The following is a 57,671-nucleotide window of genomic DNA, read 5'->3' on the forward strand; positions in this document are numbered from 1 at the left end:
CAACGGACAGCATCACGGCCAGTCCGATCGCGACGAACCGGCTGAAATGTGTGGACAAGTGGGACAGGGCAACGCGAAGCATGCTCAGGCCCCCAGCTTGCCAAGGGCAACAAGCACGGACTCTGCGGTGGGATTGGGGAGCTCGCCCACCAGTCCGCCGTCGCTCATCAGCACTACCCGGTCCGCATAGCTTGCTGCTACGGGGTCGTGCGTCACCATGATGATGGTCTGGCCCAGTTCTTTGCTGCTGCGGCGTAGGAGTGCCAGGACTTCACCACCGGTTCTTGAGTCCAGATTGCCTGTCGGCTCATCGCCGAAGACGACGTCGGGACGGGTCAGCAAGGCGCGTGCCACGGCGACCCTTTGTTGCTGCCCGCCGGACAGCTCATGCGGGCGGTGCGTGAGCCGGTCCTTCAGTCCGAGGGTGCCCACAACGTAGTCGAACCACTTCGCGTCTGCAGTGGTTCCTGCAAGTGCCAGTGGCAGTTCTATGTTCTGTTGGGCGCTGAGCGTCGGAACCAGGTTGAAGGCTTGAAACACGAAGCCGATGCGTTCGCGGCGCAAAACGGTCAGCTGCCGGTCGTGGAGCGCCGTGATGTCGGTACCGCCCAGCACGATCCTGCCGGAATCCGCGGTGTCCAGTCCGGCGAGGCAGTGCATGAGCGTGGATTTGCCTGAACCGGAGGGTCCCATGATCGCGGTGAAGTGTCCCGCTTGGAAGCTGACGCTGACATTGTCCAGGGCCGTGATTCGGGTATCTGCCTGGCCATAGCCTTTCGAGAGGTTGAAGGCTTCGACGGCGGGGGCCGCGGGGAACGCCTCGGGGCCGGAGTTTCGGGGGGGCAGCGCGAAAGTTGTCATGCTTCCACGCTATTTCTGCGGCAAGGGCATCCGGATCAGGCTGCGGGGCGATTATCGGCAGGCTCGGCTCATCCCGTGGTCTGAGCCGGAAGCCCCCCGTTAGTACGAGCGCCGTCGGTACGAAGTCCGTCTAGACGAGGCTCAATTCCCGGGTGAGACCACCCCGGTCTCGTACGCGATCACCACGATTTGCACCCGGTCCCGCGCGCCAAGCTTGGCGAGGATACGGCCGACGTGGGTCTTCACGGTGGCCTCGGACAGGAAGAGGCACGCAGCGATCTCGGGGTTCGAGTGACCCTGCGCGATGAGCTCGAACACTTCGCGCTCGCGGGCGGTGAGGCGTTCGACCGCAGACGCATGCGCTTCCTGCTCCGGTGTCTGGGCGCATAACATCGGCGCAACGTGGTCCAGGAGCCTGCGTGTCGTGGAAGGAGCAATGACGGCGTCACCGCGGTGTACGGTGCGGATGGCCTCCAGGAGTTCCTCCGGCGGCGCGTCCTTGAGCAGGAAGCCGCTGGCCCCTGCCTGGATGGCGGCCAAGGCGTATTCGTCGAGATCGAAGGTGGTCAAGACCACGATCTTGATATCTCGGCGCCGGGATCCGTCGGGCTGGGCCGCCGCATGCTCCAGAATCCGGCGCGTGGCTTCGATGCCGTCCATTCCCGGCATGCGCACGTCCATGAGGACGACGTCGGCGCTCGTGGCTGAGAGGGCCTGGACGGCTTCAATACCGTTGCCTGCTTCGGCAACCACTTGCAGATCCGTCTGCGAATTGATGAGCATTCCGAAACCGGAGCGCACCAATTGTTGATCGTCAACAAGTGCCACTCGGATGGGAAGGTGCTCTGTCGGCATGTCTTAGGCCTCCGAGTAAGGGATGAAAGCGGAAAGGTGGAAGCCGCCGCCCGTGGCCGGGCCGGCCGTCAAGGAACCATCGTAAAGGGAGATGCGCTCGGCCATGCCGAGCAATCCCTTCCCGCCGCCGCCCTGGGGCGGTTCGGCGGCGGCGCCTCTGCCGTCGTCGTGCACATCGATGTGAAGCCCGCGCGACTGCCATTCCAGGGATGTTATGGCGCAGGTCCGGGGCCCGGCGTGTTTGATGACGTTGGTCAGCGCTTCCTGCACCACCCGGTAGGCGGTGAGTTCGGCGCCCGGCGGCAAGTGGCGCCGCGGTGTGCCGCTTTGTTCGAAGGAGAATTGCAGGCCAGCGGCACGGAATCCGAGGAGCAGCTCGTCGAGATCCCCGAGCCCCGGCTGCGGACGAGTGGGGGAAGCCTCGTCGGAGCGGAGCACGCCCAGCAGCCGGCGCATTTCGCCGAGGGAACCGCGGCCCGTGGCGGCAATGGTGGCGAGGGCATCCGTGGCAACGGCTGGATTGGCGGCTGCGGCGTAGCGGGCACCGTCGGCCTGGGTGATGATGACCGAAAGCGAATGGGCCACGATGTCGTGCATTTCCCGAGCGATGTGCGATCGCTCGTCGGCTGCAGCCAGTTGGCGCTCCTGTTGATGCTCGATCTCGAGGCGGCGGGCGCGGTCTTCGAGCGCTTGAAGCTGAAGCCTGCGGACCCTGGTGAGATCGCCGATCGTCCAACTGACCAGGACCAAGAGCGAGAACAGCACCGTATAGAGGGCACCGATGGTCAGGTCGAGGATCCCGATCTCGGGGGTGTTCGAGTACAAGCGGGTGGTCAGCATGACGCTGCCCACGAGTCCCAGGCCCAAAACCGCGCGGCTCGCCCAAGTGGGGCCGTAGGCGGCAGTCGCATAGATGACGAGTGGCACGGCAATTTGTCCGGTGACGGGCTGCATGGCCAGCGCCCATTGGATGAGGCAGACGAGAACCACGACGGCGGCCGCATACACCGGGCGGACGCGCCGCCACGCGAGGGGCAGAATGAGTGAGCAGGAAACCAGGAACATTCCTGATTGACCGGCGAGAAGATGGATCGAAGCGAAGAGCACCAAAAGCAGCAGCGTCATGGCCAGATCCACCTTGAAGGGATTGCTCCGGAACCAGTTGTATATCGCATGCCGTTTGTCCACTCAAGAACTCTAACGGCGGTGCTGGCAACGCCGCGTCATACCGCGGGCGGAGAGAATCGTGATCGTTCAAATGGTGAGACGATTTTGACCAGCATGTGGATGCCTTGGCAGTCTGAAATCATGAGCGCAACACAACCCGTAGCAACGATCAACCTGGCAGTCATCCCCGGAGACGGTATTGGCCCCGAAGTCATTGCCGAAGCCCTCAAGGTCCTGGAAAAGGTTGTTGCCAAAGAAGGCGTTGCCTTGGAGCAGACCGAATACAAGCTGGGAGCCCAGCACTGGCTTGAAACCGGTGAAACCCTCCCGGACGAGGTCTTGGCTGATCTGCGCACCCGCGATGCCATCCTGTTCGGCGCTGTCGGCGCGGCCCCGGGGGATACCCGAATCCCTTCCGGAATCATTGAACGCGAGATGCTGCTCAAGCTCCGCTTCAGCCTGGACCACTTCGTGAATCTGCGCCCCTCGCGACTCTACGGCACGGTGGGCAGCCCCCTGGCCAACCCTGGCACCATCGACTTCATCGTGGTCCGCGAGGGCACCGAGGGGCCGTACGTCGGCAACGGCGGCACGCTGCGCGGGGGAACGCCCCACGAGGTCGCCACCGAGGTATCGCTCAACACGGCCCACGGCGTCGAACGCGTTGTCCGGGACGCCTTCCGCCGCGCCAGCGAGCGGCCCCGCAAGCACGTTACCCTCGTCCATAAGCACAACGTCTTGGTCTTTGCGGGCCATTTGTGGAAGCGCACCGTTGAGGCTGTGGCCAAGGAATTTCCCGAGGTTACCCATGACTACCTCCACATTGACGCTGCGACGATCTTCATGGTGACCGATCCCTCCCGCTTCGATGTGATTGTCACCGACAACCTTTTCGGGGACATCATCACCGACCTCGCCGCGGCCATCACCGGCGGCATCGGTCTGGCGGCGTCGGGCAACATCAACATGGACCGCACCGCTCCGTCCATGTTCGAACCTGTGCATGGCTCCGCCCCGGACATCGCCGGCCAACAGAAAGCGGACCCCACCGCTGCCATCCTGTCGGCGTCGCTATTGCTGGACCACCTTGGCTACACCAAGGCCGCCCGCAGGATCGAAGCCGCCGTCGTGGCCGATATCGAAAGCCGCAGCGGCGAAACCCGCAGCACCGCGGCCATCGGCGACGCTATCGCGGCCGCACTTTAGGCCCCTGTACTCAGGAGTAAGCTTTACTTGAATTATTTACCTGCTGCCGTGGTCCGTCGCTGAACCATATCCTCCAAGAGTTGGTTCGCTCTGCCAGGTAGCCGACTGGAGGAAACATGACTCAGACTGCCCACGGCGTCGAATTCAGCCAGCAGCTCTCGGAGACCCCGAAGTCTGCTGAGGAGCGTGCAGCGATCCTGGCAAACCCGGGATTTGGCGACTACTTCACCGACAACACCGTCATTGTCGACTACAGCGTTGACGCAGAGGGCAGGGGCGGCTGGCACAGCGCGCGGGTAGAGGCCTACGGGCCTATTTCACTGGATCCTTCGGCAGCAGTGCTGCACTACGGCCAGGAGATCTTCGAAGGCCTCAAGGCATACCGCCACGCTGATGGCTCCATTTGGACTTTCCGCCCCGAGGCCAACGCCGCGCGCCTGAATAAGTCCGCCCGCCGCTTGGCGCTCCCGGAACTGCCGGAGGAATACTTCCTTGGCGCCATCCGCGAACTCGTGCAGGCAGACAAGGAATGGGTCCCTTCCGGCGACGGTGAAGCCCTGTACTTGCGCCCGTTCATGATCGCCACCGAGGCATTCCTGGGTGTCCGCGCAGCACGCGAGGTCTCCTTCCGGGTCATCGCTTCCCCGGCAGGCAACTACTTCGGCGGCGAGCTCAAGCCGGTATCCATCTGGATTTCCCGCGAATACGCCCGTGCAGGTCGCGGCGGCACCGGTGCAGCCAAGTGTGGTGGAAACTACGCTGCCTCCCTGATCGCGCAGATGGAGGCCGAGGAGAACGGCTGCAAGCAGGTCCTCTTCCTGGACCCCTTCAACGACGATGCCGTCGAGGAACTCGGTGGCATGAATGTGTTCTTCGTCATGAAGGACGGCTCTCTCGTCACTCCAGCACTGACCGGAACCATCCTCGAAGGCGTGACCCGTTCTTCTGTCATCCAGGTCGCAAAAGACATGGGCCGCGAGGTTTCCGAGCGCAAGATCACCCTCGCTGAATGGCGCGACGGCGTGGCCTCCGGTGAGATCGCCGAGGTCTTCGCTTGTGGAACCGCGGCCGTCATCACGCCTATCGGTGTGCTCAAGGACAAGACCGAGTTCATCGGTTCCGAAGATGCGACGGCCGGAGAAACCACCATGGCCATTCGCCAGCAGCTGCTCGGCATCCAGACTGGAACGATCGAGGACAAGCACGGCTGGCTGACCCACCTCGCCTAAGACGTAACGGCTTCTGCAGTGCCCGACGGCGGCCACCACTTCGGTGGGCGGGCCGCCGTCGTCGTTTCACCGGGGAACGGGTTGTTCCGCGGGCCGGGACCCATGGAGCAATGGTTCGATGAGGGCTTCCATCTTGGCCTGCAGATATTGTTGCCCCGCTTTCGAGGGGTGATCGCCATCGGGACCAATGAGGTTCTCGGCATCGTTCATGATCCACCCGAGGTTGATCGGATCGACGAAGTCGGCGCCTGCTCTCAGGGCAGCGGCTTGGTCCTGGTCGCGGATGTCCAGTCTCTCCTGCTCGGGCATGCCCGTATACGACGGCGGACCGACCACCACGATGTCGGCGAGGGGAGCCCGTGCCTTGGCCGAGGCGAAGGCCTGCGACGCGGCAATCTCGGTTTCTCCAGGGGCTGTACCCATGTCATTTTCGGAACCGAAGAAAAGCACCAAGCGCGTCGTGTCAGTTACCGCCGTGTCCACTTGCGAACCGAAGGTCGATCCGTCCTGGCCGACGCTGACGTAGCCGCTGCCATCCTTCGCGGCATTGACCACGGTGGCCCGGAACTGTTTAAAGGCGGGGTCGTTCTCCATGAGGGTCGGCCAGGCATCAGCAGGGGAGGTGCCATGCCCTGTGCTGAGGGAATCTCCAATGATCACCACTGTGGGCTGGGATGAGGTTGCCGCGGACCGGGGTCCCGTGTCGGACGAGCAGGCACTGAGGGTGGCGAGGATTGAGAGGCAAGCGCTGGCGATCGCCGTCGTCCGGAGAAGTCCTCCGCGTCGGGTGTGAGTCCGCAACAATTCGACCGCCCCCTGCAACTGTTCACGTCCGCAACTGTCCGATTGCTTTGCACCATGCTACGTCGTGTGCCGTCGTGTGCCGTCGTGGCATTCGGCAGTGGGCTCCCTCTGCACAGGCCCGGCAATGTGCCGTGTGCCAAGATGGAGAAGTGAATCCGGTCAATGACGCCTCGTTCAAGAACAGCAGTTCCCTCACACGCTTTCGGCTGGCACCCAATCCGGGTCCGATGAGCCTTGACGGCACCAATTCGTATGTCATCGCCGCCCCGGACGCTGCGGGAGTTGTCGTCGTCGACCCCGGGCCACTCGACGAACCGCACCTCGCGGCCCTGGCCGCCAGTGGAATGGTTGAGCTCGTCCTTATCACCCATCGCCACAAAGACCACACTGAGGGGTCCGAGCGCTTCCGCGAACTCACGGGCGCTCCCGTCCGCGCGGCGGATCCGGCACACTGCCACGGTGGCGAACCGCTGCGCGGCGGCGAGGTCATTGGAGCGGGAGGCGTCGAAATCCGCGTCCTTGCTACGCCTGGCCATACTTCGGATTCAGTCTGCTTCCACCTTCCGGGCGACGGACCAGATGGCTCCGTGCTGACCGGCGATACAATCCTGGGTCGGGGCACCACAGTCCTTGACTATCCCGACGGAAGGCTCGGGGACTACCTCTTGAGCCTCGACACGCTCGAAAGCCTCGGTCCGGCAACCCTGCTGCCCGCACACGGTCCGGTCCTGCCGGCTGTGGACGCGGTATGCCGCGAGTATCGCGCGCACAGGGTGATGCGCCTGGAGCAGATCCGTGAAGCCCTGGTCAGACTCGGGGCCCAAGCCGAGGTCCAGGCCGTCACCGATGCGGTGTACCCCGACGTCGATCCTTCCGTACGGTGGGCAGCCGAAACCTCGGTGGCGGCGCAATTGGACTATCTGCGCGGCTAGCGGACACTTCCGCAGCGCGCGTGCTGGCCGCTTGCGGACGGTACCCTAGAGACCATGCGTATCGCCCGGTTTGTTGTTGATTCTGATCCCGTCTACGGCGTCGTCGAAGGTGAGCCTGGCAGTGAAGTGATCACTGTCATCCATGGCGATCCCTTCTTCAACGGCGTCGAGCGTACTTCGGTCCGCCACAAGTTGGAAGATGTGCGCCTGCTGGCCCCGATCATTCCGCGCAGCAAGGTGATCGGCGTTGGCCGGAACTTTGCGGAGCACGCCCGGGAATTGGGCAATGAGGTTCCCCAGCACCCCCTGCTGTTCCTGAAGCCGAATACGGCCGTTGTGGGCCCCAATGATCCGATCGTGCTGCCTGAGTTCTCCGAAGAAGTTTCCTTTGAAGCGGAACTCTGCGTGGTCATTGGCCGCATTTGCAAGGACGTCCCGGAAGATCGCGTGGACGATGTCATTTTCGGTTACACCTGCGGCAACGATCTCACTGCACGCGACGTCCAAAAGACAGACCTGCAGTGGGCGCGTGCCAAGGGCTTCGATACCTCGGCTCCCTTGGGACCGTGGATCGAGACGGAACTTGACCCCGAGGACCTCGCTATCAAGGGCTGGCTCAATGGCGAACTCCGCCAGGACGGCAGCACCAAGCAGATGATCCGTAGCGTGCGCGAACTGGTGTCGATCGTTTCGCAGGCTTTCACCTTGCTTCCGGGAGACGTCATCATGACGGGCACGCCAGCCGGCGTCGGCCTGCTCCAGGAAGGCGACCGCTACGAGATCGAGATCGAAGGCATCGGACGTTTGTCCAACCCGGTAGTCCGCCGGTAAGGGTTGACTGCTTGCCTGCTGCTCGGCGCCCCGTCAAGCAGCAGGCAAAAGCGGCCGTGCAGCAAGCGGTAAAGTTGGAACCATTATGACTACTGTTGCTGCGTCGAACTTTTCATTTTCTTCGTCAATTCCTGCCGTGAATGCCGAAACCCCGGTCCGCGTCCGGTTCTGCCCCTCGCCCACGGGAACCCCACACGTTGGACTGATCCGTACCGCCCTGTTTAACTGGGCCTACGCGAGGCACACCGGTGGCAAGCTGATCTTCCGCATCGAAGATACCGACTCGGCCCGTGACAGTGAAGAAAGCTACCACCAACTGCTTGACGCGCTAAAGTGGCTCGGCATCGACTGGGACGAGGGCGTTGAGGTCGGCGGACCGCACGAGCCGTACCGCCAGTCGCAGCGCAGCGACGTGTACCAAGACGTCATCGCCAAGCTCAAGGCCGGCGGTCACATCTACGAGTCGTATTCCACTCCCGAGGAGATCGAAGCGCGGCACCGTGCTGCTGGCCGCGATCCCAAGCTCGGTTACGATGGCTTCGACCGGCATGTCACCGAGGAGCAGCTCGCCCAGTACAAGGCCGAGGGCCGGAATGCCGTGTTGCGCCTGCGTATGCCGGACGAGGACCTGACCTTCAACGACCTTGTGCGCGGGGAGATCACGTTCAAGGCCGGCTCCGTTCCCGACTTCGCGGTGGTGCGCGCCAATGGAGCGCCGCTGTATACACTGGTGAACCCGGTTGATGACGCACTCATGGGCATCACTCACGTCCTCCGCGGCGAAGACCTGCTCAGCTCCACCCCGCGCCAGATCGCCCTGTACCGCGCGCTATACGCCATCGGCGTGGCGGAGTACATGCCGGAGTTCGGCCACCTTCCCTATGTCATGGGCCAGGGTAACAAGAAGCTTTCCAAGCGTGATCCGGAATCCAGCCTGTTCCTGCACCGTGAACGTGGCTTCATTCGCGAAGGATTGCTCAACTACCTGTCCCTCCTGGGCTGGTCCCTGAGCGCAGACGAGGACATCTTCACGGTGGAGCAGCTCGTGGCCAACTTCGACGTCCACGATGTCCTGGGTAACCCGGCGCGCTTCGATATCAAAAAGGCCGAAGCCATCAACGGAACGCACGTGCGCATGCTCGCTCCCGAGGACTTCCGAGAGCGGCTCGTCCCGTACCTGCGGGCCGCAGGTTTCGTGGGGGAGATTTTGACTCAGCGTCAGGAAGAGATCCTTGCCGAGGCCGCACCGCTGGTCCAGGAACGGATCACCCTGCTGGGCGAGGCTCCGGAGATGCTCGCCTTCCTGTTCAAGAACGACGACGCGATCGACGTCGCCGACGACGCTCGCAAGGGCCTTCCCGAGAACCTGAGCGAGGTGCTGGACGCTGCGTTGGTTGCGCTGGAACCCCTCGCGGACTGGACAGCAGAAAGCATCCAGACAGCGCTCAAGCAGGCGCTGGTGGAGGATCTCGGTATCAAGCCGCGTCTTGCGTTCGGCCCCGTGCGCACGGCGATCTCCGGTCGCCGCATCTCGCCGCCGCTGTTCGAATCGATGGTCATTCTGGGCAAGGATTCCTCGCTCATCCGCCTGCGCTCGTTCCGCGGCTAGTTCAGGAACGCCGTGATCAACGCGCTTCATGAGTCATTCGGCACGGTGCGGGGTGTCCTGTTCGATATTGACGACACCCTGGTGGACCTCGAGTACGCCATGACCACGGCCCTGCGTGATGTGAGCGAACATCTCCTGCCCGGCCTGGACCAGGCCGGGTGGGAGAAATTCGGACGGATCTTCACGCACGAAACCACGCACTTTTACGACCGGTACCTCGCTGGCGAGCTGACGTTCAACGAGCAGCGGCTCCTCCGGGGCCGCGCCGCACTGGGGCATTTCGGCGTCGAGCTTGGCGGCGACGATTCCCACACGTGGCTCAACGACTATGCCCGCTTGCAGCCCAGCTATGTCAGGGCCTTCAGCGACGTCAAGCCGGTCCTTGACGCTCTAGATGCTCTCGGCATTCCGTACGGTGCCGTGAGCAACAATGTCCACGACTACCAGAGGGTCAAGCTCGACAGCGCCGGACTCTCCCGCGTCTTGGTCCTTGTCGGAACCGACACCGTGGGTGTGCCCAAGCCGGACCCCGCCATTTACCTGGAAGGGGTCCGCCGCTTGGGCACCACCCCGGCTGAGACACTTTTCGTCGGAGACAACCGGCTGCTCGACGCCGACGGCTCCACCGCCGCCGGATTACGGGGTGTCTGGTTGAACCGTACCGGCGAACTCGTCTCCGACTTTTCGGGCAGGGAAATAGACTCCTTGTCGCAACTGCTCGGCTGAGCGGCTTCCCGGCTACTCGTCGAGCCGGAACTTCCGCAGGAAGACAAACGCGCCCACGGAACCGGCACCCAGAACGCCCACGAGGCCGAGCGCCGTGCCGGTATCGGACTTTTCGGCCATGTTCGACGGCGATACCGCTGCGGCGCCCTGATGGAGCTCCGCGGTGCCCGCCGCAATGCGCGCATTCCCGTCTGCGAGTTTGTCCGCGCCTGCGGACAATTGGGCTGAGCCCGCGGCCAGCTTGGCATTTCCTTCGGACAACTTGGAGGCGCCCGCCGCCAACGCCGTTGAACCGTCCAGGAGACCAGGGGAGGACGGATCAGCGGGGCTGCCCTTGATGCCGGCCATCAGTGAATCCGTGCCCGAGGCCAAACGGGACGTTCCGTCGGTCATGCCGGCCGTGGCCTTGAGGAGTCCCGGGTGCTCCGGGTCGCCCGGAACACCGTCCATGCCCACCCGGATCTTTGCCGTTCCATCAGCGAGCATTTGCGTGCCCAAAACTACTCCCGGGGCGGCTGGGTCCTGGCTGTTGAGTTTCCGGGCGAGGGCGGCAAATCCTGCTGTCAGCTTTCCTGTCCCGGCAGAGATTTTCCCGGTGCCGTCGGCGAGCCGTCCGGTGCCGTCGTGCAGTTGTTCCGCCCCGGCCTCGAGCTGGCCCGCGCCGGCCTGGAGCTGTCCAGCTCCAGCATCGAGGCGATGTGCGCCATCGTTGAGGGCATTGATCTGGACCTTCAGTGCCGCAAGGGGCACAACGCCCTGGAGCCCGTTCGCGGCGTCGGCCAGCTGCTGGAGCCCTTGGGCCAAGGCCGCTGATCCCGTGCCTTTGGTGGGATCGTTTCCGGCGCCGGGGAAACCCTTAAGCTGATCGGTCCCCGCTGCCAACCTGGCCGAACCTGCATCGAGTTGGGCAGCACCGGCGTTGAGTTGGGTGGCCCCGTTGTTCAGCTGGATCGCGCCATTGTGGAGTTGGGTGGCGCCGTCTGCGAGATTGTTTTCCGCGTTGCCTCCGGGCGTCGGAGTCAACGCGGCTGAAAGCTGCGCGGCCCCGGCGGCGAGTTTCTGGGCGCCGTCATCCACTTTGTAGACTCCCGGTGCCAGCTTCGCGTCGACGTCGTTCTGGATCTTCTCTGCGCCACTCGCGAGCTTGTCGGCACCATCCTTCAATTGCTGGGCGCCCGGGGTCAGCTTGCCTTGGATTCCGGTGTGGACCTTCGATGCTCCATCGGCCAGCGTGGCGGCTCCGGTGCTGGCTTCAGCGGCTCCGCCGGCAAGCCTTGCTGCGCCGTCCTTGAGCTGTCCGGCGCCGGTTGAAGCCTGGCCTGCGCCGTCATTGAGTTGCGCCGAACCTGCAGCGATCTTCCCGATGACCAAGGCGTAGAAGCCGAGGAGCGCGATTAACAGGAGCGCGAGGACGGCAATAGCGATCATCTGGGCGCGGCTTCGGGTTCTGATGGCAAGGGCAGGGTTCCGTGTCACGGGCAATTCCTCTCGATGACTTCCCGGCGGCGGCGCTGCTGCCGGGCACCCCCCATGTGACACAGCTAACAGACGACTTGGCCTGCGGCCGTGCCACGAAATTTGTGTCAAGCTTGGTTACCGAGCGGTAACTTACCGAGGGTAAACTTAAAATACGGGTGATTGCAAGGGTCTTTCGCCGGGGTTGGCGGATCGACGGGGTGGCAGGCGGATCCCATGCGGCGATTTGTGCGCGCCGAAAGTCTCGGGTAAAGTAATTACTCGTGCTGAGGGGCGCGGAGCGAAGGTTTAGGCCATCGAATCCGGCCTAAAAGCGCCAATGGGATATGGTGTAATTGGCAACACTACGGTTTCTGGTACCGTCATTCTAGGTTCGAGTCCTGGTATCCCAGCTCTAAATAGACCGCATTATTCTGCGGGAATTTGGAATTCTGAATCAGTCCGCTGATTTGAATGAACGCTGAATGTGTGAAATACTCATTCAGCTTGAATCCCGGAATTGGGATTCAAAAATGTAGTCAAAAGTGCAAGGCCCCATCGTATAGCGGCCTAGTACGCCGCCCTCTCACGGCGGTAACGCGGGTTCGAATCCCGCTGGGGTCACAAAATGAATCCCCCGGAACCAACAGGTTCCGGGGGATTTTTCGTCGTGCAAGATACGGATGGACATCTGGAGCCGTATCTTGCTCCCCTTGTTTGCCGCGAGAAAGCCCCGGAATAAGGCGACTCGCCGCGTAGCAACCCCTTTTCGAACTCAAAAGAGGGGAGAACGGTGCGGGCGACCGCTCATTCTTCTTTCTGGAGGGCATCTGCGGCGTCCCGGACCTTGATGAGCGTGCGCAGGTTCCGGGTGGTGGTGCTCGCCTTGTAGCGGGGCTTCGAAGAGATCTTGCTGAAGGGGCTGTCCAAGGTGCCACCCGTTGGAGCGAGCCAAGCAGACGCTTCGGGACCCAGCCGGACCTGCTCGACTCCGCCGTGTCCGGGGGTGCCGAGCTCTGCGCCGGCGTCGAACAGTTCGTCCAACATGGCGGTGTCCGAGGCGAGGGTGATGTAACTGTGCGTGGTTTTATCGTCGGCGGGATAAGGGCAAGCGTCCACCAATTCAGCAACCCTTCGTGCGGTGAGGACCACTACCCAGGCGTCATAGCCGAAGGCTTCCCTTAAGCATTCTTCGAACTGCTCTTTGACCCCCGCGGCGTCCAGCTTGCTCTGAAGGACAACGTTCCCACTGGCCAGCAGGGTCTTGACGCCGGTGAAGGGGCACGCCTTGAGGGCGGTCTTGAGGTCGGCCATTTTGATGTTGATCCCGCCCACGTTGATCCCGCGCAGGAACACGGCAAAGCTATTCATGCGCCCACCCTACATGCGCACCCGCAAACAGTCCGGGCGCTACCGGGGTATGCGGTCAGTCGTTGTTCTTGCGCAGGGCCTCGGTCAGCACGCGGGCGGCATTGCAGACAACCTCGGCGTGGAGGCGTCCCGGCTGGCGGGTCAGCCGCTCGATGGGGCCCGAGATGGACACGGCAGCGATGACGCGACCGGAAGGGCCGCGCACCGGCGCAGACACGGAGGCGACCCCGGGCTCGCGTTCGCCGAGGCTCTGAGCCCAGCCCCGGCGTCGTACTCCCGCCAGGACCGTCGGCGTGAAGCGGGCATTCTGGAGTCCGTCGAGAAGACGATCATGGTCTTCCCATGCCAGGAGGATCTGGGCGGCGGAGCCGGCCTTCATGGATAGCTGGGTGCCCACGGGAATGGTGTCGCGCAGGCCGATCGGACGTTCGGCCGAGGCGACGCAGACGCGCCAGTCCCCCTGGCGTCGGAAGATTTGGGCGCTTTCTCCGGTGGCGTCGCGCAATTGGATGAGGACGGGGCCGGCAGACGCGATGAGCCTGTCTTCGCCTGCCGCCGAAGCAAGCTCAACAAGGCGGCTCCCGAGGACAAAGCGCCCTTGGATGTCGCGGCTTACGAGCCGGTGGTGGACGAGCGCCAGCGCCAGCCGGTGTACGGTGGGGCGGGCCAGTCCGGTTGCTGCCACAAGTTGAGCCAAAGTGGTTGGCCCCGCCTCAAGTGCGTCGAGCACCTGGGCCGCTTTATCGATGACGCCGACTCCACTAGAATTGTCCATGTAATGATATTGACGTCTCAATATCTGAGATGCAAGTTGTTTCACTGGCGCAGTTTGGATCGCTGATGTTCAGTGGAAGTAGTCAAGCCAACCGCAGTGAAGGGAGCAGGCCGTGGGAAAGACTCTGGCCGAGAAAGTCTGGGATGCACACGTGGTGCGCAAGGGCGAAGGCGAAGGAGCCAACGCCCAGCCCGATCTTCTGTTCATCGACCTGCACCTAGTGCACGAGGTGACCTCGCCGCAGGCCTTTGAGGGTTTGCGCTTGGCCGGACGCCCCTTACGCCGTCCCGATCTCACCATCGCCACGGAAGACCACAACACGCCGACACTCGATATCGACAAGCCGATTGCCGATCTCACCAGCCGCACGCAGATCCAGACTTTGCGGAACAACTGCAAGGAGTTCGGTGTCCGCCTGCACTCTCTAGGCGATGCCGAACAAGGCATTGTGCACGTCGTCGGTCCGCAGCTGGGTCTGACCCAGCCCGGCATGACGGTTGTCTGTGGCGATTCCCACACCTCGACCCACGGCGCCTTCGGGGCGCTCGCCATGGGCATTGGCACCTCCGAGGTGGAACACGTCATGGCAACCCAGACGCTCTCCCTCAAGCCTTTCAAGACCATGGCCATCAACGTGGAGGGCACTCTGCGCCCCGGCGTGTCGGCAAAGGACATTATCCTGGCCGTCATCGCCAAGATCGGCACCGGCGGCGGCCAAGGCTATGTCCTGGAATACCGCGGCTCGGCCATCCGGACGCTTTCCATGGACGCCCGCATGACCATCTGCAATATGTCCATCGAGGCCGGCGCCCGTGCGGGACTGGTGGCGCCGGACCAGACGACGTACGACTACATGCACGGCCGCCCGCACGCCCCCCAGGGCGAAGAGTGGGACGCAGCCGTCGAGTACTGGAGCACGCTGCACACCGACGACGACGCAACGTTCGACGTCGAGGTAGACCTCAATGCCGATACTTTGGAACCGTTTGTCACCTGGGGGACCAACCCGGGCCAGGGTATTTCACTCAACGAAGCGGTGCCGTTCCCCGAGGACTTTGGTGACGAAAACGCCAAACTGGCGGCCGAACGCGCGCTGCAGTACATGGGCCTGGAAGCCGGCACGCCCATGAAGGACATCCGCGTGGACACCGTCTTCCTGGGATCCTGCACCAACTCACGCATCGAAGACCTCCGCGCCGCGGCTGACGTGATCCGGGGTCGCGAAAAAGACCCCAAGGTGCGGATGCTGGTGGTTCCGGGCTCCGCACGCGTCCGCCTGGAGGCTGAAGCAGAGGGCCTGGACAAGGTATTCAAGGATTTCGGAGCCGAGTGGCGCTTCGCCGGCTGCTCGATGTGCCTGGGCATGAACCCGGACCAGCTCGAGCCGGGGGAGCGCTGTGCATCCACCTCGAACCGCAACTTCGAAGGCCGGCAGGGCAAAGGCGGACGCACGCACCTGGTTTCACCGGTAGTGGCTGCTGCGACTGCGGTTCGCGGGACACTCAGCTCGCCGTCGGACCTGGAGTCCGCCTTCGTCTCCGCTTCCACCACGACCGACGCCGCCTAGGAGGATCCCATGGAAAAGTTCACCACCCACACCGGCATCGGTGTCCCGCTGCGCCAAAGCAATGTCGACACGGACCAGATCATTCCCGCGGTCTACCTGAAACGGATCACCCGTACCGGCTTCGAAGACGCCCTGTTCGCTGCGTGGCGCAAGGACGCATCCTTCATCCTGAACCAGGAACCTTTCAACGCGGGCTCCGTCCTGGTGGCCGGGCCTGATTTCGGCACCGGCTCATCCCGCGAACACGCCGTCTGGGCACTGAAGGACTATGGTTTCAAGGCCGTCCTCTCTTCCCGTTTCGCGGACATTTTCCGCGGGAACTCGGGAAAGCAAGGCCTCCTGGCGGCTGAGCTTGCCCAAGACGACATCGAGCTCATCTGGAAAGTGCTCGAAAACGCCCCCGGTACCGAGGTCAAGGTGGACCTCGTGTCCAAGACCGTCGAATGCGGCAACGTGGTGGCGCCCTTCGAAATCGATGACTACACGCGCTGGCGCCTTTTGGAAGGCTTGGACGACATCGGCTTGACGCTCCAGCACGAGGAAGACATCACGGCCTACGAGGCCACGAGGCCTTCCTTCAAGCCGAAAACGCTGCCTGCAAGGATCCAGTAGGCCCGGCCCACGAATCCAATACTCCTGGCCGACGGAAGGACCGGCGATGGCGACGAGCCACGCCGGTCCTTCTCCGTTCCTTCAAGCATGCCCCGGTGGGCCTCCATTTCGAATCGGTAACGTCAGCTTTTATGCTTAGCTGGAGCCTTTGTAAGTGTGGGGGCATCAACTCGTGAGGAAACCGGTATAGATGAGTAGTGTTCTGACAATCCGCGGCGGCGTCCCTTTGACCGGCCGCGTCACCGTCAGAGGTGCCAAGAACCTTGTTCCCAAGGCCATGGTGGCTTCGCTCCTCGGCAACGAACCTTCGGTGCTGCGGAACGTTCCGGAAATCAAGGACGTGGAGGTGGTCACCAGTCTGCTGCAGCTCCATGGCGTGACTGTCCAGAAGGACCCCATCACGGGAGATCTCACGCTGGATCCCCAGAACGCCAAGACAGCGTCCAGCACCGCGATCGACGCCCATGCGGGGGACTCCCGCATCCCGATCCTGCTGTGTGGGCCATTGATCCATGCCATCGGCGAAGCTTTTATTCCTGACCTGGGTGGCTGCAAGATCGGCGACCGGCCCATCGACTACCACCTGAATGTTCTCCGGCAGTTCGGCGCCGTCGTCGAAAAGCGGCCGGGCGGCATCCACATTTCCGCCCCCAAGGGACTCCAGGGTGCCAAGATCTCCCTGCCGTACCCGTCGGTGGGAGCCACGGAACAGGTACTGCTGAGCGCGACGCGTGCCGAGGGCATCACGGAACTCAGCGGTGCCGCCACTGAACCGGAAATCATCGACCTCATCGCTGTGCTGCAAAAGATGGGCGCCATCATCAGCGTCCAGACTGACCGCACCATCCGGATCGAAGGAGTCAAGGACCTCGGTGGCTACGACCACCGGGCCCTGGCGGACCGCAACGAATCGGCTTCCTGGGCTTCGGCCGCCTTGGTGACCCGCGGAGATATCTTCGTGGAGGGTGCATCCCAGCGCGACATGATGACCTTCTTGAACACCTACCGCAAGGTGGGCGGCGGAATGGACATCCGCGAGGACGGCATCCGTTTCTACCACCCCGGCGGAAAACTCAGCCCGCTCGTCCTGGAAACGGATGTGCACCCGGGCTTCATGACCGACTGGCAGCAGCCACTGGTGGTCGCTTTGACTCAGGCTGAAGGCGTGTCGATTGTGCACGAAACTGTGTACGAAAACCGCTTCGGCTTCACCGATGCGCTGACCCGCATGGGGGCAACCATCCAGGTGCACCGCGAATGCCTCGGCAGTGTGCCGTGCCGTTTCGGCCAGCGTAATTTCCTGCATTCCGCCGTCGTCTCGGGACCTACACCGCTCAGGGGCACTGACATCGACATTCCCGATCTCCGTGGCGGATTCAGCCACCTTATTGCGGCGCTTGCCGCGACCGGCACGTCCAGGGTGACCGGGATCGACATCATCAACCGCGGCTACGAGCGCTTCACCGAAAAGCTCGCCGCATTAGGTGCCGATTTCGACCTCACCGACTCCAAGTAGCGGGGGACACTTTGAAGGAATCGGCCCAGAGCCGTGCCATGTTCGCCGTTCTCGCGGGAGTTGCCCGTCCGCTCATGAACATCCTCATGGCCAAGAAGTGGGAGGGGACTGAAAAGTTCCCTGCGGGCGGCTTCATTGCCGCCCCGAACCATTGCACCGAGATCGACCCCATCGTGGTGGGGCACATGCTCTATAACCTCAAGCGTCCGCCGCATTTCCTCGCGAAGGCGGGACTCTTCAAGGTGCCCGTCCTGGGTAGCCTGTTGCGCGCCACCAACCAGATTCCGGTGGAGCGCTCGACGACGGGAGCGAACCGTTCGCTGCAAGCCGCCCAGGAAGTGGTAGACGCGGGCGGCGCCATCATCATCTATCCCGAGGGGACCTTGACGCGTGACCCCGGCTTGTGGCCGATGAAGGGCCACACCGGAGCTGCACGCCTGGCGATCCTGACCGGCGCACCAGTGGTGCCGATTGCCCATTGGGGTGCCCATGAGGTGTTCCCCCGGTATGCCAAGCGTCTGCATGTCTTCCCCCGGAAGACTTCCCGCATCCTGGTGGGAGAGCCAGTGGACCTCAGCGCTTTCCAAGGCCGGCCCTTGGACCGGGCAACGCTGGTTGAGGCGACGGACATCATTATGGACGCCATCACCGGACTTCTCGCGACCTTGCGCGGAGAAGCTCCGCCCAAGGAACGCTGGGACCCTTCTGCCCACAACCAGTCGAAGCATGGCCGCTTTGAAGCAACTGAAGGAACGGCAGGCAATAACGGCGCGGACGGACAGAAGTGACCGCTGGGGAAGTGCTTACGGCCGACAACGCGGTTGTGGCTGTGCTCGGCGCGGGATCCTGGGGCACGACGTTCGCCAAGGTCCTGGCGGATGCAGCAATAGCCACTGGCGCAGAGCGCAGCATCCGTATTTGGGGCCGGCGGAACGAAGTGGTTGAGCAGATCAACACCGAGCACCGTAACGAGCAGTACTTGAAGGATGTCGCGCTGCCGGATTCCATCACTGCCTCAACCGACGTGTCCAAGGTCCTGGCCGGCGCCGGAATCGTGATTCTCGCCGTCCCGGCGCAGTCGCTTCGGCCGCAGCTTCGCGAGTGGAAGCCACTCGTGGCCCCAGACGCCGTGGTGGTTTCCCTCATGAAAGGTCTTGAACTCGGCACGGACGCGCGCATGAGCCAGGTCATCTCCGAGGAACTCGGCATCCCGCAGGAACGGGTAGCGGTAGTTTCGGGGCCCAACCTGGCCATGGAGATCGCGCGAAAGGAACCGACGGCCTCCGTGGTGGCGTGCAGCGACGAAACCACGGCTGCATCGTTCGCGCTCTACTGCACCGCCCCGTATTTCCGCCCCTACACGAGCAACGACGTCGTCGGAGTCGAAATCGGCGGGATCGTCAAGAACGTAATCGCCCTCGCCGTCGGCATTTGCGAAGGTAAGCAAATGGGGGACAACACGAAGGCTTCGGTGATCACCCGCGGCCTCGCGGAGACGTCGCGGCTAGCCCTTGCCCTGGGCGGCGAAGCACGCACGATCGCCGGCCTTGCCGGTCTGGGCGACCTCGTGGCGACCTGCTCCTCGCCGCTCTCCCGCAACCATACGGCGGGCCGTCTGCTCGGCCAGGGCCTGACCCTCGAACAGGTTACCGAGCACATGACGCAGACGGCGGAAGGCATCAAATCCGGGTACGCTGTCTACGAACTAGCCGGAAAACTCGGTGTCGACATGCCGATCACTGCGGCCGTCGTAGCCGTCCTTGAAGGCAAACTATCCGTTGATGAACTGGGGCCCAGGCTCCTGGCCCGCTCCCTGAAGTCCGAAGGCGACTACTGACTGTGACCGAAGAATCCCTGTCTGCTGGAACTACTGAGTCCGCTGGAACTGCCGCTTCCGCGAAGCCCGTTGAGCGTCGTCGGCCGCGCGTCGCAGTCCTCTTTGGCGGGCGCTCCAGCGAACACGCAGTCAGCTGCGTGACGGCGGCTGGAGTGATGGGCGCCATCGACAAAAGCAAGTACGACGTCATTCCCATCGGAATCGCCAAATCCGGCCAGTGGGTGATCCCTTCCGCCGACATCGGTGAGTGGTCGCTCAGCGCCTCGGCTTTGCCCGAGGTGGCCCCGTCCGGAAGGACTGTAACCCTCGCCGAAGTGGGCGGAGCCCACCAATTGATCGTCACGGCCCCGAACGAGGTGCCCGAAGAACTCGGTTCCGTGGATGTCGTATTCCCGCTCCTGCACGGGCCGTGGGGCGAAGACGGCACCATCCAGGGACTGCTGGAACTTTCGGACACGCGCTACGTAGGCGCCGGGGTCTTGGCGTCAGCCGTCGGCATGGACAAACACTTCATGAAGGTCGTTTTCGAGGCCGCGGGCCTTGCCGTGGGACCCTATGTGGCAGTCACTGACCGGAATTGGATCAACGACGCCGAAGCCGTGCGTAAGCGCGTGGACCGCCTCGGCTTCCCGGTCTTCGTGAAGCCCGCCCGCGCCGGTTCCTCGATGGGGATTTCCAAAGTGGATTCGATGGATGGGCTGGACGCTGCGATTGAGGAAGCACGCCGACACGATCTCAAACTCGTGATCGAGGCCGGCATTGTGGGCCGTGAAATCGAGTGCGCCGTCCTTGAGGGGCGTGGCTCTGCTTCCCCGCGCACCTCCATGCCGGGGGAAATCGCAGTCGCCGCGGGCGAACACGAGTTCTATGACTTCAACGCCAAGTATGTGGAAGACGGCGCTGCTGCCCTCAGCTGCCCGGCGGATCTTCCGGAAGAAGCCATTGCCCGGGTCCGTGAACATGCCGCGACAGCCTTTGATGCCGTGGGTGCCGAAGGCCTCAGCCGCGTGGACTTTTTCTATACTCCCGACGGCGAAATCATCATCAACGAGATCAACACGATGCCGGGATTCACGCCCAAGAGCATGTATCCGCAGATGTGGGCGGCTTCCGGGCTTGGCTACTCCGAGTTGATCGACGAACTCATCGACTTGGCGCTCAACCGGAAGACCGGCTTGCGCTGAAACCGGTTGGTGTGGAACTTGCCTACTTGCCGGGGGTGCTCGAGGGCAGGTTCTGCAGCAGTTCGGGCTGACCCACGCACTTGCGCGTGGCCTTGATTTTCGACGCGGCAGGTGCCAGATCGGCCAGGACCGTGGCGGAGCTGATCTTGTTCGGGTCCATGAGAATTTCGGTGGCGGGCTCGCGGCCGTAGGTTGTGAGGGTCCACACGGGATCGCCCTCCTTGATCACCCAGTCGACGTCGTTCACGGTGACGCATCGGTCCGTGGTGGGTCCCGGGACGTTGACGCCGCAGCGCAAAATCAACACGGACGGGTCACCCCAAGCTGCCGTGGCCTGGCTGTTGGTCTTCCTGAGTGCGGCGTCACCGATCGTGTCCGGGAGTGCCACCATCATGGGCGCGCAGGCAGGATTCGCGGCATCCGCCGCTGCTTTGACGTCAACGACCGGCGAACAGCCGGTGAGGACAAGGACCCCCGCAGTGGCCGCAGTGGCGATGGCTGGCAAGTATTTCTTGCGGATGTAGGGCTTGAAGCGCATCTATCAAGACTACTTTCCCGGCTGGGCAATCTCACGACGTGACCGTGAAGGGAAGCTGTAAGTAGCATCACCTTTTGACGGCACGGCGTGGTACGGATACCGAGGGATGAGTCTTTTTGGAGGGTATATGTCGCAGTGACGTAGATCGACTCGAAAAGCTATTGTTGCATCAAGTATGCTGGTTACAATATCCATTGACTGGACTTACCTCCTCTCATGTGGAAAGAGGAACAAGGCAGCGCCGGTGTCGCACCCACCAAAAAGGCGTTGCAGCCATGGGGGCAAATATCTTGAACAAAATGAGAATTGCGTTCTGCCTGAAAAGGCTGGGCGCCGCGTTTGCGAGCGCTCTTCTTGCGTGTCTAATGGCGTTGGTACCTTTGCAGGCGGCGTTCGCTGATGGCGAGACCACTCCGGGTACCGACCCCGGCAACCCACCGCCCGTCGAAGAATCGCCCTCGCCGCCGCCGAGTGTAGATCCGGTGACTCCCACCACGGACCCTGGGCCGCCTGTTACTGATCCTGTGCCTCCCGTCGTCGAGATACCGCCGATAGTCGTTGTGCCCCCCGTGGCGCCCGCGCCCGGCGACGGTCCCAATTCCGTCTTTGTGCCCGATCAGGCCTCGGTTCCTTCTGTGCAAGTTTCAAGCGCCCCTTCACAAGCAGGGCCCGTTGATCCTAGGCAACCCGTTCCCAAATCCACTGCCGATCCGGGGACGGAACTTCAACCGGTCGGACCGGTCGGGACAACTCCGACCCCATCACCCTTACTCTCAAAGTCATCGAGTGCGCCAGCCGCCCCGTCCCATTCACCCAGCTCTAAGACGCCAGCTGAGCCGGTCAGCGTAGTCAAGGTGGCAGTGGACGCCGCCACCGGAAGTCCGTTCGTGGTCCAGCTCCTGACCGTGCTGATTCTCTTGGCCGCGGGGTTTGTATACTTCCGTGTTTTGGGCTCCAGGGGAACACGAGCTTCCTCTAAAGCAGTCAAGTAACCGCATGGAAAGCCCGGAGCATTCCGCGGAGCCCGCACGCCCCAAACCACGTGTTACCGTCCTAACCCATTCATACTGGCCCGAGAGCAGTCCGCCCCAACGCCGATGGAGCGCGCTGATTGACGAATTCCGCAAATCAGGTTGGGACATTGACGTCGTTACTCCCGTGGCACATTTTCCGGCGGGAAGGCGGGTTCTGCCGGCGTCGACGGCTGGCCGTTCCTTCCGATCTCAAATCGGACGTCACGGCGAAACGGTCCGCCGCGTGCCTTACTTGCCCCATGGGAATTCGCAACTCGCACGGCTCGTCGACCACTGTTATTCCGCATTTTGGACGGTGCCTGCGGCATTGCTTACGCGCAGGCCAGACATCGTAGTTGTCACAGCCCCGAGCCTGCCCATTCTCGGTGCCGGCTACGTCGTGGCGAAGCTGCGCAAAGTCCCTCTCATTATTGAAATGCGCGACGCTTGGCCGGATTTGGCTCGCGATGCCCGGCTCGTCCAAGGAAAAGTGAAGAGCCTCTTCGAAGTCATAGTTGATCACGTTCAACGTCGTGCCGACCTTGTCGTGACAGTAACGGACGGATTTGCTGACGTTCTCCGCAGCCGGGGAATCCAGAATGTGGCGACGATCTCCAACGGACTGAGCGTCGATTCCGTCCCCGCTTTGCCGCCCCCGCCTGGGAGGCGGGACATTTTCGAGGCTCTCTATTTGGGCAACCACGGCGAGAGTCAGAACCTGGAGATCGCCATTCGCGCCAGCGCCATTGTGGGCAGTCAGATGCATTTGCACATGGTGGGACATGGAACACGTAAGCTTGCGCTTCAGAACCTGGCCAAAGAACTAGACGCTCCTGTCACTTTCCATCCTTCCCTGATTGGCCAGGACGTTATGGACCGATATGCCTCCGCGGATACTTGCATCGTGTCGCTTCGGGACGATTGGAAATCCTTCGAGACGACGGTTCCATCAAAGACATACGAAGTCCTGGCGATCGGGCGGCATATGACGGCAATCGTCCGCGGGGAGGCTGCACGCATCGTGGCCGAGGCCGAGGCTGGTGACATCGTCCCAAGCCATCCCCAAGCTCTGGCCGCCCTGTGGCAGGAACTCTCAGGGAACCGTGGCAGGCTCACCCGCTCAGCAGCCAGCCGTGCATGGGTCAAGGAACATGCCGACTATGGAATCCTGTCCGAGCGTTACATGGACTTGATCTTGGGCGTCGTCGCCGGATCAATCAGGCGAGCCTGATGGGTTTTATTCGCAACTTTCGACTGGTTATTGGCATCGCGTCGGAGAACATTTCTGATGACCCGTTTCATTTCTTGCTCCAGCTCTCCCGGAGACTGCCATCCCGGCTGGTGGGTCGGTTTGCCAGACTCCTGAGTTCGGCCGTCCCAAGGACTTCCACAACTGTGCCCGTGGCGCTGGCGGAATTGGTGAGCGGCAACCACACTGGACTCCATCGTCGTCTGCGTCTTGCCTTGAACCGACGGGTGTCGGCCCGCACGGCAGTCAGGCTGGCCGATCTCGCGCTTATGGCGAACGATCCAGCTCTAGCGGATGAATTCTTGGAAATATCGGACGGGGCACCCGGGCTGCGGGCTGCGCGTGCCCGCCGTCTTTGGTACGACGGTGCGGTGACGGACGCGGTCGAGGTGCTGGAGGGGGCCAACGAACCCGGAACCGTGTTCGGGGAGAGGCTCGCGGCGGAGAAGCGGCTCCTCGAAGGATGGGCGCCAGTTCTGCCGGTTTGCCGGGTTGAACCCGTTCCGAACCGCGTCCTGCATTTGCTCACCAATTCGCTGCCACACACCCAGAGTGGTTACGCCCAGCGTTCGCACTCGATCCTCAGATCGCAACAGGATGCGGGCTGGGAGACTCTGGCGGTGACGCGATTAGGTTATCCGGTCCTCGTCGGCAAGCTCGGAGCACGGGTGTTAGACGAGGTAGACGGCGTGCGGTACACGCGGCTCTTGCCAGCGCGGCTCGCGGCTACCGCCACGGGGCGCCTTCAGCAACAAGCAGAGGAAACGTTTCGGCGGGCTCTCGAATTCAGGCCGAGCGTGATCCATACCAGTACCCACTACGTCAATGGACTGGTCGCCCGTGCGGTAGCGGAGTCCTTGGGCATCCCCTGGGTGTATGAAGTGCGCGGTCAGCTGGCCGACACTTGGGCTTCCACCCGAAGCCCCACGGCCCGGGAAAGTGAGCGATACAGGCTTTTCCAAGATCGCGAGTCCGAGATCATGAGGGCTGCCGATCTGGTGGTGACGTTGGGCCATGCCATGAAAGAGAAAATCGTCGCTGCCGGTGTACCGGAAGGAAAGATCATCATCGCTCCCAACGCTGTGGGTGGGGACTATCTGCGGGAACCTCTGGGCGTTGGAGAAGCCCGTGCGCAACTCGGGCTCGACCCAAGTGCGGAGTTCATTGGCACTATCAGCAGCTTGGTGCCATACGAAGGGCTGGACGACCTCATCCTGGCGTTTGCGCTCCTGGCCCCGGTTAGGCCGAAACTGCACCTCTTGATCGTTGGTGCAGGAGAGTCCCTCCCTTCGCTTCAACAGCTGGCTCGCAGGTCCGGTTTCGGTGGCCGAATAGTCTTCACGGGCCGCGTGCCCCGAGGCGTTGCCCGGACTTACCACCAAGCCCTGGACGTCTTTGTCGTGCCCCGCAAGGACCTCGAAGTCACTCGTTCCGTCACCCCACTGAAGCCAGTTGAAGCCTTGGCAAGTTCGCGTGCAGTCGTGGCCAGCTCGTTGCCGGCATTGGCGGAGATCGTCGACGAGGGTCGAACAGGGCTTCTAGTGCCGCCGGAAGAGCCTGCCGCGCTTGCGACGGCCTTGGAGACACTTCTTGCAGACGCACAAATGCGCTTATCGATGGGACAGGCCGGCCGAACCCAGGTACTGCGAACACGTACGTGGGCCGCCAATGCCGATGCTTGTATTCAGGCTTACGGCAGAATCGAACAGGCAAGGAGATCCAGCTAGTGTCCGCAAAGAAGTCAAACTTACCGGAACCGGCCGATGTCCGACCGCTCTCCGTTGACATGCGGAGGTTGTCCCGCGTTGGCTCCCGTCCGGGTTTCTTGGATTACCTGGTTCAGCTCTGGGATTTCCGCCAGTTCATCTTCTACGACGCCAGGGCCAGAGTCCAGAGCGGTACCCGGAGGGACCGCCTCGGTAGTATGTGGCTCCTTCTCAACCCGGTTCTTAATGGGCTTACCTACTACTTCATTTTCGGCCTGCTTCTGAACACAAGTGGCGGGATTAAGAACTTTGTCGGCTATTTGGTGGTGGGTATCTTTATCTTCCAGTTCAGCGCTGGGGCCATCACGGCGGGTGCCCGCTCCATCCGTAACGGCAAGTCAGTAGTCCAGGCATTCAACTTCCCGAGGGCGGCTCTCCCGCTCGGAGCCAACATCCGCGAGCTGCTGGCTGCCGTGCCGCTGGTACTCGCCATGCTTCTCCTGATTGTGGTGATACCTCCCGCTGAAGAGATCACTTGGCTTTGGTTCTTGGTGGTGCCTGCAGTGCTTTTGCAAGGGCTCTTTAATCTGGGTGTAGGTATGATCCTGGCGCGCATCATCTCGAAAGTGAACGACGTTACGCATCTGATCCCCTTTGCAATCCGGGCTTGGATGTACGGCTCTGCCGTCTTCTATTCTTATGAGCGCTTCATCTCGCACCCTGTTCTACTCTCGGTGATGAAGTTGAATCCGCTATACAACGTCATAGACATCATTCGCAGCTGCGTGCTCTATAACCGTGTACCGTCTTGGGAATCGTGGGCGACTCTTGCGGTCGTTTCCTTCGCTGCCGTAATGGTTGGCTTCTTCTTTTTCTGGGGTGGTGAAGAGTCGTATGGGCGCGATTGATTACCCGGTCTTCCTCGAAGGCCCTCCCTGCGTCGTCATCGACAGGGTGCAGATGACCTACCGCGTTGCCTCCTCGGACGATCGGGCAACAGCTTCGCGGCCTGGCCTAAAAGGTGCTCTCCGCAGGGTCTTGCGGAAGCCGAACATGGTGACGGTCAATGCGTTGAAGGAGATCTCCCTCGTCGTAGAGCGGGGTGAATCCGTTGGCATCATTGGACGTAACGGATCCGGCAAGAGCACCTTGATGAGGCTTATCAGTGGACAGGAGGCGCCGACGCACGGGGCAGTGTATGCCTCCAGCACACCCATTCTCCTGGGGGTTAACGCCGCCCTCCAACCCGACCTTTCGGGAGATCAGAACGTGGTGCTCGGCTGTCTGGCCATGGGCATGAACATGGATCAGGTCAACGAACAGTTCGACAAGATTGTGGAGCTGTCTGGGCTGGATTCGGCGATCTACCTACCCATGAAGTCCTACTCTTCAGGCATGTCTTCCCGCTTGCGCTTTGCCATTGCGGCGGCTGTCAATCCAGAAATACTGCTAGTGGATGAAGCGCTCAATACGGGAGATGCCCAATTCGGTAGTCGCAGCAAGGCACGGATGAATGAGCTAAGGGCACAAGCTGGCTGCGTGTTCATAGTTAGTCACAGTCTGGACACTATTCGGGATATGTGCACCCGCGTTATCTGGTTGGACAAGGGGGATCTGATCATGGACGGACCACCCATAGAAACAACGCAGGCCTATCAAGAATTTTCGGTGCATCTTTCCAAGGGAAATAACATGAGCGCCCGCAGAATCAGAGAGGAAGCGCGCTCGAACCTCGTAGCGACCCGTATCTTGGAACGGGCTAGCGGCCGTCGGACGGAGGGCCGCTGAGTTGCTCAAGATTAAGGAATTGCGGACAGCGCTTTGGCACTTTCGCCACGGTGGATTGCGTCAGGTGCAAGAGTGGCGGGTCCGTCGTATGGCGGAGGGGCGCGGCCATAAGCCCCCCATGATCGACAAGGGCGACCACAGGGCCCCCTCGTTCAGGCCTTACCAAATGCCGGGCCTCGCGGCCCGGAGGACAGACCTTACAGTCGGTGTCATCCTTGACGACTTTTCGGCGTCGGCGTTCGCCTTCGAATGGAATCTCGTCCTTCTAAGTAAGAAAGAGTGGCGGGAGGAGCTGAAAGAGACAAGGATCGATTTCCTCTTCGTGGAATCTGCATGGAACGGGAACCACGGTTCGTGGAAGTACGAGCTGACCGGGACTTCCGGCCCAAAACAAGAGTTTCTAGGGCTTCTTGCGTGGTGCCGCGAGAATTCGATTCCAACAGTTTTCTGGAACAAGGAGGACCCGCCGCACTACGAAGACTTTCTTCCTGCTGCTCGCCAGTTTGACGTGGTCTTCACCAGCGACTCGGACCGGATCGCGTCCTACATCGAAGACCTAGGGCATGATCGCGTCGCCGCACTCCCTTTTGCCGCCCAGCCGGCGATCCACAACCCGATTCGAAACGGAGCGGGACGACATTCTCGGGGGACGGCATTCGCTGGAATGTACTTCGCCCACAAGTATCCGGAGCGCCGGCAGCAAATGGACATGCTGCTCAACGCAGCCAGGGATGCCGGCCGCAAGAACGGTCCGAAGCTCGAGATCTTTTCCCGCCAGCTGGGAGGCGACCCAAACTACCAGTTTCCGTCTCCCTTCAACGAATACGTTGCAGGGAGCCTGGATTACGCACGGATGCTCACGGCCTACAGGGCGTACAAGGTGTTCCTTAACGTCAACTCGGTCGTGGATTCGCCGAGCATGTGCGCACGGCGGATCTTTGAGATCACGGGCTCTGGCACGCCTGTGGTGTCGAGTCCAAGTGCAGCCATCAGACACTTCTTTGAATCCGATGAGGTGCTCGTGGCCAGTTCTCGGGAGCAAGCTGTGCATCAGATACGGATGCTTGCCGGTAGTCCTGAATTCAACGACAGGGTAGTCCATAAAGGGCAGCGCCGCATTTGGGCCGAGAACACTTACGCACACCGGGCGGAAGCCATTGTTTCCGCCGTCCTGGCGGACCGCGTCCAAGCCGTGAAACTACCCAGCGCAAGCGCATTGGTCTGTACCATCCGGCCCGATCAACTCGAACACGTGTTTGCAACGATCGGTAGCCAGCTGGGTGTGAACCTCGAGTTGGTTCTCTTGGCACATGGATTCCAAGCCGACCCTGGCTTTCTTTCTTCCTTGGCCGCAGCGTACGGCGTGATCAATTACAGAGTTTTGTCGGCCCCAGGAGATCTAACCCTTGGTGAGTGCCTGAATCTCTGCGTCGAAGCTGCAACCGGTGACGTGCTGACCAAGATGGACGACGACGACTACTACGGACCACATTATCTAGCCGACCTGATGTACGCGCTTCAGTACTCCAACGCGGATGTCGTCGGGAAGCTCGCTCACTACATGAATTTCTCTTCCAGTCGTGCCACAGTATTGCGGATTCCTCACATGGAACACAGATTCAGCCGATTGGTCATGGGACCGACCATTACTGCGCGCCGGGAGGTCTTCGAGGCAAACCCTTTTGAAGCCTTGAACAGAGGAGAAGACACGGCATTTCTCAATTCCGTGGCTAATAGTGGAGGCTCCATCTACGCAGCTGACAGGTTCAACTTCTGCCAAATGAGGCAGGGCAGCGGCCACACTTGGGACGTGCCGGACGAAGAACTGGCGGCCTCCGGCGAAATCAAGTTCTTCGGAGATCCACGTGAACAAATCACGGTATGAAAAAAGGGGACAGAAATTGACATCCATCGAGAATGTCGCAGTTATAGGTTTGGGCTACATAGGATTGCCCACGGCTTCGATTCTTGCAACGAACGGCCTCAACGTCATTGGTGTTGACGTTGACCAGCGCACTGTCGATGCCGTAAACCGAGGGGAGGTGACTTTCGTTGAACCCGACCTTGCCGTACAGGTCGCTGGCGCCGTAAGCCAGGGGCGTCTCAAGGCCACCACCGATACACCTGCAGCGCAGGCCTACATCGTTGCCGTTCCTACCCCATTCAGGGATGACCATTCGGCTGATCTAAGCTACATCGAGGCGGCCGCCAGTGGCATTGCGCCACAGCTTCAGGGTGGCGAATTGATCATTCTGGAGTCAACATCACCGCCTCGAGCAACCCGGCATATGGCCGAATACATTCTTGGTCTTCGCCCCGACCTGTCAATCGACGGCGCCGGGGATACATCAGTGATTCATTTTGCTCACTGTCCGGAGCGCGTGCTTCCGGGCCGGGTCATGATCGAGCTAGTGACCAACGACAGGATTGTCGGCGGGATGACCCCGGAGGCTGCTGCTATGGCCAAGGAACTCTATGCGGTCTTCTGCCAAGGTGAAATCCTCGTCACCGACGACGTTACGGCCGAAATGGCCAAGCTTGTTGAGAACTCTTACCGAGATGTCAACATCGCATTCGCCAACGAGTTGTCAGTCATTAGCGATAAAATCGGTATCAACGTCTGGGAGCTTATTAAGCTCGCGAACCATCACCCGCGAGTGAACATCCTCCAGCCGGGTCCGGGCGTGGGCGGCCACTGCATTGCGGTGGATCCGTGGTTCATCGTCGCTGCTGCGCCTGAGGAATCAAGACTCATCCGCACCGCACGGGAGGTCAATGACGCCAAGCCACGGTGGGTCATCGACAAGGTCCATGATGCCGTCGCTGGTCTTCCAGCCGACGCTGAGATTGCGCTTCTAGGTCTCTCATTCAAAGCCAACATTGACGACTTGCGAGAGTCTCCTGCCATCGAGATTGCCGCACGGTTGGCCGATGAACTTGGGGGGCGCAGGATCAATATTTCCGAGCCGCATGTTGAATCGCTTCCCGATTCGCTCGCCGGCTTTGGCAATTGCAAGCTTCGGAGTCTGGAAGATGCGTTATATCGTTCGACGATCGTCGTTTTGCTCGTGGACCACGATTCATTTCGTGAGGTACGCCCCATCCAACTGGAAGCCAAGTTTCTGATTGACACGCGAGGTGTGTTGAAGGCATGAAACCACTTCCTGTTGACTCCGGATTCCTGCCTGTTTCCATGAACTTTGGGTCTGGTGAGGAGTTTCCACACTTTACTGAAAGCGGTGTCATCTGTAGTCCAGAAGATGACGTAGCCGCGTTAAAGGATATTCCGGGGATCTTGCATATCGTTCATTCAATGGCTGATTTCCATGCTCTTTCGGAGGAGTGCCAGAGCAATCTAGTTGTTTTAGCGGGCGGAGAGAGTCTACTAAGGCTGTTAGCTGCACAATCCGGACTCAAAGCGGATACTACAATATTTTGGCTTATACATAAGAGGTTCATCGACACTTGGCACGCCATTTCGAGCATAAATTTGCCACAAAGATCGGCCATTACAGCATTCATTAGCCGATTCGAATCAAGTTGGATCGTTATCGATTATTCTGAATATTACTTGGATAATACGTCCTTCTATAATGGGTATATTGCTGGACTCAAATTCTCCGATTCAATACCACAATCCGAAAACACTAAAGCCGTAGGTTCGGAGATTGAACTCAGTAAGCTGAAGCAGAAGCACGTAAACCTACTGGAGACGCTCGGGAGCCTGGACCTCTCCCTCCCCAGGGCGGGCGTTGTGAGCACCGAGGAAACTTTGCTCACAACGCGGCTAGAAAATGAGCTAATTCTCCTAAAGCGAAAACATGATGCTTTACAGAGGAAATATATCGCGCTTTCCAATTCAAAATTGGGAAAACTAACACTTAGTATGTGGGGCCGTAAGAGGGCCAAGGCAGCGATGAAGACTGATCTCAGGGACAAATAGACCATGAAAGAAACTACAATCCCCGGCGCCGGGAAAATGACGAATACGGTTCTCGGATAGTCCAGGATCCTGGACTTCGAGTGCGGGAAATCGCTGCTGTCCATGGTCTTGGAACACCAGGACTCATCACGGAGGTAGCCGCGACGGCCCCACTCTATGGCGTTAGTGTTATCGTTCCATCCTTCATGGGTAGCGACCGCATAGCCGAATGCTTAGATTCTTTGGAGGCTCAGGATCTTGACCCAAAGTCATTTGAAGTGATCGTCGTTATGAATGGGCCCGATGACGGCACCATTGACGTTGCGCGACGATTCTCGCAGCGCTTTCCCCTCGGCCATTTGCGACTAATCAAGCAGTCTCTTGCAAGTGCCGGGGCTGCCCGCAATTTTGGACTGGCCTTGGCCCGTTTCTCATTCGTCACGATGGTGGACGACGACGATCGAGTAGGGAGGCGCTTCCTGTCGTCGATGTTGAAGGTGGCAGGCCCTGGGCAAGTCGCAATCGCCCCGATCATCGACGTGCATCCGGACGGAACTTGGGATCGGAACAACGCTCTTAATAAGAAGATATTTGCTCGGGCAGGCAAACCATTCGTCTTCTCCTCGGCGAGTGACCTCATTGGATTTAACGCGTGCAAGCTAATCCCTGCCGCCGGAGTGAAGGATATTAGCTATTCTGAATCGCTTCGCAGCGGTGAGGACATCTGTTTCATGGCCGAAGTAGCGGTACTAAACAGTTTTACGGCGCAAGTCGGATCGTTGGACGAGGAGGCTGCATATTTTAGAGTGCTCCGAAACGACTCGATTTCAAGGAAGCCTCTTGACTTCGACTTCGCTGTCGCGCAACGACTGGCGGTCATAGAGAAGTTAGAGGAGTGTCGTAGTTGGGACAGCGGAGCTAAGGATTCCACACTCAAGACTTTGGTCAACGCGCAAGCAAATTTTCTTCGACGATACCTGGACTTGTTTCCGGAGGAACGCGACCGAGTGGTTGAAGCGATTGATGCTTCGGCAATCAAGGATTTTCCCTGGCCCCGAATCAATGACGGGTATGCGAAAGACCTTGCGATCAGCTACTGCTTTTCCCCGTTTGCTGATACGAGCGCCGTAATCGCAGCCAAAACAATTGCCGAACGCTCCAAAATCGTGGATGTGATTTCAAATGACATGAGTGCTGTGCGGAAGCTCGATAGTAATATTGAAACAATCGCTGCCCGATTCATTGATAAAATGTTTGTCGTAGACGCGCCGGTTTCCTTCGCCGGATGGGATCAAATTTCCGAATTCGTTAGCCGTGGAATAGCAGTTGCTGATCGCCAAGATGCACTCAACGGCGGATACGAGACCATGTACAGTCGAGTTCTATGGGCCGGCTCGCATTTTCTGGGCGCGATGTTCAAGGTTCGGCACCCTGCAGTTATTTGGAGCGCCGAATTTTCCGATCCTTTAAGCTTTGATTCCCAAGGACTTCCGCGGGCGGGCGACTTGAAGCGAGACGGGCTGTTTGAAGTTTTGGACCGTGCGGTTCGGTCGAAAGGCTATTCCGGACCCAACTCGGATAACCTCTTCGTGTGGTGTGAGTATATCTCCTATGTCCTGGCAGATGAACTCATATTTACCAATGAGAACCAACTGGAATACATGCTGTCCAAGGTTGATGAACCAAAATTGCAGAACGCAATCAGATCAAAAGCTGTAGTCCGGGTCCATCCGACTCCACCCGCAAGAAGTTACGGAGTGGTTCCCTCAGAATATTCCCTGTCGGGGTCTGTTGTGAATATTGGATATTTTGGTGCGTTCTACGAAAATCGGGGTCTTTTCGAGGTCTTAACCGCCCTTATGAATGCTCCGCTCGACATACGTCGCGGACTTCGGCTTCATGTGTTTACTAACAAACCCGAATTCGTTGAGAAGCAGGCACTAAGCATGGGTCTCACAGGAATCGTTAAAACACAGAGCTACCGGCCGTACTTAGAATTCCTGAATCTCGCAACGCGGTTCGATGTTTTGCTGGTCAACGACGTCGAGAGAGCTGGTGAGCTCGCGATCAATCCGTTCCTGCCTTCAAAGTATTCGGACTACAAGGGGTCAGGTGTGGCGATCTGGGGCCTGGTTGATGGCGGAAGTGCCCTCAGTAGGGAACCGTTGCGCTTCAAATCCGGTGTAGGCAACGGGCCGGAGGCATTGGTGATTCTTGGCGAAATATTCCGGACGTATCGTCGAGATCGGGGGAATTAGGAGGCTAATTGGCTTCTAATATTCTCGTGGCCGGTAATGTCTACTTAGGTTACTAGCACCTACCGGCGGCCATGGTATTTCATGGACCTCGTCGGAATTCAGCGCTGTAAAGTATATATCGGCCAGTATTCCCGCGAAGGTCGCTGTCTTCCGGAACAGTGTTGTTACTGCGGTTCTGCCCGGGTTCACGGCAAGCCGGGGACGAAAGGCGTTAATCCCCGAGGAGGCGATGTTTGCGTCAAGTTGTTCAAATCTTGTGCGTAGGAATTTTTGGCCAGTGACCGTGTGGGACATCCGTGAGAAGGCCAGAGGGATTTCCCACACGTTGGACCAATCCCTTGACCACGTAGGCGCTTCCGAGTCATCGTTGGGTCCAATTGGCAGCTGGAAGCACACGGTATCTAGCGCGCGAGCCAGAAGGGAACGCCATTCACGAGCCCGGAAAGGGGGTAGGACTTCGCAGATCGGCATTCCAAATCCTACAATAGTTGCCTGATAGGCAACGCTAGCTCCAGTGGTCGGCATTCCATCCCAATCTTCGCTGTAGGGCCACCAACCGGGACGCCATGCACCAAATCGTCGTTCGACGTGGTCCACGATCTCTATGACTTGTTTGAGAAATTCCTCCGTCCCGGTGAGCTGGTAAGCCCGCGATAGGGTGTTGGCGGCGTAGATGTCTCCGTTGAGGATGTCCACGTGTCTGGCTTGTGCGTTCTTGTAGATGGCCCCTTTATTTTCCACCGCCACTTGCGTCAGCAAATATTCGGCCGCCGCGTTGAGTGACTCTTTGGCGCACTCTAGATCAAGACTCAGACTAAGGTTAAACAGGGCCGTTGCCGATGCGCCGATTTCGGCGATGTCCCGAAGACCTTGGCTTCCGATGGCCTGGTTGTAATTACTTGAGAAGGATCCATCCGAATTCTGACGCCTCCGAACATCTTCGGCCAACAATGTAGCGGTGGCGGCGCCTTGCCCACCATTGATGGAACGGTCCAGTGCGAGGAACGCAGCGACCTGACTTTGGGTGCAGCATGTCGCGGGTAGATGTGTTTCGGGATCAACGATGGTGAATGTCTGGGACGCGTTGGTCCTTGGAAGTATTGATTCGAAATACGGGAGCAAAGTATTAGTCAGTCGCCTTAGACGCTCCTTGCTCATGATGGAATTTGTGAATCCGTCCAAGCCGTCTTACTCCTGTTCTATTTGGACGATGGTTGCTTCCGCGGGCTCAGGGGACTTACGAAAAACTATCGATTCGCATGCCAACCCCCAACAACTGCGCCACCGCTGCGACTGTCCGCTCTGCCGCCCTGCCGTCGCCATAGGGGTTCACGGCGTTGGCCATGCCATCAAAATGATCCGGCTCGTTCAACAGACGGTCCACTTCCTTGACGATTCGGTCCTCGCTTGTACCTATCAACCGAACAGTACCGGCATGGACCGCCTCCGGGCGTTCTGTGTTGTCGCGCATGACGAGCACAGGCTTCCCCAGGCTGGGGGCTTCCTCCTGGACTCCGCCCGAATCCGTCAGGACGATGTGCGCCAAGGACAGCATTCGGGTGAACTCGCCATAGGCCAGAGGCTCGGTGACAATGACGTTACTCTTTCCGTCAAGTGCAGGGAGGACGGCCTCGCGGACCACAGGGTTCTTGTGGGCTGGCAGGACGATCACCAATTCCGGCTCAGCGTCGGCGATCCGGGCCAAGGCGCGTCCGACTCCACGCATTGCATCACCCTGGTTTTCACGGCGGTGGGTTGTGACCAAAAGGATCCGGCGTCCACTTGTGGCCAGTTCTTCCAGCTGGGGATCCGAGAAGGCAATGTTCTTGCCCACGGTGGTAAGCAAAGCGTCGATCACGGTATTACCGGTGACGACGATGTCGTCCTCGGGGATTCCCTCGGCGAGCAAATTCGCTTTGCTGATACTGGTGGGGGCAAGGTGCAGGCTGGAGATCTGACTGGTGATCTTCCGGTTTGCTTCCTCAGGGAAAGGGGAAAACAGATCTCCGCTACGCAATCCGGCTTCAACATGTACCACGGGGATTCCGTGGTAAAAGGCCGCGATGGCACCTGCGGTGGACGTTGTCGTATCTCCTTGGACGATGACGGCATCCGGCCTGTTGGCTGAAAAGAGTTTGTCCAAGCCATCGATAGTCCGGGTCATGATGGCCGAAAGAGACTGACGCTGCTGCAAAATGTTCAAGTCGTGGTCCGGGACGATACCGAAGAGTTCGTTGACCTGGTCCAGCATTTCGCGATGCTGACCGGTGACAGTAACAATGCAGTCGAAATCAGCAGACTTCTGCAGTGCAGTGATGATGGGAGCCATCTTGATGGCTTCCGGGCGCGTGCCAAAGACGGGCATGACGCTGCGCATTATTTCCCCCAAGGAATAGCAAAAGGCTGACCTTCAATGCTATCCCACAGTCAATCGAGGTGATGAATTGTTGCGGGGGGCGACTCAACCAATAACAATCAGCGCGACAACCAGTGTGGGGATAGATAGCGCGACCAATATGACGATTCCAAGTGCCACGAGTTTCTTTCGGAAGTGCCGAATTTCCCCAGGCAGCCTAGAGGTGTCGATACTCGCAACCGATCCGCCTCCCGGCAGCTGCCAGTCGCGGATCTCCCCGAGGACCGGACGCGTGCGCAGGTGTCGGGGAGCGGGCTGCAGATTCGCTACGGGAAGGACAGACTCGCTCACGGTTCCCTCCTCAACGGGTTGATGCGGACCAGCATCCATGATTCAGGCCTATTCTTGCATTCGTCTATCTTGAATCGCATTCCGGGCGCAGTAGAGCATCCAACAGCCCGCCCGTCTCGATGGCGAAGCGCCTCAACCATTGACCGGCGCTCAGTTCCGGATCGGAGGCAAACATTTGGACGTCCGCCGTCGTGCACTGACTTATCAATGTGCCCGCTCTGATCTGGTGGTAGCGCGATGTTACAACTGTGACGGAACCCCAACCCTTTTCAGCCACTAGCTTCCCAATGGCGCGTGCTTCGCCGCGCGTGTCATTTTCGTCCAAGGTGAGGCAGACAAGGGAAGGGTCAGGTCTCGGTAAGGTGTTACAGAGTTCGTCGGCGCTGACGTTTCCAGGGGTACCTGTATGTGAGACGGCCAGCACCGGAATTCCCAAGTCGCTTTTCAGTTTCTCCGCCACGGGAAGCCTTTCGGAGCTGGCTCCCCCCAGCATGATCACGGCATCTGTACGGTGTGGGGTGTTCACCGGCACATTGAAGAACAGTTGGAATGCCACGATCAGCCAGGCCACAAACGCAATAGATCCTGCGACGACGAGCCGGCGTGCAATCATCACGGCTACTGCGGAATTAGGCACGCCATCCAGTCTGGCATGAGTCCAACAAATAGAAGAAAGCCGAAGAACCGTCCAGATGCTTTAATGTCGGCCCGAGCCGATAGCGTAGAGCTGTGTCCATAGAACAACAGACTGTCGGCGAACTTTCCGAGGGCGAACTCCTCGCGCGTATTTTTCCGCGCCTGCGCCCTAGCAGCAGTGTGCTGCTGGGCCCGGGGGATGACGCCGCTGTTGTGGCCGCTCCGGATGGCCGGACGCTTGTCTCCATTGACACCCAGACCCAGGACCAGGATTTCCGCCTGGAATGGAACAACGGATACCGGACCACAGGGTATGACGTCGGGTGGAAGTCGGCCGCACAGAATCTCAGCGATATCAATGCGATGGGTGGTACCGCGGTGTCGCTTGTCGTGAGCCTGACTATGCCGCCCGGTACACCGGTGCAGTGGGTGGAGGACTTCGCAGATGGCTTGACTGCCGGCATCGTAGGCCTGGGTGCGGCCGACTGCTCAGTGGCCGGGGGAGACTTGGGCCGTGGCCGCGAAATCGCAGTGACGGTGGCAGTGATCGGGAGCATGCACGGGCTCTCCGCCGTGTTGCGTTCCGGGGCTCGTCCGGGAGACACTTTGGCGCTTGCCGGCACCGTTGGCCGGGCCGCCGCCGGTTTGGCCCTTCTTGAAAGCACCATACCCGTGGGAGAACTGAACCCTGTCCAGCGCGGACTCATGGACAGCCAATGCCGGCCGCAACCACCCCTTGCGGCAGGTCCGCAGGGTGCGAAGGCAGGAGCGACGGCCATGATGGACGTTTCAGATGGGCTTTTGCGTGACGGGGCCCGTCTCGCCGAAGCCAGTGGCGTCGCGCTCGACCTCGACCCCATCGCGCTCAAGGCTCTCGCCGCTCCCTTGGAAGCCGCCTCGGCCCCGCTTGGCCGCGATCCCATGGACTGGATCCTGGGGGGTGGGGAGGACCACAGCCTGCTGGCCACTTTTCCAGCAAATGTTCAGCTACCACCCGGCTTCACTGCGATAGGCTCGATCCAGGCCGTTGCCGAAGGACAGCACAGCGGCGTCCGGATAGCGGGAATGCCCGCTGACACCGTGGGATGGGATCACTTTGCAGACTAAGATTGCCGCAAATACGCACGCCATGAAGCGGTGGCTGGGCAAAGCGGAGACGACGCTCGGCAACCACAGCGACCGCCTCAATGCCATCAACATCTTCCCCGTGGCCGATGGCGATACTGGCACCAACCTCTACCTCACTGTCCGAGCCGCAGCGGCGGCATTTGTTGACACTTCCGTTTTCGATGAACCGGTTAATGACGTGGGTGCCGTTCTGGCAACGGCCGGCCGGGCGGCAATGGAGCAGGCTCGCGGCAACTCCGGAACTCTTTTTGCGGTCTTTTTGTGCGCCGTCGCTGAACCCTTGACTGGGCACACACGCCTCAGCGCGCCCCTTCTTGCGACCGCACTGAACCGAGCCCAGCTCCGGGCGTGGTCGGCCTTGAGCGAGCCTGTGCCCGGCACCATGCTTTCCGTCCTGGAGGCTGCCGCCCGGGCAGCAGGTGAATGTGACACCGCGCACCACCGCGATGACAGCAACCAGGCGTTGGGCCTGGCGCTCGATGCCGCCGTCAATGCGGCGCTGGAAGCGGTGGTGCGAACCGAGGACCAGCTTGCCCCGCTACACGCCGCCCATGTGGTGGACGCCGGCGGAGTGGGTATGTTGTTGATCCTGGACTGCCTGCGTTCGGCCGTGCTCGGCGAAGAGCTCCAGGGCGAGCTCTTGGATGGCCTGCACGGCTACGACCTGCAGGATCCTCATATCCACGCAGGAATGCCGGACGACGACGGTGTCGAGGTCATGTGCACCATCAACCTTTCGCCGCTCGCCGCCGCCACACTGCGTCAACGGCTCGACGAACTCGGCGACTCCGTCATTATGAGCCAAGTCGGCAGCGCTAGCCCGGTGGGCGGAGCGGCTGCGCAGGACGACGACGATGACGATGATGATGACGACGCTGCGGAAATCAGCTACCGTTGGCGCGTGCATGTTCACGTGCCCGACGCGGAACCTGCCGTGGCAGTCATCCGTTCGCTAGGTGACCCCACCGACATCTCGGTCAGCCAGCTCTCTATGCCGCGCGACCCCGGCCTTCCGGCAGGCCAGCACGGGCATGAATCCTGAGCTTCAGCTTCCCCTCGAGCGAAGGATCGGCAAACGATCCGCCTCCGTCATCGGGAAGCACCTTGGCCTGGACACGGTCGGGGAGCTCCTGAACTACTTTCCCCGCCGCTATCTCAGCCGAGGGGAGCTGACGCCCATCAGCAAACTGCCGTTGGATGAAGAGGCCACCCTTATCGCCAGGGTGCTGTCCAATTCCACGAGGCAGATGCGCGCGAGGCGGGGCTCGTTGACGGATGTGGTGGTCACGGACGAGGCCGGTGGCGGGCAGATTCCGGGAACCCTGAAGATCAGCTTCTTCAACGGTTTCCGTGCCCGCAGTGAGCTCCAACCGGGGCGCCGGGTGATGTTCTCCGGTAAGGTCAGCCGTTACGGCGGATCACTGGGCATGACCAATCCAGACTTCATGGTGCTCGATGAGGACCCTGAGATGGCGGGTGCTGTTGATCCGGAGAAACTCGCGGCCATGCCCATCCCTGTCTATCCGGCCACTGCGAAGCTCACCAGCTGGTCCATCCACAAGGTCATCACCACGCTCCTGGACACCGTCGAGGTGGACAGCATCGAGGATCCGCTGCCTTCTGACATTGTGTCCCGGGAGAAATTCCTAGGGGTAGGGGAGGCGTATCGGCTGATCCATTCGCCCGAAACGGCAATGGACTGGCAGCGGGCCCGGGACCGTTTCCGCTACCAGGAAGCCCTGGTTTTGCAGACGGCGCTGGCACGGCGTCGGTCTCAACTGGCGGCCGAAGAGGCAACCGCGCGCCGGCCCCTGCCGAATGGCCTCCTGGCTTCCTTCGATCGGCAGCTGCCGTTCACGCTGACGGCCGGGCAGGCCGCCGTCGGAAAGACGCTGGCCCATGAGCTGGCGCAGGACTCGCCAATGAACCGCCTCCTACAGGGCGAGGTTGGTTCGGGCAAGACGATCGTGGCCTTGCGGGCGATGCTGCAGGTGGTGGACGCCGGTGGACAAGCGGCGTTGCTTGCCCCGACTGAGGTCCTCGCGGCACAACACTTCGATTCCATCCGGCGGACCTTGGGTCCGCTGGCCCGCGATGGTTTGTTCGGCGGGGCCGGGATGCTGGGCGGGGCCGGATTGTCGGACAGCGACCCTGGGAGAGGGCCAGGATCGGTCCAGGTCACGTTGCTGACAGGCTCGCTTCCGACGGCTTCCCGCAAGCAAGCCATGCTGGACGCGGCCTCGGGTAACGCCGGCATTGTGATCGGTACCCACGCGCTGCTGAGCGACAAGACGTCCTTCCAGGACCTCGGGCTGATCGTCGTCGATGAGCAGCACCGATTCGGGGTGGAGCAGCGTGACGCCCTGCGCGCCAAGGCAAACCGGCCACCCCACCTGTTGGTGATGACCGCCACTCCCATCCCGCGCACGGTGGCCATGACCGTCTTCGGTGACCTCGAAACGTCCGTGTTGGATGAACTTCCCGCTGGCCGGGCACCCATCTCCACCCATGTGGTGGGACTCGCTGAAAACCCTGGCTGGGCGGCCAGGATCTGGAAACGCTCGCGGGAAGAGATCGACGCCGGCCACCAGGTGTACGTCGTGTGTCCCAAGATCGGGGACGACGACGACGGCGACTTCAGCCCCGGCGAGGCGGAACCGGGCGACGCCGAACTTTCGGAAGAGGGTCCCGCTCGCGAGCTCGCTTCGGTGACCGCCGTCGTCGAGACGCTCAGCCAGGAGCCGGCCCTGAGAGATGTCCGGGTGGGACCCCTCCACGGGCGGCAGGACGCGGCCCTTAAGTCCGAAACCATGGCCTCGTTCACCGCCAACCAAACCCAGCTGCTGGTCTCCACTACGGTCATCGAAGTGGGTGTGGATGTCCATAACGCCACACTGATGGTGATCCTCGATGCTGACCGCTTCGGCATTTCACAGCTCCACCAGTTGCGCGGAAGGGTGGGCCGCGGTGGGCTTCCGGGCACGTGCCTGCTGGTCACCACGCTCGAACCCGGCCATCCAAGCCGCAGGCGCCTGGACGCAGTTGCTTCCACCACGGATGGTTTCGTCCTTTCCCAGAAAGACCTCAAGCTACGCCGTGAAGGCGACATCCTGGGGGCCTCGCAATCCGGCGGGCGCTCCACCCTCAAGCTATTGCGCGTCCTGGAGCACGAGGACGTGATTGCCCGCGCCCGCACCGATGCCCAGCGGCTCGTGGCCGAGGATCCAGGGTTGGAAGGCCAACAAGCCCTCGCGGCGGCGATTGACGAATATCTCAACCCCGAAAAGGAGGCGTTCCTTGAACGCGGCTAAGGAACCCACGCCCGAAAGAACCCTCGTAGGCGCCGCCCCCGGGGAAAGCCGGTGAGCCGGATCATTGCAGGCATCGTTGGCGGAAACCCCTTGGTCAGTGTCCCGGGAAATGCCACCCGGCCCACGACGGACCGCGTCAAGGAGGCCTTGTTCTCGCGGCTCGAGGCCCTCGACGCGATCGACGACGCCCGGGTGTTGGACCTGTATGCGGGTTCGGGTTCGCTCGGCATCGAAAGCGCCAGCCGAGGCGCACGTTCGTCAGAACTCGTGGAGTTTGATGCCCGCGCTTCCGAGGTCTGCCAGCGAAACGCCGACATGGCCAACCAAGTGCTGGGGCGCAGAACAGCGATGGTCCACCGCTCCAAGGTGGAGTCCTTTCTGGAACGCGCCGCGGATGACGTCCTCTGGGACTTGGTCTTTCTGGATCCGCCGTACCCTTTGGACGAAGCTTCCCTCAAGGCCGTCCTCACCAAGCTTGCCTTCCACCTGGACGAGGGGGCCGTCGTCGTCGTCGAGCGTTCCTCACGCTCTCCGGAACCGGACTGGCCGGACACCCTCGAACGCTTTGCCGACAAGAAGTACGGCGAAACCAAGCTCTGGTTCGCCGAACCTGTCTAGCTGCGACTCAACGGGAGATCCGGTCCAGTTCCACTCCGCTCAAGACCGCCGCAGGATGCGGCCCACGGGCCAGGAGTTCCGTTGTCCAACCGGAGGGCCACGGCCAGCGCGTCCCCACCAGGATGATGTTGCCGGGGTACCGGCCGGCGAACATGCCGCTCTCGGCGAAGGCCGCAACGTCGGGCATGGCCCGCCGCATCGCCGCGACTTGGCTCCGCACCAAGGTCAAGGCCGCTTCATCGCCGACGTTGACAATGAGCACCCCATCGGGCCGAAGCCGCGCCGCGGCCTCCTCGTAGAACTCCTGGCAGGCAATATGTGCCGGAGCCTCGGGACCGGAAAAGATGTCCAGGATCACGACGTCGAACTGGAGTTCCGAAAGCAACTCGGCAAGGACTTCGCGGGCGTCTCCGATATGCGTCTCCAAGCGGGTACCGTCCGGCATGGGCAACTTCTGCAGCACGAAGTCCAGCAATTCGCGTTCGAGTTCGACGGCGTGTTGTTCCGAGCCCGGTCTCGTCGCCTCGATGTAGCGGGCGAGGGTCAATGCCCCGGCCCCGAGGTGAAGGGCAGCGATGGCTTGCCCTCGGGGCGCTGCAAGATCAACCACATGGCCGATCCTGCGCAAGTACTCGTAGAAGATTTCCGCGGGTTCGGCGAGATTGACATGGGATTGCTCGGCGTCACCGATCCGTAGGACGTAGGCGCCGTCAATCAGTCCATCGGCTTCGATCGCTGCGTGCTGACCTGTGGTCCGCAGGAAACGCCGTCCTTCATGGCGTTCGCGGGGCGACTCGTTTTCGCGGCTCGGCACGATCAGAGCTTGTCCCGCAATGTGGCTAGCCTGGCGGCTGCTTCTTCCAGCACCCCGGTTTTCTTGCAGAAGGCGAATCGAAGAAGACTTCGCGTCCTTTCCGCGCCTTCGGGATGGCAGAACACGGGGACGGGGATGGCAGCCACGCCGACGAGTCCCGGCAGCCGTCGCGCCAGATCCACGGAGTCCTGGATACCCAAGGGGGCAGTGTCCACGTTGATGAAGTATGTTCCCTGCGGCGCGTAGACGCCAAAACCGGCGGCCCGCAGACCCTCGGCCAGGATGTCCCGCTTGTGTTGCAGAGTGGAAGCGATGCCGGCGTAGAACTCATCGGGCAAGGCCAGGCCTACGGCGATCGCACTTTGGAAGGGCGTACCGGAACTGTAGCTGAGGAATTGTTTGACCGTACGGATCGCCGCCACCAGGTGGGCAGGGCCGCTGAGCCAGCCGATCTTCCAGCCGGTGAAGGAGAACGTCTTGCCTGCTGAGGAGATGGTGACGCTTCGTTCAGCGGCTCCGGGGATGCCGGCGATCGGAAGGTGCTGCACTCCGAAGGTGAGGTGCTCGTAGACTTCATCGCTGAGGATCACGGCGTCGTATTTCCTGGCGAGCTCCACCACGCGTTCCAGCACCTCGCGCGGGAAGACCGCGCCGGTGGGATTGTGCGGGTTGTTGAGGAGCACCACCTTGGTGCGCTCACTGAACGCCGATTCCAAGGCGTTCAGATCCGGAAGGAAATCGGGCGCCAGCAAGGGAGCGCTCACGTGTGTGGCGCCTGCGAGGCCGATGATGGCGCCATATGAGTCATAGAAGGGCTCGAAGGTCAGGACCTCATCGCCGGGCTCGATGAAGGCGAGCAATGATGCGGCGATCGCTTCAGTGGCCCCTGTGGTCACAATGACCTCGGTCTGCGGATCCGGGGTCAGTCCGTAGAAACGCTCCTGGTGCGCGGCAATGGCCTCGCGAAGTTCGGGGATGCCTTTGCCGGGGGCGTACTGGTTGGCTCCGGCCGTGATGGCTGCCTGTGCTGCTGCTTTGATTTCCGCGGGACCGTCTTCGTCCGGGAATCCCTGGCCCAGGTTGATGGCGCCGGTGGAGTTTGCCAGGGTGGTCATCTCTTCGAAGATGGTCACTCCGAGGCTCCCGTCGGCGGACAGCAGATTGGCGCCTCCGGCAGCACGTAGCCACGGAGCGACGGACGTGTTTTCGCTGAGAGGGGCCGGGCTCGTCACGGTGGGGCTGCCTTCCTGGTGCTGGCTTCCGGCTCGTCCGGCCCGCCATGTCAGCCATCGTATCGCCATAGTGCCTGCCGCTTCCGATGCGGTAGGTTCGAACCATGAGACGCGCAGTGTGCCCTGGCTCCTTCGACCCCATCCATAACGGACATCTGGAAGTCATTGCCCGGGCCTCTGGCTTGTTCGACGAAGTCGTCGTCGCGGTGTCCACCAACTACGCGAAGAAGTACCGCTTCAGCTTGGAAGAACGCATGGAAATGGCGCGGCAGACTCTTGCATCCTTGCGCGGCATCATCGTGGAACCCATGGGGGAGGGGCTGCTGGCCGAATACTGCAGGCACCGGGGAATTTCGGCGATCGTGAAGGGCCTGCGCTCGTCTTCCGATTTTGACTACGAACTTCCGATGGCCACGATGAACCGCCAATTGTCCGGAGTCGAGACTGTCTTTCTTCCGGCCGAGGCCCATTACCTGCATTTGTCCTCTACGCTCATCAAGGAAATCTCACTCCTGGGAGGCGATGTCTCCGATTTCGTGCCCAAGTCGGTGCTCAAGAGGCTTCTGGGCGGCGAGTCGGGAGCGGAGCAGCCCCGCAAAGGGTAAGCTGGATCGGTATCTCAGACAGAACGCGTCGTCACTGACCCGGTTTGAGTCTGTTCATGCGTTCAGGCTAAGATGATACGTCGGTCATATGTTCTACAGGAGTTCTCATTAAGCGAGATGTAAGTTCGCCTTTGACGCTGGACGTCAAGGACCTCGGACGTAGTCCAGGAAGCATGCGGACGCTCACTGAACATGTACCCGCGCCAAGTGACCTTGGCGTGGCACTCATTGGCGTTCAGGAAGGCTCGGATATCGAGCTCGACCTGAGGCTGGAGGCCGTACACGAAGGAATTCTGGTATCAGGAACCGTGTTTGCTGAAGTCAAGGGCGAATGCGGACGATGCCTGGATCCCCTTGCGTATGACCTCGAGGTCAATGTGCAAGAACTTTTCTTCTATGAGGGCATCGAGCTTTCGGATGAAGAAGACGATGAAGAGCAACGTCGAGTCGAGCACGATCTAATCGATCTTGAACCGGTGTTGCGGGACGCAGTTGTAACCATGCTGCCGTTCCAGCCGGTGTGCCGGGAAGACTGCCAGGGCCTGTGCTCCGAATGTGGAGTGCGCCTGGAAGACGAGCCGGGGCACCACCACGAGGACCTGGATCCTCGCTGGGCTGCCCTAGCTGAACTGGCTAAGTCTGACCGGCAAACTGATTAGTAAGTGTTGACTAAGAGAGAAATGAGATAGCCGTGGCTGTTCCCAAGCGGAAAATGTCTCGCGCGAATACACGCGCCCGCCGTGCCCAGTGGAAGGCAACTGCCCCCAACCTGGTCAAGACCATCGAAAACGGCCAGGTTGTTTACAGCCTGCCGCACCAGGCAAAGGTTGTTACCGACTCTGCCGGGACTGCGCTGTTCCTTGAATACAAGGGCCGCAAGGTCGCAGACGTCTAAATCCGCCATACAGGCTGACAACGGATGTCTTCAACTGAAGAGCTTCTGAAGCGTCTCGGTGTCTCAATTGACACCGAGACGCTTCGTCTTGCTCTGACACATCGTTCATACGCGTATGAAAACGGCGGGATTCCCACCAACGAGCGGCTCGAATTCCTGGGCGACTCGATCTTGGGCTTTTCTGTGACCGATTCCCTGTACCGGGATAACCCGGGACTACCGGAAGGCGAATTGGCCAAGCGGCGTTCCGCCGTCGTCAGCACGCGTGCCCTGGCAGGTATCGGCAGGGACCTTGGCATCGGCGAATTCATCTACCTCGGGCAGGGCGAAAGGCTCACCCAAGGCAAGAACAAGGCGTCCATTCTGGCGGACACCATGGAAGCCCTTATCGGCGCCACGTACCTTTCCAACGACATCGAGACCGCCCGCCAGCTGGTCATGCGGCTCGTCGGTCCGTTGCTGAGGGACGCTGCGGCCCTGGGGGCAGGTACCGACTGGAAGACGAGCATGCAGGAGCTTGCAGCCAGCCGACAGCTCGGATCCATCTATTACGCCGTCGAAGGTTCCGGCCCGGACCATGCACGTACATTTGAGGCAGTGCTCCAGATCGCCGGCACCGCCTACGGCAAAGGCGCAGGGCATTCGAAAAAAGAAGCCGAACAGGAAGCCGCCGCAGATGCGTGGCGAACCCTGAACAAGAAAGCCGGTGCGAACGGCTTGACCACCCCTGACAGCAAGGCCGACGCTCCGACTGATTCTGCGCGCAGCGCCTGAGGCCCCATGCCGGAATTGCCCGAAGTCGAAGTAGTACGCCGCGGTTTGGCACGTTGGGTGCGGGGCCGGACCATCACGTCCGTGGACGTATTGGATCCCCGCTCCATCCGACGCCACACACTTGGCACGGAGGACTTTGTCGGCAACCTTGAGAACTGCACGGTCCTGGATGTCGTCCGCCGGGGCAAGTTCCTGTGGATGCCGCTGCAAGCCGAGGAACCCCGGAGGACTGGCGGCGCCTTCGAGGCAATGTCCAACGAGGCGCTGCCCGCCGTCGCGCTCATGGCGCACCTCGGCATGAGCGGGCAGCTCCTCATGCAGGATCCCGACGTTCCCGATGAGAGACACCTCAAAGTCCGTCTCCGCCTTAGTAGATCCGACGGCATGCCCGAGCAGTTGCGGTTCGTGGACCAACGGATATTCGGCGGACTTTTTGTCACTTCACTGATACCGACGCCCGACGGCGGTCCCGGTGGGCAAGGCGAGACGCCCCTTCCGGAAATCGCCGAAGAGGCCTCCCATATAGCTCGCGATCCGCTGGATCCGCACTTCTCCTTTGACGACTTCTACCGCAAAATCAAAGTCCGCAAAACGGGGCTCAAACGTGTACTGCTCGATCAGGGCGTCATCTCGGGGATAGGCAACATCTATGCCGATGAGGCCCTCTGGCGGGCCAGGCTCCACTATGCCAAGCCGACGGACACCCTTAAACGGGCCGATGCGCTGCGGGTGGTCGATGCCGCGAAGGAAGTCATGAGCGATGCCTTGTCGGCGGGCGGGACGAGCTTCGATTCGCTCTACGTCAACGTCAACGGGGATTCCGGTTACTTCGCCCGTTCCCTTGATGCCTACGGCCGGGCGGGCGAGCCATGCCGGCGATGTTCGGCCCTTGGCCTGTCCGGTGTCATCAGACGCGAGCAGTTCATGAACCGTTCCTCCTACACTTGTCCGGTCTGCCAGCCGAAGCCCCGCAACGGCCGCTGGTAGCCCCGGTGCACCCACGGGCTACCCCCGGTTGTCGCGGCGTAGGGCCCGCAAATCCGGGGATTTCCGCCGTCGGGCAGTAGATTGAGCAGGGGAACCAGCCACTCAGGAGATCCGAAACACCTTGCATCTGAAAAGCTTGACTGTCCGTGGATTCAAGTCGTTCGCGTCGGCCACGACGTTCGACTTTGAGCCAGGCGTTACAGCCGTTGTCGGCCCCAACGGTTCGGGCAAGTCGAATGTGGTCGACGCCCTGGCCTGGGTGATGGGCGAACAAGGTGCGAAGACCCTGCGCGGCGGAAAAATGGAAGATGTCATTTTCGCCGGGACATCGGGCCGGCCGCCCTTGGGCCGGGCGCATGTTTCGCTGACCATAGACAATGCCGACGGCGCCCTGCCGATCGAATACAGCGAAGTCACCATTTCCCGCACACTATTCCGCACCGGCGGATCCGAATACGCCATCAACGGCTCGCCATGCCGCCTCCTGGACATTCAGGAGCTGCTCTCCGACTCCGGTCTGGGCAGGGAAATGCATGTGATCGTAGGTCAGGGGCAGCTGGACAGGGTCCTTCATGCCACCCCTGAGGACCGCCGCGGATTCATTGAAGAGGCCGCAGGCATCCTCAAGCACCGGCGTCGTAAGGAAAAGACGGTACGCAAGCTGGAAGCCATGCAGGCGAACCTCCAGCGACTTGGCGATCTCACGGCAGAAATCCGCCGCCAGCTTACGCCGCTGGGTAAACAGGCCGAAGTCGCCCGCCGTGCCCAGTCCGTGCAGTTCGACGTTCGAGACGCCAAGTCCCGGCTGCTGGCGGATGACCTGGTGCAGCTCACCGAAGCGTTGGAGAAGGACGTCGCCGACGAAGCGGCCTTGAAGGAGCGCCGCGAGGCGGTTGAAGCGGCGCTCGGTGCTGGCCGTCAACGCCAGGTCCGTCTTGAGCAACTCGCGGCTGAGGCAACACCGCGCCTCAATGCCGCGAGGGACAACTGGTACCAACTATCCGCAACAAGGGACCGTCTTCGCTCCCTTGGATCTCTTGCCACCGAACGTCGCCGCCTCCTGGGCGCCGCGGATGCGGCGCCGGATTCCGGCCGCGACCCGGACCATCTCGACCGCCAGGCTGCCAGGGTGCGGCAGGAACAGTCTCAGCTGGAGCACGACATCCTGGCCAAGCAAGCTGCGCTTCTCGAGGCTACCGCGGCCAAGCAGGAAACCGAGAGCCTCGCCGCAGCCGAGGACAAACGCCTGACGGCCGTGCTGCGGGCGGCAGCCGACCGCCGTGAAGGCCTTGCAAAACTCGTGGGCCAAGTGGCCGCGGCGCGTTCCCGGGCTGAGGCAGCGGCTGCCGAGCGAGGCAGGCTCAGGGAGTCGCTGTCTGCTGGCGAGGAACGCCGTCGCCACGCGCAGGGCGAGTTCACAGCCCTCGAATCGCAAGTGGCCGGTGTTGAAGACGGTGAGGAAAGCCTCGACGCGGACTACGAGGAGGCCACCGCCCTTCTTGACGAAATCAACGCCGACATCGAGGCGTTGAAAGCCGCCGAACGCGATGACGTCCGCCAACGCGACGCCCTCATTGCCCGCCGGGATGCCTTGCAGTTGGGACTCAACCGCAAGGATGGCTCCGGACGGATCCTGTCCTCGGGCCTGCCCGGGGTCTTGGGATCCCTGGCTTCCCTCCTGACCGTGGAGCCTGGCTATGAGACTGCTGTGGCCGCGGCGCTTGGCAGTGCCTCCGAGGCGGTAGTGGTGACCGACGGTGCCGGGGCCGTCGCCGCGATGCAGTTACTGAAGGATGTCGACGCCGGACGCGCTTCGCTTTTGGTGGCGGGCGTAGTATCGTCCGCCGATCCCGAGCTTGGGCCGCCGGAATTGCCAACGCTGCCTGACGGTGCGCGCTGGGCTGCCGAGCTGCTGAGAACTGACGGTCCCGAGGCCAGTGGCGCGGTTGCGCTGCTGGCGCGCACCGCCGTCGTCGACGGTCTTGCCGAGGCGGCAAGCCTCATTGCCGGCAACCCGGGACTGACCGCAGTGACCGTTGAGGGCGACGTCTTCAGGGCCCTTACGGTCGACGGCGGATCGGCCACGGCGCCGTCGCTCCTTGAGGTCCAAGCCGCAGTGGACGACGCCGAAGCCCGGCTCAAGGAACTGACCATACGTCTTGAGCGGGGCAAGTTTGCCCTGGCGGGGGCCCAAGCGCGCCGGAGCGATGCACAGGAGCGGGCGGACGCTGCACTGGACAAACTCCACGACTCGGATGCCCGTTTGGCTGCCGTCGCGGAACGGCTCGGTCACCTGAACTCCCAGTTGCGCAGCGCCGTCGCGGAGAGCGATCGCCTGGCCGAGTCCTTGGCCAAGGCCGAGCTGAACATCGCCGTCGCCGAGGAATCCCTTGAGCTTGCGGCGGAACGGCTGGCCGCGGCTCAAGAAGCCCCCCAGGAAGAAGAACCTTCCACGGAGCACCGCGATGCCTTGTCCAGGGCTGCCGGCGAAGCACGGTCCCACGAGATGGAGGTCCGGCTGGGGTTGCGGAGCGCTGAGGAGCAGCTCGTAGCCACGAGCAACCGGGTCGCATCCTTGGAACGGGCCGCCGCGAGCGAACGGCGGGCACGCGAGGAGGCTGCGCGCCGGGCCGTGCTCCGCAAAGCCCAGGCCGAGCGAGCCTCGGCAGTCGCTTCCGCCGTCGAACTGACGGTTCGGTTTGTCGACGTTTCGGTGGATGTGGCCGCCCGGGCCCGCGACCTCGCCGAGGCCGTGCGCGAGCAGCGCGAAAAGGAACTTGCCGAGGTTCGGAGCAGCAACGAAGCACTGGCGCAGGAACTCGCCGGACTAACGGATTCGGTGCACCGGGACGAACTCGCGCGAGCCCAACAACGGCTCAGGATCGAGGCGCTCGAGACCCGCGCCATTGAGGAGCTCGGGCTGTCCGCCGAGCAACTCGTGGCCGAGTTCGGTCCGGCGCAGCCCGTTCCGGTTCCCGCCGCTGCGGTGGACAAGTGGGCCGAGCTCCGCGCGCCCGTGGACCAGGACGGAAACGCAATGGTTGAGGGTGTTCCTTTTGTCCGCGCGGAGCAGGAGAAACGGCTCCGGAAGGCCGAACGCGATCTCGCCGCGCTTGGCAAGGTGAATCCCCTGGCGCTGGAGGAGTTCGCGGCACTCGAGGAACGGCACCAATTCCTCAGCACGCAATTGGAAGACCTCAAATCCAGCCGCAAGGATCTATTGGACATCATCAAGGAAGTGGACAACCGCGTCCAGCAGGTCTTCGCTGAAGCCTTCGCCGATACGTCCAAACAGTTTGATCACGTCTTCGCACGGCTCTTCCCCGGTGGGGAAGGCAAATTGGTGCTGACCGACCCCGATGACATGCTGACCACCGGCATCGAGGTGGAGGCGAGGCCGGCCGGCAAGAAGATCAAGCGCTTGTCCTTGCTTTCCGGTGGTGAACGGTCGCTCACGGCGGTCGCCTTGCTCGTGGCGATTTTCAAGGCGCGGCCTTCTCCGTTCTACGTCATGGATGAGGTGGAAGCCGCTCTGGATGACACGAACCTGGGCAGGCTCATCACGATTTTTGAAGAACTGCGCGAGTCCAGCCAGCTGATTGTGATTACGCACCAGAAGCGGACCATGGAAGTTGCGGACGCCCTTTACGGAGTGACAATGCGGGGCGACGGCGTGTCCACAGTGATCAGCCAGAGGCTCGGTGCCGAGGTCTAGCTTTGTGAGAAGCTAGGGGTGTGAACGATCTCCTCCCCATAATCCTGTCCATTGTCGCTGCCATTGTGGTGGTCGGAGGGCTGATTCCTGTCCTGCTCAAGGTGCGGAAGTCTTCCTCGACTTACGCTGGAACGCGCGACGCCAACGATCCTGTTGACTCGGCGTCGGCAGGCGCCGGAACGATCGTCGACGATGCTCCCGATGCGGTACAGGAGCGTACGGTACCTGGCAACGTCGTCGTACCCGCAGACGCTGCTACGCCGGAGACCGACGTTTCCGATGACGCTGCCGGCCTGGAACTCATCGAGGTGGAGACCCCCGCGCCCGTGGAGGGTCGCCTCACCCGGCTGAGGGCGCGATTGGTCAAATCCAACAGCATTCTCGGCAAGGGTCTCCTGGCTCTGCTTTCGAGTGACAAGATCGACGAAAACGTCTGGGACGAAGTCGAAGAAACACTTCTCCTTGCGGACCTTGGCACCGAGCCCACCATGCAGCTGGTCGAGGCACTGCGTGAACGGGTGAAGGTCCAAGGCACCCGTAGCGCCGAGGACGTCAAGGCCCTCCTGCGCGAGGAACTCATCAAGCTCGTGGACCCCACCATGGACCGCAGCTTGAACGTGGAACGCAAGGGGGCTCACCCGGCCATCATGATCGTCGTCGGTGTCAACGGGGTCGGTAAGACCACCACCGTGGGCAAGTTGGCCCGTGTTCTCGTCGCTGAGGACAAGGACGTCCTTCTGGGTGCTGCGGACACTTTCCGCGCGGCAGCTGCCGAGCAGCTGGCCACATGGGGCCAGCGCGTCGGCGTCGCAACAGTGAGGTCGCACATCGACGGCGCGGACCCTGCCTCGGTTGCCTACGAGGCCGTCAAGTCCGGCATCGAGCAGGAAGTGGATGTCGTCATGATCGACACCGCTGGACGCCTGCAGAACAAGGTAGGCCTCATGGACGAGCTCAGCAAGGTCAAGCGCGTCGTTGAGAAGCTGGCTGAAGTGGACGAAGTCCTGCTGGTGTTGGACGCGACCACCGGCCAGAATGGCTTGAATCAAGCGAAGGTATTCGCCGAGGTGGTCAACATCACCGGAATCGTGCTCACCAAGCTGGACGGGACCGCCAAGGGCGGCATCGTCGTCGCGATCCAAAGGGCACTTGGCGTGCCGGTCAAGCTTGTCGGGCTAGGCGAAGGGCCGGACGACCTCGCGCCGTTCGAGGCTGAAGCCTTCGTCGACGCCCTGCTCAACTAGTCTGCGCCCGGCCCAACTAGCTCGCAGTTGTTGTCGTTCTGAGCGCCCAAAACGACGTTAACTGCGAGTCAGTTGGGTGAGTCGATCCGTTCGGGGATGCGCTCCATCGGCTCGCGGGCCATGGACCAAGCCGCAGCCGAGAGCAGGAGGAGGCCGCCGGTTGCGCCGAACGCCCACCCGTAGCCCAATCCATCGGCCAGGAGGCCCACCAGGACCGGTCCCACGATCGCCCCGGCGTCGGACGCCATCTGGAAGACTGCCAGCACCTTGCCACCGGAGCGGCCCCGGCCGATGATGTCGCCGACGGCGGCCTGCTGGGCCGGGTTGAGCAAGCCGGAGCCGAAGCCTGCCACGGCAGATGCCGCGAAGAACGCCGGAAGACTGCCAGTCAATCCGATGAAGGCGGTTCCCACGCCGGTAACCGCCAGGCCCAGCAGCATCATGGGCTTCCGGCCGAAGCTGTCAGCCAAGCGGCCGGAGAACGTCAGCGCAAGCGCATTGCCCGCTGCAAACACAGCGAGCGCCCAGCCTGCCGAGCCTGCTCCGGCGGCAAGGACAACCACCGCGAACAACGGCACGGTGGCCATGCGTACGCCGAACGTCGCCCAGCCATTGCTGAAACTTGAAAACAGCACGGCCCGGTAGGCAGAGTCGCCCAGGGCTTCCTTCATGGGCATCGCCGGCCCTACCACTCCATGCCCGCTCGCTGCCTTGGAACTGCCCCTTAGCTGCGTGCGTACAACCAAGGCCGCCAAGACCAGGGCTGCCGCGTAGGCGAGGAACGGGACCCTCAGGCCGAAACCGGCCAACAACCCACCCACCACCGGGCCAAGGACGCTTCCGATCAAGAAGGCGGAGGCGTACGCACCGGAGACCCGCCCACGGCTTTCCGGAGGGGCGAGCCTGATCAACAGGCCCATCGCCGCCACCGTGAACATGACTGAACCGGCTCCGCCAAGGCCCCGGAAGACCAGCAGCTGCCAATAGTTCTGGGCAAAGGCGCAGGCCGCCGTCGACGCTGCCACAATCAGCAAACCGGCGATGTACACGGGGCGCTCGCCAAAGCGGGCCATCAGGGCGCCTCCCGCCGGAGCGAATGCCAGGCGCATGAAGGCGAAAATACTCACGATCACCGCGGCCGCCGTAGCTCCGACACCGAAAGTCGTAGCGAACTGGGGGAGCACCGGTGCTACGAGGCCAAAACCCAGTGCAATCAGGAACGCAGCCGCCAACATCACCCTGATGTCGCGTGGCATGGCAGCCTTAGCGGCCCGGGACCCTCGATTGGCGCGGGATTTGGGGCTTGCGGTCATGGTGCTGGAATCCTCGGGGTAGTGGCAGCTCGTAGAAAGTGGAACTGATGAAACATATCCGTAACAAGGGTGATATGCACCATTTACGTTCGAGAAGTTCTTGTAACAGCCCGGCAATCTAAAACCTTCGCAGGTGAAACACGCTCCCGCAAAACTCTTATGTAGAACGCAAATGCGTTGGGACAGGCGGCAAAGTCCGCAACAAGAGCAGAGAGGACGTAGACCATGGAATTCAGCGCCGGTCTCGTTTGGCTCCTGGTCGCGTCAGCCTTCGTGCTGTTCATGACCCCGGGCCTGGCATTCTTCTATGGCGGCATGACCCGTGCCAAAGCCGCCCTGAACATGATGATGATGAGCTTCATCGCCATCGGCACAGTGACCATCGTCTGGGTCTTGTGGGGTGCGTCGATGTCCACGAGCAACACGGACAACTTCTTTCAGCTCTTCGCAAACCCCTTCAGCCACTTTGGCCTGCACAACTTCACGGATCCGGCGGACCTCCTCAAGGTAGGCTATGCGGCCACCTTCGCGATCATCACGGTGGCGTTGATCTCCGGGGCCATCGCAGACCGCGCAAAGTTCTCCGCATGGACGCTCTTCACTCCCATCTGGGCCACACTGGTCTACGCACCCATGGCCTACATGGTGTGGGGCGGTGGCCTCTTCTCGAAGGACGGCTGGTTCGGCCAGACGTTTGCCCCCGTCATTGACTTCGCCGGTGGAACGGTGGTTCACATCAACGCCGGTGTCGCTGGCCTGATCCTCGTCCTGATCATCGGCAACCGCAAGGGTTTCGGCAAGGACCCCAACCACCGTCCGCACAATGTGCCGCTGGTCATGCTCGGTGCTGCCATTCTTTGGTTCGGCTGGTTCGGCTTCAACGCCGGCGCAGCGGCAACGGTAGAGCAGGCAGGCCTCATCTGGATCAACACCCTTACCGCTCCGGCAGCGGCCATGCTCGGCTGGCTTATCGTGGAGCGGATCCGTGACGGCCACCCCACCTCGCTCGGAGCGGCTTCGGGCGTTGTTGCCGGCCTGGTTGCCATTACCCCGGCCTGTGCCAACGTTTCTCCGCTCGGCGCCATCGCCCTCGGTGTTGCAGCCGGCGTTGCCTCGGCCCTCGCTGTCGGCCTGAAGTTCAAGCTTGGCTACGACGACTCCCTGGATGTCGTCGGGGTTCACCTGGTCTCAGGCATCATCGGCACGGTGGCCATCGGCTTCCTCGCCACCCCGACCCAGGGTGCTGCCGGCCTGTTCTACGGCGGCGGTACGACGCAATTGGTTGCACAGTCCCTGGCTGCGCTTTGCTCGATCGTCTTCACCGGGGTCATGACGTTCATCATCGCCTTCCCGATCCACAAGCTCATGGGCTTCCGTATCTCCGAACGTCAGGAGATTGCCGGTGCAGACCTCAGCCTGCATGCCGAAACGGCGTACGAGTTCGGCGTCGGCGGCCACGGCGGAAGCTTCCAGCCCCTTCATGACCTCATTACCGGCAAGGCATCTGCCGAGTCCGGCGCAACTGGCGAAGCATCCGTATCAGGCAAGGAGAGTGTCCAGGCATGAAACTCATCACGGCGATCGTCCGCCCGGAGAAGCTCGACGCCATCCGAGAGGGGCTCGAAGCCTACGGGGTACAGGGACTGACGGTCAGCGCGGCCAGCGGCTACGGCAGGCAACGTGGCTACACCGAGGTGTACCGCGGAGCCGAGTACAACGTGGATCTGCTACCCAAGATCCGCGTGGAAGTCCTGGCCACGGATGAGCAGGCGGATGACATCCTCGATGTCCTGATCGCTTCCTCGAACACAGGCCGGGCCGGTGACGGCAAAGTCTGGACCGTGGACGTGTACGAAGCAGTCCGTGTCCGCACGGGCGAACGCGGCGCAGCAGCGATCTAAAGCACTCCGACAGATGCGTCGGCATCTTTGAAGTAGTGGAGGGGACAATGTCCCCTCCACTACTTTTGCGCTTGGCAGTTTCGATTCCTCTAGACTCAAGGCAGACCCACAGACCCGAGTCTGACCACCCGCCAACTGTCTTCTCCCAGCGATTCTTCTTGCCTTGCGAGGAACGTGGCGTTGCAGTTTCGTCAACGGAGTGCCATGCCGAAGAACCCTGAAGAAAACCACCGAGAATACTCGCACTCCGCCCGGGACATCGGCGCCGGGCCCCTCGCAGCGACAACCTTGGCGCGCAAACGCCGCCGGAGGTACCTTGGCGGAGGCATAGGCGCTGGCGTAGTTGCGGCCGCAGTGGTTGCCATCGCCGCCCTGAACGGCGGCACAGTTGCTCCTTCAAGTAAAGCCGAGGCTTCGTCTGGCCCAAGCAAGTCCTATGCGCCGTTCAATCGGCCTGCCTACGAGCAAATAGCTTCCCAAGCCGGTGCGACTGCTCCGGTTACGCCGACCACCGTAGTCGTCAGTAAGGACGAAACCGGAACGGCCCTGCCCGACGGCATGATGGGCCTCTCGTTCGAGTCTGACATCATGACCGATCCGCGCCTCGACCCCGGCAACTCCACCTTGGTCGCAGAGCTCAAGAACTTGACAAAGCCTGTGATTCGGTTCGGTGGGCAAGCGGCGGACCGGAGGTTCTTTTGGACCTCGGCCAGTGAGGGTCTTCCTGATTGGAAGCTTGTACCGGCGTTCCAAGGCGACACGCGGCAGATCGTGAAGGTCACTCCTGCAGACCTTGAGCGAATCAACCGCACGGTTGTTGCCGCCGACGCCAAGGTCCTTTTGACAGCGGACCTCGGTCATTTCGACCCGGATCGGGCCGCGGACTTCGCCAAGAACGCGTCGGCTATTTTTGGCGAACGACTGTTGGGAATCGCCATTGGCAACGAACCGAACGGATATTATGTCAAAGGAAACCCTTACCTGACGCTTCGTCCGGAAGACTGGAGCCCGTCGAAATTCATGGACGAATTCAAGGCCTACGAGAGTGCCATATCGAAAACGGCGCCCAACGTGAAGATTATCGGGCCGGAAACCTACTCCCTGAACTGGCTCAAACCGTTTGCCGCGCAACAAACTCCATCCTTGGGAGCCCTCTCCTATCACAACTATCCGTTGTCGACTTGCTTACCCAACGAGGAATTTTTTCCGACCATTGCGCGGGTCACTTCCCGGGCGCACATGGATAAGGTCAAGACGGTTGTCGCCAATATCGCCAAGGTCGCCAAGGACTCCGGGCTCCCCGTTTGGCTGACAGAGAGCGGAATTTCATCCTGTCCCGGTTCGAACGAAACCACTCGCAAACATGTCGCCGCTATGTGGATAGTGAACTATGCGCTGACGGTTGCTCAAACCGGCGTGACTCAGCTTGATGTCCATGGTGCTCTTGATACCTGCAAGGGTGGTCCTCCGGCCTCGCCGATTTGTGACACGGGTGCTTACAAGCGTCCTACGGGTGTGATGACCGAGCAGGCGATCTACCACGGCATGATGCTGGTAAGCGCGTTGGCGCCGGGCATGTTCCATAACGTCGATCAAGATGGCAGTGAGAATGTCTACAGCTACGCAATCGGGCACAAGGACGGCAGCATGAGCGTTGTTGTTGTGAACCAGAACGATCCGAAACTCTCGGCTCAAGCGCCCGTAGCCATCCAATTGCCGGAAGCAGCTGCTACGGCCACCATGAGTCAGATGACGGGACCGGCCTTCGACGCTGAAGCGCAGACGCAGATCGACTCGCGGGAAGATGCCGGAGTCCCGGAATCCCAGCGGGCAATGATCCCGGGTTTTGTGCCAGGCCAACAGAAGGTCAGTTTGCCTCTCACCTCCGGAACGGTGACCGTTCTGACGTTCACTTTCTAGCGAACTAACCCCCGACGGCGGTGGGCCAGTCCGCGGGGCCGGGGCCGCCGGCGTCGTACTCTTCGAGCGGCACGGAATCTTTGGCCCAGGCCTTGAGCGCGGGCTCGATGATCCGCCAGCAGTCCACGGCGGTGTCACCCCGGACGGAGAGCAGGGGATCGCCGCTGATGATGCCCTCGAGTACTTCTCCGTATGGCAGGAGGGCGGAACCGTTCAGTTCAACGTTGAGCGTCACGCGGTCAAGCGAGAACATGTTTCCCGGACCGTTGACATCGATGTCGAGCTGCAGCGTGTCCGGACCGAATCCGATGCGCAGCTGGTTGGGGGCGTCCACGCCCTCGAAGCCCGACGGCAGGTGCGGGACGGGCCGGAAGGTGATGATGGCCTCCCTCCGCGCGCGGCCCAGGGCCTTGCCTGAACGCAGGATGAAGGGGACGCCTTTCCAACGCCAATTGTCGATTCCCACTTCGACTTCTGCGAGTGTCTCGGTATGCCGGGCAGGATCCACGCCCTCCTCCGCGGTATAGTCCGGAACGTTACGTTCGCCGATCCGGCCAGCCGAGTATCTCGCGCGTCGGGTGGACTTCTTATACGGTGCGCTGATGCTGCTCGCACGCAGCACCGTTGAAATCGCGTCGCGGAGATCGCGTTCGCCGATGCTGGAGGGAGCATCGAGAGCGAGCAGCGCCATGATGTGGAGCAAATGGCTTTGGATCATGTCCTTGAGGGCGCCGGCCCGGTCGTAATAGCGGGCGCGTCCCTCGAGTGCGAGATCTTCATCGAAGATGATTTCCACCTTCGCGATGTGGTCCCGGTTCCAGACCGGCTCCAGGAAACTGTTGGCAAAGCGCAGGCCCAGG

Annotated in this window: 54 protein-coding genes and 2 tRNA genes (2 of these 56 only partly in view); 38 read left to right on the plus strand and 18 right to left on the minus strand. The window is 61.4% G+C overall.

The features are described from left to right. From ABD884_RS05860 to ABD884_RS05875, 4 genes are all read right to left on the minus strand, one after another. Nucleotides 1-82 carry the 5' portion of an ABC transporter permease gene (locus ABD884_RS05860; protein ID WP_345039803.1) on the minus strand. Its footprint begins 2,477 nt before the window's first position, so only the first 82 of its 2,559 coding nucleotides appear in the window; its start codon is at nt 80-82; its stop codon lies off the left edge, out of view. A gap of 2 nt (nt 83-84) precedes the next feature. After that, nucleotides 85-861, minus strand: a complete 777-nt coding sequence (locus tag ABD884_RS05865) for an ABC transporter ATP-binding protein (RefSeq protein WP_345039811.1) — start codon at nt 859-861, stop codon at nt 85-87. Between the two features lie 141 nt (nt 862-1,002). Next, nucleotides 1,003-1,716 (minus strand): response regulator, encoded by a 714-nt coding sequence (locus tag ABD884_RS05870; RefSeq protein WP_345039819.1) that lies wholly within the window; start codon nt 1,714-1,716, stop codon nt 1,003-1,005. 3 nt (nt 1,717-1,719) lie between these two features. Beyond that, a complete protein-coding gene (locus ABD884_RS05875) occupies nt 1,720-2,904 on the minus strand; it encodes a sensor histidine kinase (protein WP_345039826.1) in 1,185 nt (394 codons plus the stop codon). Nucleotides 2,905-3,024: 120 nt separating this feature from the next. Between ABD884_RS05875 and ABD884_RS05880 the strand changes: the two genes are divergently transcribed. Both ABD884_RS05880 and ABD884_RS05885 read left to right on the plus strand, forming a co-directional pair. Continuing rightward, nucleotides 3,025-4,089, plus strand: coding sequence for a 3-isopropylmalate dehydrogenase (locus tag ABD884_RS05880; protein WP_376954418.1), 1,065 nt, complete (start codon nt 3,025-3,027; stop codon nt 4,087-4,089). Between the two features lie 116 nt (nt 4,090-4,205). Beyond that, nucleotides 4,206-5,318 (plus strand): branched-chain amino acid aminotransferase, encoded by a 1,113-nt coding sequence (locus ABD884_RS05885; RefSeq protein ID WP_345039834.1) that lies wholly within the window; start codon nt 4,206-4,208, stop codon nt 5,316-5,318. 66 nt (nt 5,319-5,384) lie between these two features. On the opposite strand, the gene ABD884_RS05890 is transcribed toward ABD884_RS05885, so the two are convergent. Beyond that, complete coding sequence (locus ABD884_RS05890) at nt 5,385-5,978, minus strand: SGNH/GDSL hydrolase family protein (protein WP_345039845.1); 594 nt, start codon at nt 5,976-5,978, stop codon at nt 5,385-5,387. Between ABD884_RS05890 and ABD884_RS05895 the strand changes: the two genes are divergently transcribed. The 5 genes from ABD884_RS05895 (at nt 5,971) to ABD884_RS05915 (ending at nt 10,220) form a co-directional block, all read left to right on the plus strand. Then, nucleotides 5,971-6,111, plus strand: a complete 141-nt coding sequence (locus tag ABD884_RS05895) for a hypothetical protein (protein WP_345039853.1) — start codon at nt 5,971-5,973, stop codon at nt 6,109-6,111. The genes ABD884_RS05890 and ABD884_RS05895 overlap by 8 nt on opposite strands. A gap of 160 nt (nt 6,112-6,271) precedes the next feature. Further along, complete coding sequence (locus ABD884_RS05900; RefSeq protein ID WP_345039858.1) at nt 6,272-7,054, plus strand: MBL fold metallo-hydrolase; 783 nt, start codon at nt 6,272-6,274, stop codon at nt 7,052-7,054. Nucleotides 7,055-7,108: 54 nt separating this feature from the next. Next, nucleotides 7,109-7,885, plus strand: coding sequence for a fumarylacetoacetate hydrolase family protein (locus ABD884_RS05905; RefSeq protein ID WP_345039867.1), 777 nt, complete (start codon nt 7,109-7,111; stop codon nt 7,883-7,885). Between the two features lie 85 nt (nt 7,886-7,970). Beyond that, a complete protein-coding gene (gene gltX, locus ABD884_RS05910) occupies nt 7,971-9,494 on the plus strand; it encodes a glutamate--tRNA ligase (RefSeq protein WP_345039876.1) in 1,524 nt (507 codons plus the stop codon). A 12-nt stretch (nt 9,495-9,506) separates the two neighbouring features. After that, the gene (locus ABD884_RS05915) at nt 9,507-10,220 is read left to right on the plus strand and encodes an HAD family hydrolase (protein WP_345039883.1); all 714 of its coding nucleotides are present in this window, start codon (nt 9,507-9,509) and stop codon (nt 10,218-10,220) included. Between the two features lie 12 nt (nt 10,221-10,232). Here ABD884_RS05915 and ABD884_RS05920 read toward each other — a convergent pair whose 3' ends face one another. Beyond that, a complete protein-coding gene (locus ABD884_RS05920; protein ID WP_345039888.1) occupies nt 10,233-11,696 on the minus strand; it encodes a hypothetical protein in 1,464 nt (487 codons plus the stop codon). 320 nt (nt 11,697-12,016) lie between these two features. On the opposite strand from ABD884_RS05920, the gene ABD884_RS05925 reads away from it, so the two are divergent. Continuing rightward, nucleotides 12,017-12,088: transfer RNA gene (locus ABD884_RS05925), tRNA-Gln, on the plus strand. Nucleotides 12,089-12,226: 138 nt separating this feature from the next. Further along, nucleotides 12,227-12,299: transfer RNA gene (locus tag ABD884_RS05930), tRNA-Glu, on the plus strand. A 183-nt stretch (nt 12,300-12,482) separates the two neighbouring features. On the opposite strand, the gene ABD884_RS05935 is transcribed toward ABD884_RS05930, so the two are convergent. Beyond that, nucleotides 12,483-13,046: a DUF1697 domain-containing protein gene (locus ABD884_RS05935; protein ID WP_345039894.1), complete on the minus strand. Its 564-nt coding sequence runs from the start codon at nt 13,044-13,046 to the stop codon at nt 12,483-12,485. Nucleotides 13,047-13,101: 55 nt separating this feature from the next. Next, on the minus strand, nt 13,102-13,821 hold the full coding sequence (locus ABD884_RS05940) for an IclR family transcriptional regulator (RefSeq protein ID WP_028264661.1): 720 nt from the start codon (nt 13,819-13,821) through the stop codon (nt 13,102-13,104). 112 nt (nt 13,822-13,933) lie between these two features. Between ABD884_RS05940 and leuC the strand changes: the two genes are divergently transcribed. Next, nucleotides 13,934-15,388: a 3-isopropylmalate dehydratase large subunit gene (gene leuC / locus ABD884_RS05945; RefSeq protein ID WP_345039904.1), complete on the plus strand. Its 1,455-nt coding sequence runs from the start codon at nt 13,934-13,936 to the stop codon at nt 15,386-15,388. A gap of 9 nt (nt 15,389-15,397) precedes the next feature. Then, nucleotides 15,398-16,000: a 3-isopropylmalate dehydratase small subunit gene (gene leuD, locus ABD884_RS05950; RefSeq protein ID WP_028264659.1), complete on the plus strand. Its 603-nt coding sequence runs from the start codon at nt 15,398-15,400 to the stop codon at nt 15,998-16,000. On the opposite strand, the gene ABD884_RS05955 is transcribed toward leuD, so the two are convergent. Then, on the minus strand, nt 15,943-16,089 hold the full coding sequence (locus ABD884_RS05955; RefSeq protein ID WP_345039913.1) for a hypothetical protein: 147 nt from the start codon (nt 16,087-16,089) through the stop codon (nt 15,943-15,945). The two genes, leuD and ABD884_RS05955, sit on opposite strands and share 58 nt — an antisense overlap. 101 nt (nt 16,090-16,190) lie before the next feature. On the opposite strand from ABD884_RS05955, the gene murA reads away from it, so the two are divergent. Genes murA through ABD884_RS05975 form a run of 4 tightly spaced genes read left to right on the plus strand, consistent with a single transcriptional unit; the run spans nt 16,191 to nt 20,537 of the window. Further along, entirely contained in the window at nt 16,191-17,516 is a 1,326-nt protein-coding gene (gene murA / locus ABD884_RS05960) for a UDP-N-acetylglucosamine 1-carboxyvinyltransferase (protein ID WP_028264658.1), read from the plus strand. An 11-nt stretch (nt 17,517-17,527) separates the two neighbouring features. Next, nucleotides 17,528-18,304: a lysophospholipid acyltransferase family protein gene (locus tag ABD884_RS05965; protein WP_345039925.1), complete on the plus strand. Its 777-nt coding sequence runs from the start codon at nt 17,528-17,530 to the stop codon at nt 18,302-18,304. Further along, nucleotides 18,301-19,353, plus strand: coding sequence for an NAD(P)H-dependent glycerol-3-phosphate dehydrogenase (locus tag ABD884_RS05970; RefSeq protein ID WP_345039932.1), 1,053 nt, complete (start codon nt 18,301-18,303; stop codon nt 19,351-19,353). The genes ABD884_RS05965 and ABD884_RS05970 overlap by 4 nt, the downstream gene beginning before the upstream one ends. A gap of 17 nt (nt 19,354-19,370) precedes the next feature. Further along, nucleotides 19,371-20,537, plus strand: a complete 1,167-nt coding sequence (locus ABD884_RS05975) for a D-alanine--D-alanine ligase family protein (RefSeq protein WP_376954522.1) — start codon at nt 19,371-19,373, stop codon at nt 20,535-20,537. 22 nt (nt 20,538-20,559) lie between these two features. On the opposite strand, the gene ABD884_RS05980 is transcribed toward ABD884_RS05975, so the two are convergent. Further along, on the minus strand, nt 20,560-21,075 hold the full coding sequence (locus tag ABD884_RS05980) for a DUF3515 family protein (RefSeq protein WP_345039940.1): 516 nt from the start codon (nt 21,073-21,075) through the stop codon (nt 20,560-20,562). 275 nt (nt 21,076-21,350) lie between these two features. Between ABD884_RS05980 and ABD884_RS05985 the strand changes: the two genes are divergently transcribed. The 9 genes from ABD884_RS05985 (at nt 21,351) to ABD884_RS06025 (ending at nt 33,011) form a co-directional block, all read left to right on the plus strand. After that, on the plus strand, nt 21,351-22,067 hold the full coding sequence (locus ABD884_RS05985; protein ID WP_345039945.1) for a hypothetical protein: 717 nt from the start codon (nt 21,351-21,353) through the stop codon (nt 22,065-22,067). Between the two features lie 4 nt (nt 22,068-22,071). Beyond that, complete coding sequence (locus ABD884_RS05990) at nt 22,072-23,319, plus strand: glycosyltransferase family 4 protein (RefSeq protein WP_345039952.1); 1,248 nt, start codon at nt 22,072-22,074, stop codon at nt 23,317-23,319. Beyond that, nucleotides 23,319-25,064, plus strand: coding sequence for a glycosyltransferase family 4 protein (locus ABD884_RS05995; RefSeq protein WP_345039961.1), 1,746 nt, complete (start codon nt 23,319-23,321; stop codon nt 25,062-25,064). The genes ABD884_RS05990 and ABD884_RS05995 overlap by 1 nt, the downstream gene beginning before the upstream one ends. Beyond that, nucleotides 25,064-25,951: an ABC transporter permease gene (locus ABD884_RS06000; protein ID WP_345039971.1), complete on the plus strand. Its 888-nt coding sequence runs from the start codon at nt 25,064-25,066 to the stop codon at nt 25,949-25,951. Before ABD884_RS05995 ends, ABD884_RS06000 begins: the two co-directional genes overlap by 1 nt. Next, on the plus strand, nt 25,938-26,831 hold the full coding sequence (locus ABD884_RS06005; RefSeq protein WP_345039978.1) for an ABC transporter ATP-binding protein: 894 nt from the start codon (nt 25,938-25,940) through the stop codon (nt 26,829-26,831). The genes ABD884_RS06000 and ABD884_RS06005 overlap by 14 nt, the downstream gene beginning before the upstream one ends. A 1-nt stretch (nt 26,832) precedes the next feature. Continuing rightward, nucleotides 26,833-28,716, plus strand: coding sequence for a glycosyltransferase family protein (locus ABD884_RS06010; RefSeq protein WP_345039982.1), 1,884 nt, complete (start codon nt 26,833-26,835; stop codon nt 28,714-28,716). A 16-nt stretch (nt 28,717-28,732) separates the two neighbouring features. After that, nucleotides 28,733-29,986 (plus strand): UDP-N-acetyl-D-mannosamine dehydrogenase, encoded by a 1,254-nt coding sequence (gene wecC, locus ABD884_RS06015; RefSeq protein ID WP_345054606.1) that lies wholly within the window; start codon nt 28,733-28,735, stop codon nt 29,984-29,986. Beyond that, nucleotides 29,983-30,774 carry a hypothetical protein gene (locus ABD884_RS06020; protein WP_345039986.1) on the plus strand — a complete coding sequence of 264 codons (792 nt, stop codon included), beginning with the start codon at nt 29,983-29,985 and terminating at the stop codon, nt 30,772-30,774. Before wecC ends, ABD884_RS06020 begins: the two co-directional genes overlap by 4 nt. A gap of 80 nt (nt 30,775-30,854) precedes the next feature. Beyond that, the gene (locus tag ABD884_RS06025) at nt 30,855-33,011 is read left to right on the plus strand and encodes a glycosyltransferase (protein ID WP_345039989.1); all 2,157 of its coding nucleotides are present in this window, start codon (nt 30,855-30,857) and stop codon (nt 33,009-33,011) included. A 15-nt stretch (nt 33,012-33,026) separates the two neighbouring features. Here the strand turns inward: ABD884_RS06025 and ABD884_RS06030 are convergent, their stop codons facing one another. The 4 genes from ABD884_RS06030 to ABD884_RS06045 form a co-directional block, all read right to left on the minus strand. Further along, entirely contained in the window at nt 33,027-34,193 is a 1,167-nt protein-coding gene (locus ABD884_RS06030) for a glycoside hydrolase family protein (RefSeq protein ID WP_345039994.1), read from the minus strand. Between the two features lie 55 nt (nt 34,194-34,248). Beyond that, nucleotides 34,249-35,388, minus strand: coding sequence for a non-hydrolyzing UDP-N-acetylglucosamine 2-epimerase (wecB, locus tag ABD884_RS06035; RefSeq protein ID WP_345039998.1), 1,140 nt, complete (start codon nt 35,386-35,388; stop codon nt 34,249-34,251). An 84-nt stretch (nt 35,389-35,472) separates the two neighbouring features. Further along, nucleotides 35,473-35,718, minus strand: a complete 246-nt coding sequence (locus ABD884_RS06040) for a hypothetical protein (protein ID WP_345040003.1) — start codon at nt 35,716-35,718, stop codon at nt 35,473-35,475. A 64-nt stretch (nt 35,719-35,782) separates the two neighbouring features. Then, nucleotides 35,783-36,355 (minus strand): YdcF family protein, encoded by a 573-nt coding sequence (locus ABD884_RS06045; RefSeq protein WP_345040011.1) that lies wholly within the window; start codon nt 36,353-36,355, stop codon nt 35,783-35,785. Nucleotides 36,356-36,447: 92 nt separating this feature from the next. Between ABD884_RS06045 and thiL the strand changes: the two genes are divergently transcribed. Genes thiL through rsmD form a run of 4 tightly spaced genes read left to right on the plus strand, consistent with a single transcriptional unit; the run spans nt 36,448 to nt 41,411 of the window. Next, entirely contained in the window at nt 36,448-37,461 is a 1,014-nt protein-coding gene (gene thiL, locus ABD884_RS06050) for a thiamine-phosphate kinase (RefSeq protein ID WP_345040022.1), read from the plus strand. A 22-nt stretch (nt 37,462-37,483) separates the two neighbouring features. After that, nucleotides 37,484-38,524: a DAK2 domain-containing protein gene (locus ABD884_RS06055; protein WP_345054609.1), complete on the plus strand. Its 1,041-nt coding sequence runs from the start codon at nt 37,484-37,486 to the stop codon at nt 38,522-38,524. Next, complete coding sequence (locus ABD884_RS06060) at nt 38,514-40,793, plus strand: ATP-dependent DNA helicase RecG (protein WP_345040029.1); 2,280 nt, start codon at nt 38,514-38,516, stop codon at nt 40,791-40,793. The genes ABD884_RS06055 and ABD884_RS06060 overlap by 11 nt, the downstream gene beginning before the upstream one ends. Nucleotides 40,794-40,844: 51 nt before the next feature. Further along, nucleotides 40,845-41,411: a 16S rRNA (guanine(966)-N(2))-methyltransferase RsmD gene (gene rsmD / locus ABD884_RS06065; RefSeq protein ID WP_345040037.1), complete on the plus strand. Its 567-nt coding sequence runs from the start codon at nt 40,845-40,847 to the stop codon at nt 41,409-41,411. 7 nt (nt 41,412-41,418) lie between these two features. On the opposite strand, the gene ABD884_RS06070 is transcribed toward rsmD, so the two are convergent. Both ABD884_RS06070 and ABD884_RS06075 read right to left on the minus strand, forming a co-directional pair. After that, complete coding sequence (locus ABD884_RS06070) at nt 41,419-42,225, minus strand: spermidine synthase (RefSeq protein ID WP_345040046.1); 807 nt, start codon at nt 42,223-42,225, stop codon at nt 41,419-41,421. A 2-nt stretch (nt 42,226-42,227) separates the two neighbouring features. Beyond that, the gene (locus ABD884_RS06075; RefSeq protein ID WP_376954520.1) at nt 42,228-43,457 is read right to left on the minus strand and encodes an aminotransferase class I/II-fold pyridoxal phosphate-dependent enzyme; all 1,230 of its coding nucleotides are present in this window, start codon (nt 43,455-43,457) and stop codon (nt 42,228-42,230) included. A gap of 104 nt (nt 43,458-43,561) precedes the next feature. Here ABD884_RS06075 and coaD point away from each other — a divergent pair, with 104 nt between their 5' ends. From coaD to ftsY, 7 genes are all read left to right on the plus strand, one after another. Further along, on the plus strand, nt 43,562-44,062 hold the full coding sequence (coaD, locus tag ABD884_RS06080; protein ID WP_028264648.1) for a pantetheine-phosphate adenylyltransferase: 501 nt from the start codon (nt 43,562-43,564) through the stop codon (nt 44,060-44,062). Nucleotides 44,063-44,193: 131 nt separating this feature from the next. Further along, complete coding sequence (locus tag ABD884_RS06085; protein ID WP_028264647.1) at nt 44,194-44,721, plus strand: YceD family protein; 528 nt, start codon at nt 44,194-44,196, stop codon at nt 44,719-44,721. 32 nt (nt 44,722-44,753) lie between these two features. Then, entirely contained in the window at nt 44,754-44,957 is a 204-nt protein-coding gene (rpmF, locus tag ABD884_RS06090; RefSeq protein WP_028264646.1) for a 50S ribosomal protein L32, read from the plus strand. A gap of 24 nt (nt 44,958-44,981) precedes the next feature. Further along, on the plus strand, nt 44,982-45,731 hold the full coding sequence (gene rnc, locus ABD884_RS06095) for a ribonuclease III (protein WP_345040084.1): 750 nt from the start codon (nt 44,982-44,984) through the stop codon (nt 45,729-45,731). Between the two features lie 6 nt (nt 45,732-45,737). Next, nucleotides 45,738-46,718 carry a bifunctional DNA-formamidopyrimidine glycosylase/DNA-(apurinic or apyrimidinic site) lyase gene (gene mutM / locus ABD884_RS06100; RefSeq protein ID WP_345040089.1) on the plus strand — a complete coding sequence of 327 codons (981 nt, stop codon included), beginning with the start codon at nt 45,738-45,740 and terminating at the stop codon, nt 46,716-46,718. A 121-nt stretch (nt 46,719-46,839) separates the two neighbouring features. Then, nucleotides 46,840-50,433 (plus strand): chromosome segregation protein SMC, encoded by a 3,594-nt coding sequence (gene smc, locus ABD884_RS06105; protein WP_345040098.1) that lies wholly within the window; start codon nt 46,840-46,842, stop codon nt 50,431-50,433. Nucleotides 50,434-50,453: 20 nt separating this feature from the next. Continuing rightward, nucleotides 50,454-51,677, plus strand: coding sequence for a signal recognition particle-docking protein FtsY (gene ftsY / locus ABD884_RS06110; protein WP_345040105.1), 1,224 nt, complete (start codon nt 50,454-50,456; stop codon nt 51,675-51,677). 68 nt (nt 51,678-51,745) lie between these two features. On the opposite strand, the gene ABD884_RS06115 is transcribed toward ftsY, so the two are convergent. Continuing rightward, entirely contained in the window at nt 51,746-52,990 is a 1,245-nt protein-coding gene (locus tag ABD884_RS06115; protein ID WP_345040116.1) for an MFS transporter, read from the minus strand. 225 nt (nt 52,991-53,215) lie between these two features. Here ABD884_RS06115 and ABD884_RS06120 point away from each other — a divergent pair, with 225 nt between their 5' ends. From ABD884_RS06120 to ABD884_RS06130, 3 genes are all read left to right on the plus strand, one after another. Beyond that, the gene (locus ABD884_RS06120) at nt 53,216-54,556 is read left to right on the plus strand and encodes an ammonium transporter (protein ID WP_345040123.1); all 1,341 of its coding nucleotides are present in this window, start codon (nt 53,216-53,218) and stop codon (nt 54,554-54,556) included. After that, nucleotides 54,553-54,891: a P-II family nitrogen regulator gene (locus ABD884_RS06125; RefSeq protein ID WP_028264639.1), complete on the plus strand. Its 339-nt coding sequence runs from the start codon at nt 54,553-54,555 to the stop codon at nt 54,889-54,891. Before ABD884_RS06120 ends, ABD884_RS06125 begins: the two co-directional genes overlap by 4 nt. Before the next feature lie 204 nt (nt 54,892-55,095). Then, entirely contained in the window at nt 55,096-56,811 is a 1,716-nt protein-coding gene (locus tag ABD884_RS06130; protein WP_345040130.1) for a hypothetical protein, read from the plus strand. Nucleotides 56,812-56,815: 4 nt separating this feature from the next. Here the strand turns inward: ABD884_RS06130 and ABD884_RS06135 are convergent, their stop codons facing one another. Then, nucleotides 56,816-57,671, minus strand: partial view of a glucose-6-phosphate dehydrogenase gene (locus tag ABD884_RS06135; protein ID WP_345040137.1) — the 3' portion only. It continues 545 nt past the right edge of the window; 856 of the gene's 1,401 nt are visible here — the last part of the coding sequence; its start codon lies off the right edge, out of view; it ends in the stop codon at nt 56,816-56,818.

The sequence above is a fragment of the Arthrobacter methylotrophus genome, from assembly GCF_039539965.1.
Classification (GTDB): Bacteria; Actinomycetota; Actinomycetes; order Actinomycetales; family Micrococcaceae; genus Arthrobacter; species Arthrobacter methylotrophus.

What these genes read in the sequence shown, in the direction of transcription:
- ABD884_RS05865 (WP_345039811.1), bottom strand. Translation starts at nt 861, where the DNA reads ATGACAACTTTCGCGCTGCCCCCCCGAAACTCCGGCCCCGAGGCGTTC.
- ABD884_RS05870 (WP_345039819.1), bottom strand. Translation starts at nt 1,716, where the DNA reads ATGCCGACAGAGCACCTTCCCATCCGAGTGGCACTTGTTGACGATCAA.
- ABD884_RS05880 (WP_376954418.1), top strand. Translation starts at nt 3,025, where the DNA reads ATGAGCGCAACACAACCCGTAGCAACGATCAACCTGGCAGTCATCCCC.
- ABD884_RS05885 (WP_345039834.1), top strand. Translation starts at nt 4,206, where the DNA reads ATGACTCAGACTGCCCACGGCGTCGAATTCAGCCAGCAGCTCTCGGAG.
- ABD884_RS05895 (WP_345039853.1), top strand. Translation starts at nt 5,971, where the DNA reads ATGATCACCACTGTGGGCTGGGATGAGGTTGCCGCGGACCGGGGTCCC.
- ABD884_RS05905 (WP_345039867.1), top strand. Translation starts at nt 7,109, where the DNA reads ATGCGTATCGCCCGGTTTGTTGTTGATTCTGATCCCGTCTACGGCGTC.
- gltX (WP_345039876.1), top strand. Translation starts at nt 7,971, where the DNA reads ATGACTACTGTTGCTGCGTCGAACTTTTCATTTTCTTCGTCAATTCCT.
- ABD884_RS05935 (WP_345039894.1), bottom strand. Translation starts at nt 13,046, where the DNA reads ATGAATAGCTTTGCCGTGTTCCTGCGCGGGATCAACGTGGGCGGGATC.
- ABD884_RS05940 (WP_028264661.1), bottom strand. Translation starts at nt 13,821, where the DNA reads ATGGACAATTCTAGTGGAGTCGGCGTCATCGATAAAGCGGCCCAGGTG.
- leuD (WP_028264659.1), top strand. Translation starts at nt 15,398, where the DNA reads ATGGAAAAGTTCACCACCCACACCGGCATCGGTGTCCCGCTGCGCCAA.
- ABD884_RS05955 (WP_345039913.1), bottom strand. Translation starts at nt 16,089, where the DNA reads ATGCTTGAAGGAACGGAGAAGGACCGGCGTGGCTCGTCGCCATCGCCG.
- murA (WP_028264658.1), top strand. Translation starts at nt 16,191, where the DNA reads ATGAGTAGTGTTCTGACAATCCGCGGCGGCGTCCCTTTGACCGGCCGC.
- ABD884_RS05980 (WP_345039940.1), bottom strand. Translation starts at nt 21,075, where the DNA reads ATGCGCTTCAAGCCCTACATCCGCAAGAAATACTTGCCAGCCATCGCC.
- ABD884_RS05985 (WP_345039945.1), top strand. Translation starts at nt 21,351, where the DNA reads ATGGGGGCAAATATCTTGAACAAAATGAGAATTGCGTTCTGCCTGAAA.
- ABD884_RS05990 (WP_345039952.1), top strand. Translation starts at nt 22,072, where the DNA reads ATGGAAAGCCCGGAGCATTCCGCGGAGCCCGCACGCCCCAAACCACGT.
- ABD884_RS05995 (WP_345039961.1), top strand. Translation starts at nt 23,319, where the DNA reads ATGGGTTTTATTCGCAACTTTCGACTGGTTATTGGCATCGCGTCGGAG.
- ABD884_RS06005 (WP_345039978.1), top strand. Translation starts at nt 25,938, where the DNA reads ATGGGCGCGATTGATTACCCGGTCTTCCTCGAAGGCCCTCCCTGCGTC.
- ABD884_RS06020 (WP_345039986.1), top strand. Translation starts at nt 29,983, where the DNA reads ATGAAACCACTTCCTGTTGACTCCGGATTCCTGCCTGTTTCCATGAAC.
- wecB (WP_345039998.1), bottom strand. Translation starts at nt 35,388, where the DNA reads ATGCGCAGCGTCATGCCCGTCTTTGGCACGCGCCCGGAAGCCATCAAG.
- ABD884_RS06055 (WP_345054609.1), top strand. Translation starts at nt 37,484, where the DNA reads ATGAAGCGGTGGCTGGGCAAAGCGGAGACGACGCTCGGCAACCACAGC.
- ABD884_RS06060 (WP_345040029.1), top strand. Translation starts at nt 38,514, where the DNA reads ATGAATCCTGAGCTTCAGCTTCCCCTCGAGCGAAGGATCGGCAAACGA.
- coaD (WP_028264648.1), top strand. Translation starts at nt 43,562, where the DNA reads ATGAGACGCGCAGTGTGCCCTGGCTCCTTCGACCCCATCCATAACGGA.
- rnc (WP_345040084.1), top strand. Translation starts at nt 44,982, where the DNA reads ATGTCTTCAACTGAAGAGCTTCTGAAGCGTCTCGGTGTCTCAATTGAC.
- mutM (WP_345040089.1), top strand. Translation starts at nt 45,738, where the DNA reads ATGCCGGAATTGCCCGAAGTCGAAGTAGTACGCCGCGGTTTGGCACGT.
- ABD884_RS06115 (WP_345040116.1), bottom strand. Translation starts at nt 52,990, where the DNA reads ATGACCGCAAGCCCCAAATCCCGCGCCAATCGAGGGTCCCGGGCCGCT.
- ABD884_RS06120 (WP_345040123.1), top strand. Translation starts at nt 53,216, where the DNA reads ATGGAATTCAGCGCCGGTCTCGTTTGGCTCCTGGTCGCGTCAGCCTTC.
- ABD884_RS06125 (WP_028264639.1), top strand. Translation starts at nt 54,553, where the DNA reads ATGAAACTCATCACGGCGATCGTCCGCCCGGAGAAGCTCGACGCCATC.
- ABD884_RS06130 (WP_345040130.1), top strand. Translation starts at nt 55,096, where the DNA reads ATGCCGAAGAACCCTGAAGAAAACCACCGAGAATACTCGCACTCCGCC.